This window comes from Neorhizobium huautlense (assembly GCF_030811685.1).
In the GTDB taxonomy this organism is placed as follows: domain Bacteria; phylum Pseudomonadota; class Alphaproteobacteria; order Rhizobiales; family Rhizobiaceae; genus Neorhizobium; species Neorhizobium huautlense_A.
Map to the genome: position 1 here is coordinate 1 of NZ_JAUSRF010000015.1, position 55896 is coordinate 55896.

Genomic DNA, 55896 nt, shown 5'->3' on the forward strand with positions numbered 1-55896 from the left:
TCGAGAGCCGTCTGTTCGGGAGCAGGTTTCTTCAACATGACCCAGTGAATCACAAAACCCCTGGACCAGCCAGGGGTTTGTCAGCAGTCTGAGCCCGCCGTTGATGAAACGGCGGGCTTTCTCTTTATGTCGAATGGAACGGCCGTTATTCGGCAGCGTTCTGGACGATTTCCACCATCTCGTAGGAGTAACCCTCCAGCATCGCATAGGCGCGCTCGATCGCCTCGATCTGCGCCTCGGACTTGATGATAGCATCGCCGATCGTATCGGTGCGGGCGCGGAACATGCGGCCGAGAATATCGGCTTCCGGGCGCTTGCCGATGCGGTCGAGATGGTTGCGGATACGGCCGCGATGCCGCTCCATTTCGAGAATGTGGAAACGAGCACTGACGATCTGGTCGGTCAGCTTGCGACGCATCGCCGCCACCGGGTCGAAACTGCCCGGCTCTCGCTCGTCGAGAATGAGTTCGTTCATCAGCGTTTCGAGAACGAGAACGCTTTCGAGATCCTTGGTGTCGGCCAGCGCCGGATCGTAACCGGTATCGTCATAAACCTTGCGGCGGATCGGATCGATCAGCAGTTCGTAGGAATTGGTCAGCTTGCTAAACGTTTCCACGTCACCGCCTGCATCCGGATGCGAGGTTTTTGCCTGCTTGCGATAGGCGCCCTTGATCGCTGCGCCATCGGCGTCACGGGTCACTCCAAGAATGTCGTAAGGGTCGATCATCAGTTCACATCTCTTGGTCGCGACGTAATCAAAGTCCTAATATAAACTTGTGGGTTGCCCCCTGGCGAAACCGCTCGCCTTTCCGTCAAGCAGGCAGGCTGGGCGATTCTGTGGCGCAAATCGCACAAAACAGGGCTGTGGTAGCCAAAGAACGTTAAAAAAAGCCCCGCACTCGGGCGGGGCTTCTGTCTGATCTTCAAAAATGGTCACAAATCGCCAGTTCAAAGGTAGAAATACTAAATAGAACCTGTGCGATTGCAACTTTTTCGCGCGTTCTATGTGCGAGTACACGAGTTCAAATGCGGCACTATACCATCAGTTTCAGGTATTCGAGCGGTTGCCGCCTGGCTTGTTGCTGCCTGACGACGTCGTTCCGTCCGCTTCCTGGCCGTAATAGGTGCCGCCAAGGTGGCCGCCTGAACTGGTGTTCTCCACCTGGCGCTTTGCCCGTTTATGGCTTGGTCCACGTCACTCTTGCTCATGATTGCCTCCATCTTTTTGGGGTGGTGACAATCAATCAACCCATGTCGACGGCGTATGTTCCGATTTTTTTTCAAACAGGCCGGTTGACCATGACAGGGGCAAGGCATATTTGGAAACAATCATTTCCGAATATGGTTCTGCCTCTCATGACCGTCCTGGACACAGCATCGGCAACGCCGCGCGCCCCCGGCCGTCCGCGTGAATTCGATATGGATACCGCGCTCGACAAGGCGATCATCGTCTTCACCGAGCGTGGTTATCATGGCACGTCGATCGGTGATCTGAGTGCAGCCATGGGCGTCACCGCCGGCAGCCTTTACAAGGCCTTTGCCGACAAGAAGGCGATCTTCCTTGCGGCTTTCGATCGCTACAAGCAGGTGCGCAACAGCTTGCGTGACGAAGCGATTGCGCCGGGCAGAAACGGTCGCGAGCGCATTCGCCTGCTGCTGCATTTTTATGCCGATGGCGCCCATGGTGAAAACGGCAGACGTGGTTGCCTCGTCGTTGGGGCCGCCGTCGAGCTTGCCCTGTTCGATGCCGAGGCCGATGCCCGTGTCGCCCGCTCGCAGGCCGGTTTCGAAATACTGTTTGAACGCCTGGTGCGAGAGGGGCAGGCGGATGGCTCGATCGGTGCGCATATCGATCCGCCGGTCACCGCACATCTTCTCTATGCCGTCATCCAGGGCATGCGCGTGATCGGCAAGAGCGGGCAGGATTTTGCCCGCGCCCTGTCGATCGCCGATGCCGCCCTGAAAATCCTCGACTGATCTCTTTATACCTCCAGCCTCCCGGGAGTTTTTCATGACCCTCCAAGCCACCGAGGAAAACGCCACGTTTTCCGAACCGGACGAACAACAGAAATCTGCGGGCATTTCCACGGCCATGACCTTTCTCATGGCCGCCGCCGCCGGTCTCATCTGTGCCAATATCTATTACGCCCAGCCGCTGGCCGGCCCGATCGCCGCCGCCATCGGCCTGCCGGCTGAAGCCACCGGCCTCATCGTCACGCTCACCCAGATCGGGTATGGCCTCGGTCTTCTCTTCGTGGTGCCGCTCGGTGATCTCGTCGAAAATCGCCGGCTGATCCTTTCCATGATGGCCATCGTCACGCTGGCGCTTCTCGCTGCTGCCGTGTCCTCCACGCCGTCGCCCTTCCTTGCCGCTTCGCTGATGATCGGCCTCGGTTCGGTGGCGGTGCAGATGATCGTGCCCTTCGCGGCCAGTCTCGCACCGGAGGCAAGCCGCGGCCGTGTCGTCGGCAATGTCGTCTCGGGCCTGATGCTCGGCATCATGCTGGCGCGGCCGGTCTCCAGCTTCATTGCCGAGTTCTCTTCCTGGCATACGGTGTTTTATGTCTCGGCTGCCGTCATGGTGACGCTTGGCCTCGTGCTGGCGGTAAAACTGCCGACCCGCCGGCCGGAAACCAGCCTCAACTACATCTCGCTCCTCGGTTCCATGGTGTCGCTGGTTCTCACGCAACCTGTCCTGCGTCGCCGCGCGGCCTACCAGTTTGGCCAGTTTGCCAGCTTCAGCCTGTTCTGGACGGTGACGCCGCTTCTGCTGGCCAGCCCCGCGTTCGGGCTCAGCCAGGCCGGTATCGCGCTGTTCGCATTGGCCGGTGTCGCCGGCGCCATTGCTTCGCCGATTGCCGGTCGTCTGGCGGATCGCGATCTCGGCCGGCCCGCCACGGCGCTCGGCATCGCCTCGCTGGTTGTCGGTTACCTCATCACGCACATCGCGCCTGATGGATCCATGCTGGCGCTCGGTCTGCTGACGCTTGCCGCCATCCTGATCGATTTCGGTGTCTCCACCACTCTGGTCATCAGCCAGCGGGCGATCTACGGTCTCAGCGCCAGCCTGCGCAGCCGTCTGAACGGCCTGTTTATGGCAGCCTTCTTCGTGGGCGGCGCGTTGGGTTCTGCCATCGGTGCCTGGGCCTATGCCACAGGCGGCTGGTCGCTGGCGTCATCGATCGGCATTGCCCTGCCGATTGCCGCCTTCCTCTATTTCCTGACGGAAAAGCGGGCAAAAGCCTGATGCCTTATGCAGTCGCCGCCACGGCTGGCGGCTGCGTGTTCCCCGGTTTGGGAAAGGCGAGCGCAATTGCCACCGCCGCCAGCCCCATCAGCGAAGAGCCGATGAACATCCATTCGTAACCAGCGAAATGATCGAAAGCCCAGCCGCCCGCTACCGGCCCAAGCGCCATGCCGGCCGAGGAAAACAGCGTGATGGCGCCGAGCACCGTGCCCATCACCCGCGGCGGAAAATAGTCATGGGCCAGTACCGCATAAAGCGGCATGACCCCGCCATAGGCGGCGCCGAAGATAATCGCCAGCGCATAAAAGCCGGGAAGGGCGCTGGCCTGCGTATAGGCGGAAATCACCAGCGCCTGCACCAGCAGCCCGCCGATCAGCACCGGTTTCGTCCCGTAGCGGTCGCCGAGCAGACCGAGCAGAACACGCCCGCCAAGCCCGGCTGCGCCTTCCACGCTGTAAATGCTGACGGCCGCCATCGGCGCGATGCCGCAGGCCATGGCGTAGCTCACCATATGAAAGATCGGCCCGGAATGGGCTGCACAGCAGGCAAAATAGGTAAAAGCCAGAACCAGGAATTTGGGAGAACTGACGATTTTTGCCAGCGGCAAGTCCTGTCCAGATGAGCCAGTCTGGGCTTCCGTCTGTCCGCCCGATGCGGGTTTTGGCGCCGGTCGCATCAGCAGTGCCAACGGTGGCAGCACGATCCAGCAGCCGATGCCGATTGCCAGCATGGCGGGTCGCCAGTCGCCGTAATAGGAAACGAGAAAACGCGCCAGCGGCGAGATCGTCATCGGCGCCACGCCGATCCCTGCGGATACGAGCGACACGGCAATGCTGCGATGTTTGTCGAACCACGCCATGGTGAGCGCGATCATCGGCGCGAAAAAGGCGCTGGTCGCCAGCCCCAGCATGCAGCCATAGACCAGTTGGAACGCCGGCAGACTTGTTGCCATCGATCCCAGAACCAGCGCCAGCCCCAGAAGCAGGCTGCCGGCCATGATCACGATGCGGGCGCCAAAACGGTCGCTGGCCATGCCCCACAAGAAGCCGCCCAGTCCCATGACGATGAAATTGATCGTCATCGCCAGAGACACTCCGGCATGTGACCAGCCGGTGGTCGTCACGATCGGCTGCAGAAACACGGCGAGCGAAAACATAGCGCCGGCCGCCACGCAGCCCATCGTGCCGCCTGCGGCCACGATGACCCATTGATAGGATGTTTTCATGCCAAACCTCCCAAAGCGCCATGATCGACGCTACTTGACGTTGTCGATGTCCACAAGGACGCCTGTGCCGGGCTGCGGCCGACAGGCCGTTCGGGTTTTTTTGAGGGTGTAGAAAAAAACGACCTTGATCGTGTTCGAGGTCGAATGCCGCATCATGCCGGGCTCATGCTTCACCTCGTTCCACAACCCCGTGAGGTTTTCCATGAGCAAGACAAAACTTCTTTTCACCCTTTCCTTCTGCTTATTCGCCACCACGCTCCATGCTGCCGAACCTGTCGGCGTCCAGAAAATCAGCGTCGTCACGCAGGATTATCCGAGGCCGCTTGCGGTAACCATCTGGTATCCGTCCGAAGGGGATGGGCAGCCCACCGTTTCCCAAACCGACAAGGTGTTTCAGGCCTCGGTCGCCAATACGGGTGCCACCATCCGTGAAGGCCGTTTCCCGCTGATCCTGATGTCGCATGGTTCCGGGTCGCGCGCCGAAGGCATGGGCTGGATCGGCGTCGAACTGGCCAAGGCCGGTTATATCGTCGCCGCTCCCAATCATCCCGGCACGACCAGCGGTGATTCCACGCCAGCCGCCACGCCAAAAATCTGGGAACGGGCGCAGGACATGTCCGTGCTCGTCACCGCATTTTCCAAAAACAAGAACTGGCAGTCGTCGATCGATGCCGACCGTATTGGTATCCTGGGGTTTTCACTTGGAGGTTCCACCGCAATGGAGCTTGCAGGTGCCCGTGGTGATCTTACCGCCTATAAGCGCTACTGCGATAAAAATCCGGGGATGATGGATTGCACCTGGTTCGCCGGTGGACGCGGTTATGCCGGTGGCGAAAGGGTCGATGTCGAGCCGCTGGATCTCGACAGCATCGACAGAGCCCGTTTCGAGCAGCAGAACCGAGATACCCGTATTTCATCCGTGGTTTCGGTCGATCCCGGCCTTGCCACGACATTCCGGAAGGATAGCCTTCAGGAGATCGACATGCCGGTCACGCTGATCAATCTCGGAAGTCCGGGCGCGGTGCCGCTGGCTGTCCTTTCTGATCAGTTGGCGAAGGACATACCGGGCGCGACCTACGCGCAGGTCGCAGGCGCCGATCATTTCAGTTTCCTGCCCGTCTGCAAGAAAGGTGCTGCGGATTTCCTGAAGTCGGTCGGCGAGATCGACCCGATCTGCGAGGAAACCGCCCGCCCGCGTGCAGAAATTCACGAGGAACTGAGCCAGCTTATCATCGCCTCTTTCGAGCGAGACTTGAAACCCGGTAATTGAAGAAACATGACGGGAGGCAAAAGCCTCCCGTCACCTCATGCGATGCGCTTGTAAAACAGCGTCGTGCCGCAATAACCGCCCTGCGGCCACAGGGCGTAATCGGGAATGACGCCGACGCGTTCCCAGCCGAAGCGCGGATAGATCGCTTCCGCCTCGCTGCCGGTCGCGGTGTCCAGCACCAGCAATGTGCGGCCACGCCGAGCCGCTTCTTCTTCCACCGCCGCCATCAGTTTTCGCGAAAGGCCAAGCCCGCGTGCCGAGCGATGCACCAGCAGTTTCATCAGATCACCGCGATGCGGCTGGTTCGGTTTCGAAGTCAGCCCCACCTGCACCGTGCCGACGATCCGCCCCTCATGTTCGGCAACAGCCAGAATGATGCCGCCGGCCTCCACCGCATCGGCAATCTCCTGCCAGTAGGCCACCGCGTCATCCGGGGTGAAAGGCAGCATGAAGCCAAGCGACGCGCCACTATTGATGCCGTCGGACAGAACTTCGCAGAGATCCGGAATGGCGCGCCTTGCAGCAGCGGCATCGAGAAGGCGGATCGGGGTCATCGAAAAATCCTTGAAGAAAAGAATGGAAGGCGAAATGGAGCCCCATCCATGATCGTGTGCAAGCAGGTAAGCAAGTGGTCAAATGGCGTAAGTCGTCGCTTCGAAATATGCACCTTTCATGCCGCTCCCCGGATAGCTTTCCGTCACGGCCTTACGCTAATCTTCCCGCAATCGCCAAGCGGCCCCGCGGCAACCGGACCATGATCGTGGCCGGGCAGCGGGCAAGCCTCGACCGAGATCGTCCAAGCATACCGTTGTAGCATTCGCCTGCCTTCGAGGATGATCATGACCGGAACGCCTGCCGTCGCTGCTTCCCCCGTATCGATCGCCAGCATTGTCATATCGATGACGATAGCCGCTATCGGCAGCGGCATCATGGCGACCTACGTGCCCTTCGTGCTGACCCGCGAAGGCGCCACATGGGCGGCAAGGCTGGCGGTTCCGGCCTTGGCCTTCGGTGGCCTGCTCGGCTGCGTGCTGGCCGGCCCGCTGATCCGTCGCGTCGGGCATGCGCGGCTGTTGGCCTGCTCCATGGCCATGGTCATCATCGGCGCGGTGCTGGTGGCGGCCGATCTGCCGCCCGTCTGGTGGGTGCTTGCCCGCGCCATTTATGGCGCCGCCTCCAACGTCAATTTCATCATCTGCCAAAGCTGGCTCAACCATGCCTCATCGAACGAATGGCGCGGCCGCGCCATGTCGTTTTTCTACATGTGTTTTATCCTCGGCCTCGGCTTCGGTGCGTGGCTGTTCGGGCAGGTGCCGGCGGAAGGTCATCTCGCGCCGCTGATCGTCGTTTTCGTCACGGCCCTTTCCATCATCCCGATCGGCCTCACCCGCCTGCCGAACCCGCCGCCGCCGGCCAGCGTCAGCGTCGATGTGAAAATGGCATGGCGCATTTCCCCGGTCGGCCTGATCGGCGTTCTCGCGTCCGGCGGTCTTTCCATGGTCGTGCAGGGTTTTACGCCGATCTATGCGACGCTGAATAACGTTTCCCAGGGGGAGGTGGCGCTGCTGATGCTGGTCATGCAGACCGGCCTTCTCTTCATTCAGTATCCGCTCGGCCTGATTTCCGATCGCATCGACCGCCGCGTCATCCTGCTGTTTACCTGCGGCCTCATTGTCATCGCCGGCGTGGCGGCGCTGATGGTGTCCTTCACCACCTTCATCCTGCTGATGATCGTCTTTCTCGTTTTCGGTGGTGCGGTCGAGACCGTTTATTCCGTCGCCAACGCCCATGCCAATGACCGCGCCGATCCCGGTGAATTCGTGCCGCTCTCCTCGACGCTGCTGGTCGCATGGTCCACATCGGCAACGATAGTGCCGCTCGGCATCACGTTTCTCGCGCCAGTCCTCGGTCAGCAGACGTTTATCTACGCCATCATCCTAGTGGCGTCCGCCTATGGCGGTTACGTCGTCTGGCGTCTCAAGGAACGTGAGGCGGTGCCGATGGACGAGCGCGAAAATTTCGGCATGAAAACCGCGCAGATGCCGAACGCATCCATCATCACCGATCCCGAAGGCGGCATCACCCCGGAAACCAAGCTGTCATAGGCATAAAACCGGGCCTCATACTCAACGAAAGGTTATCTTTCCCCCTTTGCGGCAGGGACTGTCGCTGATATATGCGCGAACCATGAGCACCAATTCTTCGCGCACGCCGCTTGACCATATCCGCAACTTTTCGATCGTGGCGCATATCGACCACGGCAAGTCGACGCTGGCAGACCGTCTGATCCAGACGACCGGCGGCCTTGCCGAACGCGATATGTCCGAGCAGGTCCTCGATTCGATGGATATCGAGCGCGAGCGCGGCATCACCATCAAGGCCCAGACCGTCCGCCTGCATTACAAGGCGAACAATGGCGAAACCTACGTGCTGAACCTCATCGACACGCCCGGCCACGTCGACTTCGCTTATGAAGTCTCGCGTTCGCTGTCTGCCTGCGAAGGTTCGCTTCTGGTCGTGGATGCCTCTCAGGGCGTGGAAGCCCAGACGCTCGCCAACGTCTATCAGGCGATCGACAACGACCACGAGATCGTCACGGTCCTCAACAAGATCGACCTTCCTGCGGCCGAACCGGACCGCATCAAGGAACAGATCGAGGAAGTCATCGGCATCGATGCGAGCCAGGCTGTCCTGATCTCGGCGAAAACCGGCCTCGGCATTCCGGATGTTCTCGAAGCCATCGTTCACCAGCTGCCGGCGCCCAAGAGCGAAGCCGGCGACAAGGGCCCGCTGAAGGCGCTGCTGGTCGATAGCTGGTACGATACCTATCTCGGCGTCATGGTTCTGGTGCGCATCCTGGATGGCGTGCTGACCAAGGGCCAGACCATCCGCATGATGGGCACGGACGCAAAATATCAGGTCGAACGCGTCGGCGTGCTGACCCCGAAAATGCTGGCTGTCGACAGCCTTGGTCCGGGCGAAATCGGTTTCTTCACCGGCTCGATCAAGGAAGTCGCCGATACCCGCGTCGGTGACACCATCACCGAAGACAAGAAGCCGACCGCGAAAGCGCTGCCGGGCTTCAAGCCGGCCCAGCCGGTGGTGTTCTGCGGTCTCTTCCCGGTCGATGCCGCGGATTTCGAAGACCTGCGCGCCGCCATGGGCAAGCTGCGCTTGAACGATGCCTCGTTCTCGTTCGAAATGGAATCGTCTGCCGCGCTCGGCTTCGGTTTCCGTTGCGGCTTCCTCGGTCTGCTGCATCTGGAAATCATCCAGGAGCGTCTGGAGCGCGAGTTCAACCTCGATCTCATCGCCACCGCCCCTTCGGTCGTTTACCAGCTGACCATGACCGACGGTTCGGAACGCGAGCTGCACAACCCGGCCGACATGCCGGATGTGGTGAAGATTTCCGAGATCCGCGAACCGTGGATCAAGGCCACCATCCTGACGCCGGACGATTATCTCGGCGGCATTCTAAAACTTTGCCAGGATCGCCGCGGCATCCAGACGGAACTGACCTATGTCGGAAAGCGCGCCATGCTCACCTATGAGCTGCCGCTCAACGAAGTCGTGTTCGATTTCTACGACCGCCTGAAGTCGATCTCCAAGGGTTACGCCTCGTTCGATTATCATCTCGACGCCTATCGCGAGGGCAACCTCGTGAAGATGTCGATCATGGTCAATGGCGAGCCCGTGGACGCGCTGTCCATGCTGGTGCACCGCTCGGCTGCTGAAAAGCGCGGCCGCGACATGTGCGAAAAGCTGAAGGACCTGATCCCGCGGCACATGTTCAAGATCCCGATCCAGGCAGCGATCGGCGGCAACGTCATTGCCCGCGAAACGATCTCGGCCATGCGCAAGGACGTGACGGCAAAATGTTATGGTGGTGACGCCACCCGTAAGCGCAAACTGCTGGACAAGCAGAAGGAAGGCAAAAAGCGCATGCGTCAGTTCGGCAAGGTGGACATTCCGCAGGAAGCGTTCATCGCCGCGCTGAAGATGAAAGACGATTGAGTTTCTAGAGGCGGGCTTTGGGGCCCGCCTTTTTCGTCACCGCACGCGTCTGCGCTCCGTCATCACCACCTGATAGTTCGACAGAACGATGATGGCGGCGCCGAGGAAGACGAACAGGTCGATCGCTTCCGAATAGGCGTAATAACCGACGATCGCCGCCAGCGGCACGCGCAAGAAGTCGACCGGCATGACGATCGAGGCCTCCAGCCGTTTCAGCGCCTGGGCCAGGCAATAATGAGCCGTCAGCCCGCCTATGCCGGACACGAACATCCACGGCACAGAGACCATCTGTACCGGTTGCCAGTCGGTGAGTGCGGCCACGAAACCAAGTGGCAGCTGGATCAGGATCATCCAGACGACGATGACGCCCGGCGAGCAATGGCGTGTCAGTTCCTTCACCACGATCAGCGCGATGGCGAAACCGGCCGCCGCAATCAGCACCAGTCCGGCGGCGGGGTGGATCATGGCAAGGCCCGGCCGCACGATGACAAGCACGCCGATAAAGCCGCCGATGGTGGCGATGATGCGCGGTGTCGTCAGCTTTTCCTTGAGAAAAATCCAGGCAAAGAAGGCCGCCCAGATCGGCATGGTGAATTCCAGCGCGAAGACGGAAGCCAGAGGCAGGAAGACGATGCCGACCGTCCAGAGATATTGCGCGGTGAAATGCACGACATTGCGCAGAAAATGCAGTTTCAGCATCTTCATCTGCCGCACTTCGGGAAACAGTTTTCGCGCCACCACCAGGATGATCAGCAACCCGACCAAGGCGCGAAAAAACATCACCTGCTGGATCGACATCGTCGCTGCCATTTCGCGCGAGCCGATCGACATGCCGATGAAGGATGCCATGCTGCCGGCCATCCACATGAGCCCGCGCCAAAACTCCGCCCGCCCTCCCGCAGTCGCGGTGAGACTGTTGTCTGCCATGAAATTTAAAACCTCCAACCCTGTGGCGACAGGTATGGGCCTTCGGGCGGGGTGAAGTCCATCGACATTATGTCGCTGAAGGAATGCGCGGATGTCAGGCCGGCGGTTTTCTCGTCGCGCTGGCTTACTTGACTTCGTCCGCGCTGCATTACACTTTGCTGATGCATGGCGACGACGCGCCATGCGCTAGCCGGGTTCATGGCCAGATTCATGATTGCTTCATGGGGAGGTTTCGCATGCACAGGTTCAAGATCGTGAAGGCTGCAAACGAGCAGTTCCGCGTCCAGTTCGTTTATAACGCCGAAGTCATGGTCTGGTCGGAAAACTACGCGTCCAAGGCCAGCGCCAAGAACTGCATCGAATCGATCAAGAAGAATGCGCCCGGCGCCGCGACCGTGGACCTGACCAAGGACGAGACCGGGTCGGGTTATCGTTTCGAGATCGCCGAGAGCAAGAATGGCGAACGTTTCGTGCGCTTCAAGGCTGCCAATGGCGAGGCCATGGTGCGCTCCGAACTTTATGCCTCCAAGGCAAGCGCCAAGAACTGCATCGAGTCGGTGAAAAAGAATGCCCCCGGGGCCGACACCGTCGACGAGACCGTTTCGGCCTGACCTGCCGGTCCCCTTGTTTTCGAGCACCGGTTTTTCGACCGCCAAGCGAGACTGCACCGCCCGCAACTGAGGGGCGGTGTTGTGTTCTGGTACTCGCTTTTCGGAATATAGAAATCTGACAATAAGTTATAAATACAATGATTTCAAATGTTTACGCTACTTTAGAGAGTGCGCGTTAGGCTTGCCGTAGTTTAAACGAATCAGTGTCCCGCCGATGCCGCAGCCCGTCGCCGATTATCTGAACCTTTCGACCGAGGTTCGCGCCCTCAATCAGCTCTTCGCCACGGTGAAGTATGATGTTGATGGCAAGATAACCGCTGCCAATCCGCATTTCCTGCGCATGATGGGTTATGATCTCAGCGAATTGCTGGGCGCGACCGATACGTTGTTCCTGTCCAAGTCCGCCGAACGTGGCCGCCAGAAAGACCTCTGGCAGAAATTGCGCGCCGGCGAGCAGCGGGAAATGATTTCGTTATGGATCGCCAAGCTGGGTGGCGAACTCTGGCTGCAATCGCGTTATGTGCCGATCCAGACGGAAGACGGCACAGTCACTGAAATTCTGCAGATCGTCACCGATGTCACGCGCGAAAAGGCGCGTGAGGCCGACGAGCGCGGCCAGATCGCCGCCATCAACGCCAATCAGGCGGTGGTGCATTTTTCGCTGGATGGCATGGTGCTGGATGCCAATGCCCAGTTTCTTCATGCCACCGGTTATGCGCTGCACGAAATCATCGGATGTCACCATTCGATCTTCGTGCATGACCCCGATACGGTGGAATATCGCGAATTCTGGCGCTCGCTCGCCCGTGGTGAACACAAGGCCGGCGAATACCGCCGCCGCCGCCGGGATGGCGAGGATGTCTGGCTGCAGGCGCTCTACAGCCCGATCTTCGATCCCGCCGGCCGGCTGATGAAGATCGTCAAATATGCAAGCGACGTGACCACGCAGAAGCTGCGCCAGGCCGATTACGAGTGGCAGATCAACGCCATTCATAAATCGAACAGCGTCATCACCTTCGACATGCATGGCACCATCCTCGATGCCAACGAACAGTTTCTCGAAGCGGTCGGTTATACGCTGGACGAAGTGCAGGGCAGGCATCACAAGATGTTCGTCGAGCGTTCGCATGCGCATGGCACGCAATACGCCACCTTCTGGAACGATCTGCGCAAGGGGCGGCATCGCTCCGGCCTGTTCAAGCGCTTCGCCAAGGATGGCGAGGAAATCTGGCTGCAGGCCACCTATAACCCGATCTTCGATGCCAATGGCAAACCGGTCAAGGTCGTCAAATACGCATCCGTCGTGACCGACGAGCGGCTGGTGCAGGCCGAGCATGAGGGCCAGATCGCTGCCATTCACAATGCCCAGTGCGTCGTCTCCTTCGAACTCGACGGCACAATCATCGAAGCCAATGAGAATTTTCTGTCGGCAACCGGTTACAAGTTCATCGATGTGCGGGGACAGCATCATCGCATGTTCGTTGAACAGGACGAGGCTGACAGCCAGGAATATCAGGCATTCTGGGCCGATCTCGCACAAGGCAATTTTCGCGCCGGTGAATACAAGCGTATCGGCAAGAATGGCCACGAAGTCTGGCTTCAGGCCACCTACAATCCGATCAAGGACCTGAGCGGCCGGCCGTTCAAGGTCGTCAAATATGCGACGGATGTGACCGAGGCAAAACTGCGCCAGGCGGATTATCAGGGGCAGATCGAGGCGATCCACAAATCGCAGGGTGTCGCGGTCTTCGATCTCGACGGCACGGTCATCGATCTCAACCCGAATTTCCTGCACATGCTCGGTTATGAACTCGATGAAATCAGAGGCCGGCATCACTCGGTCCTCATCGCCCGTGATGAAGCCGCCAGTGAGGATTATGTCGGCTTCTGGGATACGCTGCGCTCCGGCAGTTATCATTCCGGCATGTACAAGCGTGTCGGCAAGGATGGTCGCGAGATCTGGATCCAGGCCAGTTACAACCCGATCTTCGACCTCAACGGCAAACCGACCAAGGTCATCAAGTATGCGACGGATGTGAGTTCCAACGTGGAACTGGCGGCGGCCTTCGACGATGCCCGCCGTCAGGCACAGCACGATTCCGCCACCTCGCTGCCGAACCGCGTGAAACTGTCATCCTACATGGAAAACTGCCTGGCCGGTCCTGCCGGCAGCATGGTGGTTTTCTATCTCGATCTCGATCGCTTCAAGCCGATCAACGACACCTATGGCCATCATGTCGGTGACCGCGTGCTTGGCGAAGTTGCCGACCGCATGCGTCGCGCCTTGCGGGATGACCAGATCGTCGCACGTGTCGGTGGCGACGAGTTCGTCATCGCGGCCCCCGGCATGCCGACGGAGGCGATCGAACGTTTCTGCACGCATATCCATGATATCGTCACGGCGCCGATCCGCCATGAAGGTGTCGAACTGTCTGTCGGCGTCTCCATCGGTGTGGCGATGTCGCCGTCCGATGGCACGACGCCGGACGAATTGCTGCGGGCGGCCGATGCCGCTCTCTACCGGTCCAAGGAAAACGGTCGCGGCCAGTTCAGCTTCTTTTCGATCGACATGAACTGCAAGGTCGCCGTGCAGCGGCAGATGACGGAAGGCATGCGCAACAGCCTTGCCGCCGGTGAATTTTATCTCGAATACCAGCCGCGTTTCGATGCGCGCGGCCGTCATATCCGCAGCGCGGAAGCGCTGGTGCGCTGGGCGCACCCGGAACGCGGCCGCATCAGCCCGGCGGAGTTCATTCCGCTCGCCGAACAGAATGGCCTGATCGTGCCGCTCGGTGACTGGATCATGCGCACCGCCTGCGAAACCGCCACCCATTGGCACGGTATCGGCGTGTCCGTAAACGTCTCGCCCGTGCAGTTCCGCGATGCCGATTTCGTGCAGAAGGTGCGTGATTGCCTTGAGGAAACCGGGCTTGAACCATCCCTGCTGGAGCTTGAAGTCACCGAAGGCATTCTCCTGGAAGATGCCGATCGCGCCATCAGTCTGCTCAAGGAGCTCAAGAAAGTCGGCGTGACCCTTGCCATGGACGATTTCGGCACCGGTTATTCATCGCTCAGCTACCTGCGCAACTTCCCGTTCGATGTCATCAAGATCGACCGCAGTTTCGTGTCCGATCTCGACCGCAAGGAAAGCGCCCGCCCGATCGTGCAGGCCATTCTCGGCCTTGGCCGCGCGCTCGGCATTTCCGTCACCGCCGAAGGTGTCGAGACGAACGAACAGCTGGCAATCCTCACCGCAGATCATTGCAACGAGGTTCAGGGTTTTCTGCTTGCCCGTCCACTCAGGGCAGAGCAGGTGGCAGAATTGCTGCAGGAAATGCCGGAACTGGCGGTTCGCAACCGGCCACAAAGACTGGCCAGCTGAGCCGCCATCATCCAGCCAATTACTCCGACCGGACAAACGAAAAGAGGCGCCTTGCGGATATCGCAGGCGCCTCTTTTGTATTCAGTGGTATCGGTCGCCAGCCTTACCGGCTGGCGACGCCGCCCGAACCGCGCTGGCGGTTCAGCCAGTTGTGCCACTGCTGTTCGCTGCCGTTGAACACGTTGAGGTCGATCTTGCCGGTCACGCCATGCGACAGGCCGGAGCCGGAATATTGCCAGAACACCCATTTGCGGCCCGGATAGACTTTTGACGGATGCTGGGCGACGGCGCGCAGCCAGAACGGATAGTTTTCGAATTCACCGCGCAGGTTGTCCTTGTAGAAATCGGGCGCGGTGTAGATCACCGGACGCTGGCCGTAATGGCGCTCCAGCTTGTCCATGAACACCTGCATCTTCTCGATCACACGCGCTTTCGAAAGCCGCATCTTGCAGGCCGATTCGCCATTGTATTCGACATCGATCACCGGCGGCAGCGCATCCGGCTCGCGCGGCACGTTACGGATGAACCAGTCGGCCTGCTCGCTGGCGGCGCGGCACCAGTAGAAGAAGTGATAGGCACCCCGGCGAATGCCGGCGTCCTTGGCGCGTCGCCAGTTGGTCCTGAACATCGGGTCGAGATGATCGCCGCCATCGGTCGCCTTGATATAGGCGAAGTTGGCGCCCTGGGTTCTCAGTTTCGGCCAGTCGATCTCCCCCTGCCAGCGGGAGACATCAACGCCGTGAACGGCAAAATGGCGTGGCTGCACCTTGCCGAAATTGATCGGCTTGGCATCGCGGAACTGGCGGCTGTAGATGCGCGAGCGGGCGGCGGCACTCATCGTGCCGGACGAAAGCGCTGCGGTCTCCATCATGCCGGCCGGACGCTGCAAGGGCAGTGGTGTTGCCGGCATGCCGACGGTGCTTTCCGAGACGGGCAGGCGGCCCGTTCGGCTTGCCGCCATGGTTTCCATGGGTTCGATCGGCGCCGATGCGTGGTCGCTCGGCGTCGATCCGGCCCAGGCCAGGACTTCCTGGTGCTGTGGCTGCGGTGCCGCGGTCATGGAAGGACCGCCAACACTGGCGACCGGAACCGGCGGTGCCGGCTGAATGGAGCTGGTCATCTCGCGGGAAGGCCGCGTCGGCACCAGGGATTCCGGTGTCGTGCTCGATGAACAACTGCTCAACAGCAGCGTGGCCATGAAAAATGCAGGCTTGATCGCTTTATGCATCGGTATCCGTACGCATCACATGTCCGGCGCCTGACGCGGCAAACCGGAACCATTGGAGACAGTGCTAACGGAAGATTACCGGAAAAGACTGAATGCAATCTTTACGAACGAACGGTCCGGCTGCTCAAAATTTAGGTGTATTGCCAACGGAATTGACGGAGATCACCTCCAAAGTTGCGCGGATGCAGCATATGGTGGGCATGCGGGGAGGGATCGCCTGCCTCAGGGGATTCTCATCGCGCATGTCCGGCCCACGAAAGCAGGCCGGCCCTTTTCGTATTCAATGGTGGTTTGGGATCAGGCCCATTCGCCCTTGCGCATGACCGGCTTTATTGAACCGTCAGCACTGATGCCGTCGATATCCACCTTGTCGGAACCGATCATCCAGTCGATGTGGATGAGGCTGGAATTGCCGCCCTTGGCCGCAATCTGTTCCTGGCTGAGCGATGCACCATCGAGGAAACATTTCGAATAGCACTGGCCGAGCGCGATGTGGCAGGAGGCATTTTCGTCAAACAACGTGTTGTAGAACAGGATGCCGCTGGCCGAAATCGGCGAGGAATGCGGCACCAGGGCCACTTCACCGAGGCGTCGCGCACCTTCATCCGTATCCAGCACCTTGTTGAGCACTTCCTCGCCCTTGGTGGCCTTCGCCTCGACGATGCGGCCGCCCTCGAATTTCACCTGAATACCGTCGATCAGCGTGCCCTGATGCGACAGAGGCTTGGTGCTGGACACATATCCTTCCACCTTCAGCGCGTGCGGCGTGGTGAACACTTCCTCGGTCGGGATGTTCGGGTTGCAGGTGATGCCGTTCTTGGCGGTGGATTCGCCGCCATGCCATTCGTGGTCGTCTGCCAGACCGATCGTCACATCCGTGCCCGGGCCGGTGAACTTGAGGGCCGAAAAACGCTCGCCGTTCAGCCAGGTGGAGCGCTTGCGCAGGTTGGCATTGTGCTGTGTCCACGCCGCGACCGGATCGTCGAGATCGACACGCGAGGCGGCAAAGATCGCATCGGCCAGCTTCTTGATCGCTTCCTGCTCGCCAAGTTCCGGAAACACCTGTTTTGCCCAGGCCGGGTTGGGGTAGGAGATGATGTTCCAGTTGATGTCGAAATTGGAGATCTTTTCGAGCGCCGGCTTGTAGGCCATCGAATTGGCCTTGTTGGCACGCGCCACCTTGGAGGGATCCTGACCCGCCAGCATCATCGGGTTGTCGCCGGCAATCGCCAGACGCGCAGCATTGCCGGCAAAAGCCTTGGCCATGCCCCCGTAAAGCCAGCCGGACGCCTTGTCGAAACTGGCATCGGGCGCATGGCGGTAACGCGAAAGCGTGGTGTCCTCGTCGGAATAGAAGGTCGTCACCAGCCCGGCGCCGGCCATATAGGCGTGGCGGGTGATCATCCGCACCAGCGGGATGGCGGCAAGCGGTGCCGTCATCACCAGATCCTGGCCGGCTTCCAGCCTCAGGCCCACCTTCACCGCCACTTCGGCGAGTTTTTCCAGCTTCTTGGGGTCGACCGTGGCGATATCGGAATGGATGTTCATGGAGATGCTTGCCTGTTTTCAAAAAACGATGAAACAGACATAGACCTGCAGCCTGCGGATTTGAAGGTCAGTCAGCTATCAGGGGCGCGACAATTGCCTTCAAGGCTCGTTGCGCATCCTTCGGGTTCAATCGGACCTGCAATCCGCGCTGCCCGCCATTCATGTAGACCAGCGGCTCATCCATCGCGGCGATCTCGATGGCGGTCGGCACCTGCTTTTTCTGGCCGAAAGGGCTGATGCCACCGACATGATAGCCGGTCAAACGCTCGGCATCGGCGGGTTTCATCATATGCGCCGACTTGCCGCCGAAAGCGGAAGCCAGCTTTTTCATCGAGACTTCACGGTCGGACGGCACGACCACGCAGACCGGCTTGCCATCCAGTTCGGCCATCAAGGTCTTCAGCACACGGTGCGGTTCCTCGCCGATCGCCTCCGCCGCCTGCAGGCCCACACGCTCGGCATTGGGGTCATAGTCATAGGTCACGGTCTCGAAGCCGACACCGGCCTTGGAGAGCGTCTGTGTGGCGCGCGTCGTCTTCGACATCGTCGTTCGTCCTTACTTGCCGAAAGCTTCGGCATAGATTTCCGGCTTGAAGCCGACCAGCAGCGCACCGTCCTTTTCCAGAACCGGCCGCTTGATCATCGACGGCTGTTCCAGCATCAGGCCAATCGCCTTGTCGCGGTTCATGTCGGCCTTGGCCTCGTCAGGCAGTTTCTTGAAGGTCGTGCCGGCGCGGTTCAGCACCGTTTCCCATCCTGCCTTGTCCGTCCAGGTCTGAAGATGAGCCAGATCAATGCCGGATGCCTTAAAATCGTGGAAAGTGTAGTCGATGCCGTGGTCTTCCAGCCAGGTGCGCGCCTTTTTCATCGTGTCGCAGTTCTTGATGCCGAAAATCGTAACGCTCATCCGGTCTCTCCCTTGTCGAAATTCGACCATTGAAATGCCTCCAAAACCGGCAGGGGACAAGTGGAAATACAGGCAGGCAGCGTTGTTTTGCATGGCTCCCATCTAACCTTGTGCATTGAATGCAAAGCAGCTCGGGAGCATATTCTAATCAACAAAAGGAGATGCACATGTCCACGAACCTCAAGAACATGCGCGGTGGTTTTATTGGCCGTGCAATCGCTGTTTTCGGTGCTGCCACCGCCGCTTCTGCCGCCGTTGAAGGCGGTCGCAAGCCGCAGGCCCGCGACCTCAAGACCCTCGGCATCGATCCGAAGGCTTTCGACCGCGTACAGTTCTAAGCAGTGCTTTGATGATCTGACTGCCCCGAACAGATCAGGGGCAGTCTGGGGCGATATTTTGCCTGACAGGCTTCCCTCAGTGTGTCAGGAACTTGTAGCCCACATATGCCACGAGCAGAACAGCGGCGCCGCCTGCGGTAATCAGCCCCAGACGATGCTCGATGAAATGGCGGATACCTTCGCCATACCGCCGCAGCAGCCATGCCAACAGATAAAAACGTGCGCCGCGGGCGACAATGGCCGAGCCTATGAACAACCATATGTTCACATGCGCCGCGCCCGCCAGTATGGTCACGACCTTGATCGGCGGCAGATGCGCCAGGCCTGACGTCATCAGGAACAGGATGACCATCTCGAAGGAAATGCCGGAGCGCAATTCCTCGAACGTGTCGAGCTTGCCGTAAAATTCCAGAACCGGTGCCGCGATCGCATCGAAAGCGTAGTAGCCGACCCACCAGCCGGCGATCCCGCCCAGAACCGATGCGATGGTCGCGATCAGCGCGTAGCGCCAGGCGCGTTGCGGCCGAGCCAACGCCATTGGCAGGAACAATACGTCAGCCGGGATCAGAAAGATCGAGCTTTCAACAAAGGCGATGACGGCAAGCCATGTGGAAGCGGCCTTGCGCGCGCTGAGCGCCATGGTCCAGTCGTAGAGTCTGCGCAGCATGCAATTTTCCCCGATCTGTCGTGCGGCGAGGTCTATCGACGCGAGCCAAACTTGTAAACTTGCTGCAGTGCAAAAATGGCCATTCTCTGACCGCATGCTTTGATAGTAAGACAGCGAATGCCTGAGGGGTGGCAGGCATTCGCGTAAGGCTCTGCGGAAAATGTTTAGCCGCCCAGTGCCTCATTGGTGAAATAGCTTGCCATTTCCGGCTTGCTCTCGAGCACCTTGCCATCGCCGTCCTTGAGGATTTTTGCGCCGAACAGATAGGTGCCGATCGCCTCCATCTTGGCCGGCTCCATCTGCCCGATCACACCGCTTGTGGTGCGCAGATAATGCCCGTCGATCAAAGCCTGTAGCGAGGCGCGGATCAGTGCGCGATTGGTCAGCGCATCCTTGTTGGCGGCGATCAGCAGGTCGGTTGCCTCGTCCGGATTGTCGGCAGCGAAGGCATAACCCTTCCGGGTTGCCTGCAGGAAAGCCTTGGCCACATCCGGTTTCGCATCCAGGAATTTTCGGCTGGAGCCCAGCAGTGCCGTATGTTCATCCGGCACACCGTAATCGGCATAACGGAAAGCCTTCTGCTTCAAGCCCTCCAGTTCGGCCTGAACACCTTCCCAGGTATAGACTTCCAGCGTGAAATCGACGGAGCCATTGGCAAGTGCCTGATAGGCCGAAGTGCCGAGCGTCACCGTTTCGAACTCGCCCTTGCCACCATCATGACGGATCATGGCGCTGAGCAGCGCATTTTCCCAGGCGCTGCCAAAGCCGCCATAGGTCTTGCCGTCGAGATCTTTTGGGCTCCTGATGTCATCGCGATCGGCATTGAAGACCACGCGGCCGGTTTCATGCTGCACGATGGCGTAAGTGCCGATCAGGTCGGCGCCGGCCGAATGCTGGGTGAACAGGCCGATCGAGCCGATCACGCCAAAATCGGCGACATGGTTGGCCACCAGCGTGCCGGCGGATGTGTCGGTATAGGGCAGAATTTCGACATCCAGACCGGCTTGCCTGTAGAAACCTTTGTCGCGGGCAACGAAGAGGCCGATATGGTTGGTGTTCGGCGTCCAATCGAGCGCCACCTTTACACTCTGGTTTTCTGCCCGAGCCGGGAGGCCAAGAAGCGGCGAAAGGGCGAGGCCGGCAACGGCGCCGAGTGCCGTGCGGCGGGTGAGCATGGTCATGGCGTTTTTATCCTCCTGAAACGCGTGAATTCTTATGTTGCGGCAGCCTCTTGCGAGGAAGTGCCGTCAAAATGGCCGGTGTCGGGCTTGAGAAGCGTCTCGAGAATATCCGCCTCGATTGCCGCCGCCCGTGCCTGTGTGGCGGCATCGCGCCCGCGCGGACGAGGCAGATCGATTTCGATCTCGCGGATAACACGCGCCGGGCGAGGGGAGAGGACATAGATGCGGTCGGACAGATGCACGGCCTCGCGCACGTCATGGGTCACCAGCATCGCCGTCCAGCGATGTTTTTCCCACATCGCTTCCAGCCATCGCTGCATGCCTGCCCGCGTCAATGCATCGAGTGCGCCAAACGGTTCGTCGAGCAGAAGCATCGGCTTGTCCTGCACGACGGTCCGCAACAGCGCCGCCCGCTGGCGCATGCCGCCGGAAAGTTCTGCCGGGTAGCTTTGTTCGAAACCGGCAAGGCCGAACTCTGCAAACAATGGTGAAACACGCTCGCGGGCCTGCTTGCGGCCGATGCCCTGTACTTCCAAGCCCAGCGTCGTGTTGTCCAAAATCTTTCGCCAGGGCATCAGCGCATCCCGCTGCGGCATGAAGGCAAATGAGCGTCCGGCCTTGGCGAGCAGCTTGCCATCGAATTCCGTTGTGCCGATATCCGTGGTGATGGCACCGGTCAGCAGCCGAAACAGCGTGGATTTGCCGGAACCGGAGGGCCCGAGGATGGAGACAAATTCTCCGGGCCGCACGGTCATGGAAATGTTTTCGAGCACCGACAGGTCACCGTAGCGGTAACCCACCTGATCAAGCTTCAGCCTTGGCGTACTCATCGGCTCGCACCTCCGCTGGAGGTCCGGCGCGTCCAAGGCATGGCCAATCTTTCCGCCAGAACCGCTGCGCCAAAAAGGCAAAGCGTCAATGCTGCGCTCACCAGCACGGCGGCGAGCACGAGGTCGGGGCGAAAATTGTTCTTGGCGTTCAGCATGTAGATGCCGAGCCCTTTGGCGGCGCCCGCATATTCCGCAAAGATCGCGCCGACCACCGCATAGGTGATGGAAATTCTAAGCCCCGCAAAAAAGAAGGGCAGGGATGATGGCAGGCGGGCCAGCCAGAACAGTTTCCAGCGCGGTGCGCCCATTGAAGCCAGCAATTGTTCAAGCTCCGGCTCGGTCGCCTCATAACCTTTGGAGAGCGCCACCAGCATGGGAAAGAAAGTGACCAGCGCCACCAGCAGGATTTTTGGCAGCAACCCGAAGCCGAACCACAAGACGATCAGAGGCGCGATGGCGACCAGCGGCAGGGTCTGGCTGATGATGAAGACCGGAAACAGCGCCCGTTTCAGGCGTGGCACGAAATCGACGATGACCGACAGAAGAAAGGCGGCAAAAAGCGACAGCGCAAAGCCGCTCAATGTGGCGCGCAGCGTGGGGATGGCATTGTCGAACAGTGCCTGCCGGTATTGATAAGCCTGCGCCAGAACTCGCGAAGGTGCCGGCAGCGTCGTCGGCGAGACGCCGGAGAACTGCGCATATCCCTCCCAGATCAGCACGAGACTGCCGACCGCCAGAATGGCCGGCAGGGCATGACGGATATGGGAGATCATCTGGACGGCAAGCCGCCCGCTTGGTGACTGCGAAAACGACATGATGAGGCCTCGGCCAATCGGAAGACGCGTGAAAAACGTCAGCGCTTGGAAGGGCTGTTGGCGGAAACCGTCAGGTCGATGGTCACATGGCCGGCCGGTGGTCCGAAACGCACCAGAGCTTCGTGCACGGTAGAGAAAACTGCGCCGGTATCGCCGCGCAGTTTCGTGCAGAAGTTTTTCGATTTCTCGAACGTGCCGGAGTTCTTCACGAAATCGATGCAGCCATAAATCTCGTCCATATGGCCGTCGATGCCGAGCGTGTAGAGCGAGAACTGTGCTGCCGATTCCTGGCCGATGACAGGAGCGGCGGCCACAGCCGCATGCGCCTTTGCCTTGCGCTCATCGAGCGGAGCCCAAGGGCCCAGAAATTCCGGCACCTGACACATCGGATCGTCCGGTTCACCCGGGCAACCACGCGAAATCGTTGCGTGCAGGACGCAATGTTTGCCGCTTTTCGCGGCAGCCGCGAACAGGTCGCGCATGGCGGCGAAAACGATGTCGGGCGTGCCGACGAGCAGGGTGGAAATGTCGTCCGTCTCGATCCTGAGCTTTTCACTATAGGGATCGAGCGCGGAAAGCGCGTTCATGATCACGCCGACGAAATCGTCGGTCATGGGATACAAAGAAATCTGCGCGCCGGAAAACATCGCTCTACCTCGCTCCGCTGGCATTATCCAGATCAGCTTGAGGGTCCATGGTCATGCGACCAAATCTCAGCCCCGGCCTTACGGAGCACCCCTGTGATGTCGCGTTCTTAGCGTGACGCCGGGTGGCTGGCAAGACGAGTTTTGCGAGCAAAGAAAAAGGAGGACTCTCGCCCTCCTTCTGATGTCGTCGGAACGGATGCTCCGCTTATTCCCACTCGATCGTGCCCGGCGGCTTCGAGGTCACGTCATAAACGACGCGGTTGATGCCGCGGACTTCGTTGATGATGCGGGTTGCGGCGCGGCCGAGGAAGTTCATGTCGTAAGGATAAAAGTCCGCTGTCATTCCGTCGACCGAGGTGACGGCGCGCAGCGCGCAGACAAACTCGTAGGTACGGTAATCACCCATGACGCCGACGGTCTGTACCGGCAGAAGCACGGCAAAAGCCTGCCAGATCGTGTCATAGAGACCGGCCTTGCGGATTTCGTCGAGATAGATCGCATCGGCCTTGCGCAGGATGTCGAGCTTTTCCTTCGTCACGCCGCCGGGGCAGCGGATGGCAAGGCCCGGACCCGGGAAGGGGTGGCGGCCGATGAACGAGTCCGGCATCCCGAGCTCACGGCCGAGCGCGCGAACCTCGTCCTTGAACAGTTCGCGCAGCGGCTCAACGAGCTGCATGTTCATGCGCTCGGGCAGGCCGCCGACATTGTGGTGGCTCTTGATCGTGACCGAAGGGCCGCCGGAGAAGGAAACGCTTTCGATGACATCCGGGTAAAGCGTGCCCTGTGCGAGGAAACGCGGTGCGCCCTTGCCGTCGGCAGCGATTTTTGCCGCTTCCGCTTCGAACACTTCGATGAACAGGCGACCGATCGTCTTGCGCTTCACTTCCGGGTCGCTTTCGCCGGCAAGCTGGGTCAGGAACAGGTCGGATGCATCAACAGCCACGAGTGGGATGTTGTAATGGTCGCGGAACATGCCGACCACCTGTTCGGTCTCGCCCTGACGCATCAGGCCGTGATCGACATAGATGCAGGTCAGCTGGTCGCCGATCGCTTCGTGGATGAGGATCGCCGCCACCGACGAGTCGACGCCGCCCGACAGGCCGCAGATGACGCGCTCATTGCCGACCTGATCCTTGATCTTGCGGATCATCTCGGCGCGGTAGGCCGCCATGGTCCAGTCGGATTTCAGGCCGACGATCTTGTGCACAAAGTTGGACAGCAGCTTTGCGCCATCCGGCGTGTGCACCACTTCCGGGTGGAACATCGTCGTGTAGTAATGGCGGCTTTCGTCGGCGGCGATGGCGAAAGGTGCGTTTTCCGAGGTTGCGATAACCTCGAAACCTTCCGGCAGTTTTGTCACGCGGTCGCCGTGGCTCATCCAGACCGGATAACGGCCACCCTTTTCCCAGAAACCGTCGAACAGCGGGCTGGCCTTTTTCACTTCCACATCGGCGCGGCCGAATTCGGCGGCATGGCCACCTTCAACGACGCCGCCAAGCTGGGTGCAGAGCGTCTGCTGGCCGTAGCAGATGCCGAGGATCGGCACGCCGCTGTCGAAGACGGCCTGCGGTGCGCGCGGGCTGCCTTCGGTGGTCACCGAAGCCGGGCCGCCGGAGAAGATCACGCCTTTTGGCGCGAGCTTGTCAAAGGCTTCTGCGGCACTCTGGAAGGGATGGATTTCGCAGTAGACGCCTGCTTCGCGCACGCGGCGCGCAATCAGCTGCGTTACCTGGCTGCCGAAATCGATGATGAGGATGCTGTCGGGATGAGCTATCTGGGTCATGGCGAGCCTTTAGAGAAACTTGGCATTTCTGGCAACCGGACAAACGGGAAAAACCGCCAGCGCATAGCGGATTCTCGCTGGCTTCATAGCGGAATGCTGCCGCTTTCGATGGCTGTCGTCAGTTTGTCGACGGCATCGGCCAGCTTTTCGTCGATCACATGAAGGTATTCGGTCCAGTCGCCGACATGTTTCAACTCTTCCTTGCCATCGGAAATGCCGCGCAGACCGATCAGCGGCACGCCAAAAAGCTGGCAGCAGCGCATGACAGCAAAAGTTTCCATATCCACCATGTCGGCGGCAATCAGGCCGTAAGCCGAGCCGGAAACGATATTGCCGCCGGTGGAAAGCGAGGCCTGCGCAATGCCCGGGATTTTGAGTGGCAGCGGCAGAATGGCCGGGTGATCGAGAAACGGCGTTGCGCCTTTTTCGAAACCGAGCGGCGAAGCATCCATGTCACGATAGGCGACTGAGGAGGCTTGGTAGACACCGGTCTGCTCGAGACTGCGCGAGCCGGCGGAACCGAGCGACACGACGAGATCCGGCAGGCCGCCGGCGGTCTCCAGAAGCGTCAACTCGCGCGACAGAACGGCGGCCGCTTCCACGGGGCCGACACCGGTCATCAGCGGCGCGATGCGGGCTTTGAGATGCGGCCCATATTCGGCATCTACCGCCATCACGAAGAGGACGGATTTTCCGGCAATCTGTTTGGTGGGCGCAATCGAGAGCGGCGCATTCATTCGACAAGATCCTGACGGCCGCGGATCACCATCATGCTGCCGCTCATCGAGGCGATCAGCTTGGCCGGCCCGTCGCCCAGCGCATAGGCGCGTCCGTCGGCGACGATGATGGTCGAGCCCGGCTTGGTGATCTCGCCGCGAAACAGAAAGCGTTCGCCACGGCCCGGCGACATCAGGTTGATCTTGAATTCGATAGTGAGAATGGAGGCTTCCGGCTCGATCAGCGTGTAAGCCGCATACCCGCAGGCGGAATCGAGGCCTGCGGCAATCACGCCGGCATGCAGAAAACCGTGCTGCTGGGTGAGCTTTGGATCGAACGGCATCTCGATCTCGACACTCCCCCGCTCGACCCGTGTCAGTTCGGCACCGAGCATGGCCATGGCCTGCTGGCTGGCAAAGCTTTTTTCGATGCGTGTCTGAAAATCGCCGGGGTCGATCACCGTCATGTCCGCTCCTGTTTGTCGCCACGAACTTGCACGAGGTCGGCTTTGATCGCAAGCGGCGGCTTGTCTCACGGCAAGTAGATCAGGGATTTAACAGAACGATGGCAAGGTTGAGATAGGTGGCGAAAGAGACCCAGATCGCATAGGGCACGAACAGCAGGGCAGCCTTGCGGTTGGGGTTCCAGCTCATGGCGATGAACAGAAGAATGAAAAACAGCATCGGCACGATGATGGCGAGACCGAGGGGCGGGTTCTGCATTCCAAAGAAGGCCGGCGACCAGCAGATGTTGAGAATGCCCTGCAGACCGAACACGATCAGCCGGTTGCGATTGTTTTCATCGAACCATGTTTCGGCCAGCGCCGTGCCGATCATCACGTAAAGCGCTGCCCAGACCGGCCCAAAGATCCAGTTCGGCGGATTGAGCGGCGGTTTTTCGAGCGCCTGATACCAGTCACCCGGCATATTGGCGATGCCGCTCAGAACGCCGATGGCGACACATGCTGCAACAAATAAAATATAGGTTGTCAGTTTTCGCATGAAGCTGACATAGGGCCGTCAAAAGCGAGAGTAAAGCTTATTTTAGCGAAATGATATGTTGATCCCAGGCAACGTCATTCCGAGTGTCGTTGAAGTGGCCGTCATAGCTGGAAACGGCGATGCCTGATGGGGCAGGCGCAACGCCCGCTGCCTCGCGGACAATCTCTTCGCGCAGGACCGCGCCGGTCTTGGCATCCAGTGTCACGGCCGCACCGCCGACAGGCGAGGTCAGGCCCACCAGTCCCTCGCGACGGTTCACGGCGATGGCGCCGACATAATTGCCGAGGCGAACGGTCGTTTCCTCCGGCAGGTCGAGAAGGGCGATATCCTCGCCCTTGGAAATCCAGCCGGCCAGCGGCGGCAATTCGTTGCGCGCCCCTTCCCATTGGCAGGCAAACCAGATGCGGCCATTGTCGGCGATGTCGAGATGGCGGGTGGACAGTTTTGAAAGCGATGGTGGCAGCGTGTGTTTCTGGATCAGCGCGCCGGTGCGGGCGTCCAAAAGAACCAGCGAGGGCTCCATATGGTCGAGATTGAGTTTGGTGCGGCCGAAATCCGGATGGGTTTCGATACCGCCATTGGCGATCACCAGCATGGCGCCATCGTCGGACACGGTCATGTCGTGCGTGCCGAGACCATACGCATCGAACTCCCCGATACGCTGGAAACGGTCGGTGGCGTCATAGATGCCGATCATGCCGCGATTGCCGTCAAAGTCGTTTTCGCTGGCGTAGAGACGAGAACCATCCGGGGAAAAATGGCCGTGGCCGTAAAAGTGCCGGCCTTCCGGGGCGGTGATGATGATCGGTTCGGCCTGTCGTGAGGCATCAAAAATCATCGCGAACGTGCCGGGGCGGCGGGCGAAAGCGACGGTACGACCGATGGCAGCGCTGTGGGCCAGACCATGGGCGCGGGCGGGCAGGGCGACACGATCGATGATCTCGCCGCGCTCGGAAACGGTGGCAATGCCGAAGGAGCCGTCGCGTGCGCGAAAACCGGAGGCATAGATGGCGTCAGTGCGCTCCAGCGCCCGCAGCGAACCGGGTGTCAGCGCGGCTGTAAAGGCTACGCCCGCAGCCTTCAGAAAATTGCGCCGATCGATGGTTTCGCCGCGCCAGACCATGGTTCAGTCGCCGTCAGCGAAGGAAAAACCGGAGCTGAGGCCGATCGCGCCGCCATAACCGTCGTTCAGTTTGGCGATGACGTCCTTCCCCTCGGCGAGCAGCACATCGAGTTTTTGGCGCTCGCGCTCATCGGCCACGGCCTTTTCGAGGTCATTCGTTACGCTGCCGGCCGTTGTCGCCATCGCCGTCAGTTGCTTGTCGATCGCGGCCACGACCGGCTTGTCCTTTTCCGGCAGAAGATCGACCATTTTGGATGTCGCGAGCAGTGTCTTCAGACCCTCGATATTGGCAATGATGGACGGCCATGTGTTTTGAGAGCGCCAGAATAGCGCCTGTTTGGGAAACTTTGCCTTGTCCGGTCCCTTGTAAAAGGTTTCGATGCGCTGGTCGCGCACGGCTTCCGCCCCGTGCACGAGAATGCCGAGCAGTGCCGTCATCGCTTCGCCGCCGGTGCGGAAGGCCGGGTTGTCGGGGCCGGGCTCTTCCCAGGCTTTCTGGATGCCGTCGGGCGCGTCCCAGATGCCGGAAACTTCTTCGGCCACATTGGCGATATTGCCGGCGACTGCGGCGGCATACCGGCAACGAAAACTGTCTTTCTCCGCGGTCGCCAATGTCTGTGCATCGGTGCCGAACAACAGATATTCCAGTGCGCCAAGACCTTGGGTCGCCACGCTCTTGGTGCCCAGTGTTTTCGGGTCTGTCGCGGTCTCGTCAGATTTTGAAAGCACGGCCTGCACCTGTTTTAGACCCGTGCTTTTGCGGTCGGGATAAAACAGGATGCGTTCAAAGCGGTTCTGCTCGATGATCGGCCCGGTGCGGACGATCTCGATATGCGCCCAGCTTTTGGCCGTGTTGCGAAACGAATCTTGCGCCGCCTTGTAATTGGCGTCCGAAGGTTCGGCACACAGCGCCCCAACCACCTTGGTCGTGGATGCGGCAGATGCGGCAAAGGCATCGTAACCCGGCTTGATGAACCCATCGACCGCCGCCGTCATCACTGCCTTCACCTTGGCCTCGGGCAGGGTCACCGCCGGGGCGGGTTCCTGCGCCAAAACGGCGGCCGGCATCAGGAGGGCAAGGCTGGCAATGAGGGTTTTGCGCATTAAAGCGACTCCAGGAAGGTGATGAGGGCTTGGCGATCGTGTTTCGGCAAGCCGGCAAAGGCGTCGCGCGCGATCTGCGCCTCGCCGCCGTGCCAGAGAACCGCTTCGGTCAGGTTTCTCGCGCGACCATCGTGCAGGAAGAACGTGTGGTTGTTGACGGTTTTCGTCAAGCCGATGCCCCAGAGCGGTTGGGTGCGCCATTCGCGGCCATCGGCATCGCCCACCTGCTGGCCATCGGCGAGGCCTTCGCCCATGTCGTGCAGTAGAAAATCGGAATAGGGCCAGATCAGCTGGAACGCCTGCGCCTTGTTGCCGGCATCGCGCCGTGTGACGAATTTCGGCGTGTGGCAGCCGGTGCAGCCGGATGTGTAGAACATTTCCTTGCCGCGCAGAACGGTCGGGTTGTCGATGTCGCGGCGGGCCGGCACGGCCAGATTTTCGGAATAGAAGGTGACGAGATCCATCACCGGGTCCGGTGCTTCGGTCGGTCCCAGGCGTTCCTGCACGCCGGTCGGCAGTGTCAGGCATTTGGTCTGAGCCTGCGTGCAATCGCCGAAATCGCGCGGTGCATCCGGCGTCGAAATGCCGAGATCGCCGGCAAAGGCGGAGGAAGTCTGGTCGCGGATCGAGGCATTTTGTGCCTTGAAGCCGAAACGGCCGAGTTTCAGCTCACTGGTTCGGTGATCGCGCACGAAAGCCGGCTTGCCGGATATGCCGTCCTCGTTTTTGTCGTCCGGGTCGGCATTGGCGAGGATATCCGCCTCATGGATGGCCTGCACCAGTCCGAGCCCGATCATCGGTGGCGAAACGCGCGGCGACAGTGTCGTGTCGGGATGCATCGGTCCGTAACCCAGATCGGAGACGGAATAGGTCGGCTTCCGCAGCGAGATTTTTTCGCCACCCGCCAACTCCACCGGGATTTCTTCGTAATTGACCACCATCCGGCCTTCGATGGCCAGATCCTGAACGGCAAGGTCCTGCAACTGTTCGCCATAGACCGGATCGGGAAAGTTCAGCACCTTGCGCTCGGCGACCGCTGTCTTTTCGGCCTCGGTTTTCGCCGGTCGCGCCAGCCTCAAGAACATCGAGGTGGCATCCGGCGCGCCTTCCGGCGGATGGCCGCGACCATCCTTGAGGTGACAGCTCTGACAGCCGCGTGCGTTGAACAGCGGGCCAAGCCCATCGGATGCCTGTGTCGAAGAGGGGGCTGCCACCCACAGCTTGGTGAACAACGCATTGCCCAGCTTGAACGTTTCCTCCTCCTGAAAGGTCAGGTTGGTGGAGAAATGCGAAAAGATATTGCCGTTGACGGTGGCCTTGGTGGTGGCAGCCCCGCCCTGCATGGTCTCGAACTGTTCGGGTTTTGAAAAGTCGTCGGTCGGCCGGGTAACGGTTGCCACCCGTTTGCGATCTTTTGGCGTGAGATCGGTTCGTTCCTGCGGCATGGCAGGGATGTCTGCGGCAGGCGCGTCCTGCGCGGAAACGTTCGAAGTCGCGAGGGGCGACAAAAAGAGGGGCGCACCGAAAAGGATCGGCAGCACCAGCAGCAATGCCCTCGACGTCTTCATGGAACGAAACTCACATAATGGGGTGGATCGCGGCAGAACGCGCATGGCGGCGAACAATTCGCCTCATGCGGGCACGATCCGACATTTTTGCGGCATCCGCGACATGCGTTTTGTCGCGGATGCCAAAGTTTTTGGCCTCTTATTTGAAGACGGCGTCCGGGTTGTCGAGGCTGTCGGAACCTTCGAGCGAGACCGAGCCGAGGTCGAGTGCGGTGATGACGCGTTCGATCGTCTTGGTCTGGTCGATCAGGCCGTCGATCGCCTTCTGCACGACGGCGTTGCCTTCCTTGTTGCCGTCACCGATCATCTGGTCATAAGCCTCGCCGCCCTTGGCACGGTCTGCCATGGCGTTCATGGCGACAAGCGTCGCGTCCAGCTTGCCGGTCATCTCGGTGTCGAGCTTGGCATCCTTGGCTTTCACCAGATCCGAGAGCGACGGACCTGTCAGTTTGGTGCCATCAACGCGGGTGTAATTGCCGGTATAGGCGGCAGCGATGCCGACAGCGTCGTTCAGATGCGAGGCGTGGGTGTTGTCGGAGAAGCAATCATGCTCTTCTTCCGGATCATGCAGCAGCAGGCCGAGTTTCATGCGTTCGCCGGCGAGTTCACCATAGGAGAGTGAACCCATGCCGGTCAGGATGGCGGTGAGGCCGGCCTTCGGATTGGCCTCGACATTTTTGGTGGCTTCGCCGCCCGGTGCCCAGGCATCGACCATTTCCTGCAGATCCTTGATCAGCAGTGTCGATGCTGCCTTCAAATATTCGCCGCGGCGGTCGCAATTGCCATTGGTGCAATTGGCCTTGTCATAGTCGGTGTAAGGGCGCTCACCGGCGCCGGCTTCCGTGCCATGCAGATCCTGGCCCCAGAGCAGAAACTCGATGGCGTGGTAACCGGTCGCTACATTGGCCTCGACCTCGCCGGCTTCCTGCAGGCTTTCCAAGAGTTCCGGGGTGATCTTCTTGGCGTCGATCGTTTCGCCGTTCACCGTCAGCGTCGGATGGCCGATGATGTTTGCGGTGTAATAGGCGTTGGAATCGCTTTCCGTGCCATAGGAGGCGTCGACATAATCGATCAGGCCTTCATCCAGCGGCCAGGCATTCACCTTGCCTTCCCAGTCATCGACCAGCGGATTGCCGAAACGATAGACTTCGCTCTGCTGGTAAGGCACGCGTGCCGCGATCCAGGCTTCGCGCGCCGCCTTCAGCGTATCGGCGCTCGGCTTGGCGATCAGCGCGTCGATGGCGGCATCCAGCGCCTTGGCTGTCGTCAGCGAATCTTCGTATTTGGCATGCGCCACATCGGCGTAATGCTTGATCACGGCCGCAGGTTCTGTTGCGGCAAAGGCAGCGGAAGCGGAAAGCAGCGCGAAAGCGGCGCCGAGCAAGGTTTTGCGGATCATCGTCCCTCCTGATGCAGCCATTGCTCTCAAGGCTGCGAGAAACGTGTCATCGCGCTTTTTTTAACTTGTGTCAAACAATCTAGTTTGGAGTATTTCCAAACAACAGCATGTGCTTGAACGGCCTGTATTATCGGCCGTTCAAGCTATATTTCAGAGGCAGAAATCAGCCTTTGCGGCGCATGCGGCAGAAGAAGAAGCCGTCCGTATCCGTCGACGCGGGCGTCAGCGTCAGTGTGGCATTGTCACGCGAATGCGGACGCGGAGCCTTTTCGCCGAACAGCGCATCCCAGGCCGGCGCTGCGGGCTCGATCGAAAACTCGGGATTGTTTTGCGCAAACCGCTTGGCTTGAAGATCGTTTTCTTCCGGCAGAACCGAACAGGTAACATAGATCAGCGTGCCGCCCGGCTTCACGTAAGCGGCAGCCTCGGCCAGCGCTTCCTGCTGTTGTCCCGTGCGTTCCTCGATATTCTTCTGTGTCAGCCGCCATTTGGTGTCGGGGCGGCGGCGCCATGTGCCGGTGCCGGTGCAGGGCGCATCGACAAGCACGGTATCGAGCTTTTGCCTGAGGTTCTCCATGCGGCGCACATCGTCATGCACCTGCGCATTACGCACGCCGGCGCGCTTCAGGCGCTCGATGATCGGCGCCAGACGCTTGCGGTCGGTGTCATAGGCGTGGATCTGCCCCTTGTTATGCATGGCAGCCGACATGGCGAGTGTCTTGCCACCGCCGCCGGCGCAATAATCCAGCACCTGCGCACCCTCGGCCGGCATGACCAGATCGGCAACGATCTGCGAGCCTTCGTCCTGAACCTCGAACCAGCCTTTCTGGAACGAAAGCTCGGCGGTGACGTTGGGTAGACGTGACGGGCCTTCACCGGCGGCGATGCGCACGCCGTTTCGAGCGATCGGAGATGCGGTCGCGCCTGAGCGGTCGAGTGCCTTCACCACCTTGTCGCGCGACGCCTTCAATGTGTTGGCGCGCAGATCAAGGGTCGGGCGCCCAGCCAGCGCCTTGGCCTCGCTAAGCCACTCCTCGCCGAAACCGGCTTCGAAGGATGGCTGAACCCAGTCGGGAATATCACCCTGCACATGCAGCGGCGCGTCGGCAAGGTCGCGAGAGAGAAGTGGCGCGAAGGAAGGCAGTGCCGGTGCGAACTTGTCGTCTTCCAGCTCTGTCGCCAGCGTCTCGGGTGTAAAACCCCACTGGCGGATCAGAACTGCGAAGGCAAGTGCGGTCGGGCTGTCGTCTTCCATCAGCCAGGCATGCGACAGGCGCATGCGCAGCGCGTCATAAACGATATTGCCGATCGCGGCGCGGTCGCCTGATCCGGCAAACCGATGGGCAAGGCCCCAGTCCTTGAGGGCATCGGCGACAGGGCGCCTGCGCGCCTCGATGTCGGCCAGTACTTCAATTGCCCCGGCTACTCGTCCGCCCAGTCGCATCTCAAACTCCGTATCGGTTGAACCCGTATGCGCGGGGTCCTATCGGGGTTTGAGCGACAGGGCAAGAGGAGGTCACAAGACTGACTGATGGATCAGCCTTCCTTGGCACCCTTGGCCGCGACTTTCTGGTTGCCGCCATCAACGATCTGGTAGCAGACCTGGGCGGTGCCGGAATTGACCATGCCGATGTTCTTGGCGGCGGCCTTGGAAACGTCGATGATGCGGCCACGGATGAACGGGCCACGGTCGTTGATGCGAACAACAACGCTTTTGCCGTTGCGCTTGTTGGTCACCAGAACCTTGGTGCCGAACGGCAGCGAGCGATGGGCGGCGGTCATCAGGCTGGCGTTCATGCGTTCACCGGATGCGGTTTTGGAGGTGAGCGCATACCAGGAGGCATGTCCGCAACCGGGCGCAGCATTTGCCTGCGCGGCACCGAGACAGCTGATAGCAGCCACGGCAGCTGCGATGGAAAGTGAGCGTCGGACGAAGTTCAAATCGGAGTATCCCCAGTGGTCGAAGAGCCGCTCTTGCGGTGGGGAACGCTAAGGCAGGGCCAAAAAAGGCGAAAAAGTGGGCTTTTTGATCACGGAATATTTCATCCGTTAACGTGCGTGATGAATCTGCAGGTTGCCAAATCGTTAACGGACACGCAAGAATCGCAGTAAAATCAGTAAAAACCGCAAAACTATTCCGCTTGTCGTGGCGCTGTCACAGTGATCACAAAAATCGCGAAAAAAATTTTGCGCGGCAGTGATTTTGACTGCCCTATTTGCGGAATTTTTGTGAGGCGCTGCCCATCTTCTTAAGAATTTATGACCTCACACGTGGCCTTGGTAGGAAATTTCATCCGTTCTTGCGGCTTTTACGGAGCGTCTTCCCGGCGACAGGTCAGCCTTTCCAGCGGCCAGAAAACCAAAGCTCCGACAGCGATGTACGGTAATCGCGATGCTGAAATTGAAATCCAAGGTTGCATATGGCGGCATTGGAGATGCGTTTGTTGTCGCCATAGAACGAGCGCGCCATCGGCCGCATTTCCGCAGTTTCGAATGCCTGTTCCGGCGGCGGCTCCACGCCCATCAGGCGGGCTGCTTCCGTCACGACATCCTGCGGCGGCGCGGGTTCGTTGTCAGTGATGTTGAAGATGCCGCCGGTCTTCGATGAGGCGAGAAACCGTGTCGCGCCGGCAATGTCTTCGACGCGGATGCGATTAAAAACCTGGTCTTTCTTGATGATGCGATGCGCCGTGCCTCGGGCGAGATTGACGAAGGCATTGCGGCCGGGACCGTAGATGCCGGCCAGCCGAAGAATGGCGACCGGAATATCGGCTGCCTGTCCCGCCTCCTGCCATGCCCGTTCGGCAGCGACACGCTCCAGCGCGCGTGCCGATTTCGGGTGGCAGGGCGTCGTCTCATCCACCCAGGCGCCGTCATGATTGCCGTAAACGCCGACGGTCGACAGATAACCGACCCAGGTGAGCGCCGGAAACCATTTTTCCAGATCGCGTCCGGTCAGGCGCAAAACGCTGTCGCCTTCGGCGCCGGGCGGGATGGACTGGACAAGATGCGTGGTCGTGCGCATGGCGCGGCGCAGCTCGGGAGAGAATACCTCTCCATTATATATATAAGGAGTGATGCCGCGGCCGCCGAGTTCGGCAAGTTTGTCGGCGCTGCGTGTCGTGCCGGCCGCCGCCTTGCCATGGGCGAGAATGTTTGCGCCGATCGCCTGCCCGGAATAACCCGCACCAAAGACCAGCACCTGCATCACGCCACTCCTGCCATTGCCCATTCTGTTTCGACATCCGCATCCTCATCGATAATGCGACTGGACGCAAACCGTTCGAATTCATCTTTTGTCATCAATCGCGACAATGCCCAGACTGCCATGCCGCGCACGGTGGGGGAGGCGTCACGGGACAAGGTGGTGCAGATCTCGATAAAACCGCGATCACCCGAGTTGCCGGCGGCGATCAGTGTGTTGCGCACAAACCGGTCACGGCCGATGCGTTTCACCGGTGAGCCGCTGAAGAAACTGCGGAACTGCGTATCGTCCAGCATCAGCAGGAAGGCGAGTGACGGCTCCTTCAAGTCCTCACGCGCTTGCAACTTCATCTCGCTGGCACTTGCGGCAAACTTGTTCCACGGACAGGCGGCCAGACAATCGTCGCAGCCATAGATGCGATTGCCGATCAGCGGCCGGAATTCGTGGGCAATCGACCCCTTGTGCTCGATCGTCAGGTAGGAAATGCAGCGCCGTGCATCGATCTGGTAGGGCGCCGGAAACGCATTGGTTGGACAGGCATCGAGACAGGCACGGCATTTGCCGCAATGATCGCCCTCGGTCTCGTCGAAATCCAGTTCGGCCGTCGTAAAAAGACTGCCGAGAAACAGCCAGGAACCATGCGTGCGGCTGACGAGATTGGTGTGTTTGCCCTGCCAGCCGAGACCGGCGGCTGCCGCCAGCGGTTTTTCCATCACCGGCGCGGTATCGACGAACACTTTGACATCGACGCTGGCGCGGGCGGCAAAACGCGTGGCGATTTCCTTCAAACGGCCCTTGATAACGTCGTGGTAATCGCGGTTGCGGGCGTAGACGGAGATGTTGCCCTTGTCGGGTTTTTCGAGAAGTCCGCGCGGGTCCTCGTCCGGTCCGTAATTCATGCCGAACATGACGATCGAGCGGACCTCGCTCCACAGCACTTTCGGGTCGCCGCGACGTTCGCGGGTTTCCTCCATCCACGCCATCGTGCCATGCCGGCCGGCGTCAACGAACTCGACAAGGCGGGAAGGAGCCTGCGGAATGCTGTCGGGAGAGGTGATGCGACAGAGGTCAAAACCTTGGGCTTGCGCTTCGGCCTTGATCAGCGCCGTCAGTTTGCCGGCGCGCAGGCGCTCCTTTTCCGAGCGAGCAGTCTGCTGCGACGGGGCATCTGCCCGCGCAACATCGGGCTCATTCTCAGAAGTCGAGATCCGCATAATGGGACACCGGGGTTAGGCCGCGGACACGTTCCGCCAGAAGCGGCCGGAAGGAAGGCCGCGATTTCAGCCTCTGATACCATTCCTTGGCAATCGGTGTCTCCTGCCAATCGATCTCGCCGAGATAGTCGAGCACGGAGATCGAGGCGGCGGCGGCGAGATCCGCATAGGACAGGCGTTCGCCGGCAAGCCACGGGCGCGAGCCGGCAAGCCAGGACAGATATTTCATATGCTGGCGGATGTTGGCGCGCGAGGTGCGTAGGACCTTCGAATCCGGCGCGCCACCGCCCTGCGCCGCCGTCATCTGCAGCTTGTAGGCGCGTTCGCGGGTCAGCGGCAGCGTCACGTCCCGTTCCATCTTGAGGAGGAACCATTCGGTCAGCCGACGGATTTCGGCGCGCTGAAACGGGTCTTCGGCCAGAAGCCGGCGCTCGCGCTTCAATACGCCATGGGTTTCGTCGAGAAATTCGAGCAGCACGTTCGGCCCGCTCAACACCCGCATATTGTCGTCCACATAAACGGGAAGCGTGCCAGCCGGGTTAAGGGCCAGAAACTCCCGGCGTTTTTCCCAGGTCTGCTCTTCCACGAGGTCCGTCTGAAAACCGTATTCGGCCAGGATAAGCCGCACGAACCGGGAGGCAGACGACATGGGGTGATGATAGAGCGTGGGCATCGGGACTCGATTGTTGGTACTGCAATTATCAGCGGAAGCCGGAGATGACCTCCAAGTCCCGAATGTGGCTGACATAAGGCGAAGTGGCCTAATTACCAGAGCAAACGGTCAGAGTGACAATTCTCGCCATTTTAAGTTAATTTTTCTAACAAATGATCAAGAACGCAGTCGTGCCGTTAACCGTGCCGATGCCTCGGCTTCTGCCCAAAGAAAAAGGGTGAGCGGCATGCCACTCACCCTCAAATCTTCTGAAACTGTCTTCTCGGCTCAGCGCGCGATCGAACCCGTGCTGCAGGGATCTACGCCGTAGGCCGGGGCGCAGGAGCCCTTTCCGGCGGCAACCGTACCGGGCGCCATGAACGAGCCTGCGAGAATGATCAGTGCCGCACACGCAAAAAACAGTGCGATGGACTTGCCCATGGAATTTGGCCTTTCGGAAGAAGGTACGTCTGTCACGGTGGGAATGTCTTTCCTGAAATCCTGAAGCCCGGCATTTATTCGGCGGATTTCAAAGATACAATAGGGGATTCTACTGAATCTGCGGTTAACGCGATGCTATTTCCCGGTGCGATGTTTGTGTCACACTGTGCCGCATTATAAATGTGAAAAAGCGCGAGCATTGCCTGCTCGCGCTCATTATTTAGCCGTATTTTTAAAAATGCTCAGGCGGCTTTTCCGGTGTTGGTGAACTGGCCCTGCGGGCGGTAATGCACCACGTAATGCGGCAGCACATTGCTCAGGAGCGTGGGCTGGATGCCGAGGCCGGAAAGCGTGCGGTCTTCGGTCTTGGCAGCGTCGGAAACAACGGTGTCCGTCTTCAAAAGCGTGACCTGGTCCGACGTCAGCGGTGGGGTGATCAGCGGAACCGACTGCGCGATCTTGCCGATCAGCGAGGCAATGCCGAAAGGCAGCGAAACAAAACTGCGCTTGCGACAGGTGACGCGCAGAATGGTCTCGAGACAGTTGCGGAAGGTCATGACTTCCGGGCCGCCGAGTTCGTAGATTTTGCCGGTCGCCACCTTGCCATCGACCGAACGGGCCACGGCTTCCGCGACATCACCCACGAAAACCGGCTGGAATTTCGTCTTGCCGCCGCCGATCAGCGGCAGGAAGGGCAGGTTGCGGGCCATGGCGGCGAACTTGTTGAAGAAATCGTCTTCCTTGCCGAATACGATCGACGGGCGAAGGATGACGGCATCCGGCAGGGCTTCCAGAATGGCGACTTCGCCACGACCTTTCGAGCTTGCATAGGTAGAGGCGGATTTCGGGTCGGCACCGATCGCCGAAATATGGGTGAGTTTCGCACCGGCCGCAGCTGCCGCTTCCGCAATGGTCTTCGCGCCAGAATCCTGCACGGCGTCAAATTTGTTCTTGCCGCTTTCGAACAGGATGCCGACGCAGTTGACCACATGCGAGGCGCCGGCCACGGCGCGTTCGACGGATTCCCTGTTGCGCAGGTTGGCCTGCATCAGGGCGATCTGGCCAGGATAACCGTCAGGGCGCAGAAAGCCGGCGAGGTCGGGGCGGCGAACCGCCACGCGAATGCGGTAACCGCGCTTGGCGAGCGCGCGCACGACGTATCGTCCCACAAAACCCGAGCCTCCGAAAACGGTGACAAGAGGCGGAAGATTGGACACGGTCATGGCATGCTCCGGGAATGGGCCTGTGGCGGGTTGTCGCATTCTCTTAGCCGAAACGCGACGGCAGGTGAAGTGGTTGCGTGGCGCGGGCGAACACAATGTCCGGCGTTCGCGATGATGCGGGTCCGATAGCCGTGCGCCTTGATCTTGCACAAGAACGCGGTCGAATTTCGAAAGGAAGAATCCGGCCGTTCAAACGCCTTCCACAACGAGCATGTCGGCATCTGCCACTTCCTGGCGGATTTTCGCAGCGGCCTGGTATTCCGCTGAATTGTAGCAGTCGAGTGCCGCCTGAACGGAAGGAAACTCGATCACCACATTGCGGCTGCGAGCCTCGCCTTCCAGGTGGCTGACCGGCCCGCCGCGCGCGAGAAAGACCGCGCCAAAACGCTCGAAGGCCGGTTTGGCCGTTGCTACGTAATCCTTGTAGCGCTCGGCATCGCGCACATCGACGCGGGCGATCCAGTATCCTTTTGGCATTCTCGTCCTCCTCCCCCGATATTGCGCTTAGAGCGCTTCGCTCATTTCCTGCAAAATGGCCTCTGCCGCCAGTTTTGGTTCCGCCGCCTTGACGATCGGGCGAGCGACCACGAGGTGGGTCGAGCCTGCCTTCAGCGCATCATAAGGTGTGACGACACGTTTCTGGTCGCCGGCATCGGCGCCTTTGGGGCGAATGCCCGGCGTGACGATTGCCATGTCCGATCCGACAATCTCGCGCACGATAGCGGATTCCTCTGCCGAACAGACAATGCCGCCCATGCCGGCCTCGCGTGCCTGTGCCGCGCGGATCCGCACCAGTTCTTGGGGGCTGTGAGCGTAGCCTGCTTCCGTGAGATCGGCCGCATCCATCGAGGTCAGTACGGTCACGCCGAGCAGGCAGAGGCCGGAGCCCTTGGCGGCTTCCACGGCGGCGCGCATCGCCTTGGGGTATGCATGCAGCGTCAACATGGTCATGCCCATGCCGGCAATGGCCTCGACGCCTTTCGCCACCGTGTTGTCGATGTCGAGCAGCTTCATGTCGAGAAAGACTTTCTTGCCTTCTTTCGCAAGATCGCGGGCCAGTTCCAGGCCGCCGATAAAGGCCAGCTGGTGGCCGATCTTGTAGAAGGAAACGCTGTCGCCGAGCGTTGAAACCATCGCCTCAGCCTCGGCAATGGTGGGAATGTCCAGGCCTACGATCAGTCGGTCACGTGCGCTCATGGTCTAAACTCCCTGCCAGATATCGATAGGGGTCCAGTCGCATGAGATGGCCCGGTTCGCAAGATCAAAGCAGAAGAGATTGCCGCCGCCGCCCGGCTGGTCGCTATCGCGGGAAATCGGTTTGCCCGCCAGATGGCATTTCAGAAGCGTGCCGACACCGCCATGGCCGACGAAGGCGATCGGCATCTCGGGGTCATGGTCGGAAAGAATGCGCTCAACGGCCGATACGATGCGCGCTTGGGCATCTACGGCCCGTTCCCAACCGTGGAAACTGTCCTGCGGATTGGCAAAGAACCAATCTGCCGCCTTTTCGAATTCCGGCGGGGTCAGAAAGCCTGTCGCCGAACGGTCGTTCTCGTGGGTGTCGGGGGCGATCGTGACAGGGATGTCAGCGGCGGCGGCCAATATCTCAGCCGTCTCGATCGCCTTGGTCTCGTCGCTGCAAACGATCCGCCCCAGTTGCTTTGCCCAAATGGAGCTGGCGGCCTGTTCGGCCCGTGCCCGCCCGATATCCGAAAGGCCCCATTGCGGCACCGGGACGGCCGGATCGATCCGCACCTGCGGGTGGGTGATATAAAGCGCAAAATCCATACGCGTCAGCCGCGTGTGTAAACCCAGAGCTGGGCCGGCGGGATATTGCGAACGACAAAATCGAAATGTTTGATCTTGTAGCTGCTCGGCTTGGCGATGACAGGCGAAATCGGCCCGTAAGTGATCTGGATGACGGGCCTGCCTGCCGGCATGCGGTTGAGAAGATCCTCGATCAGCGCGATGCGGCGCTCCATCGGAAAGCTCAGGAGCGGAATAGCGGAGATGACGCTGTCGAAGATCACGCCATTCTTGTCGCCGAGCGTCTTGTTGAGATCGAAGGCGTCGCCGTTGATGAAGTGAACGCCTTCATAAGTCTTGATCAGGCTCTGGTAGAAGTCGGTCGAGAATTCGATGGAGACCAGATTTTCGGGTGCCACGCCGCGCTCAAGGATCGCCTTGGTGATGACGCCGGTGCCCGGGCCGAGTTCGAGAACCGGCAGGCCGGACGAAGGGTTGATGACGCTCGCCATGCGCTTGGCGGTGACGGAGGAGGTCGGGCAGATTGCGCCGACGCTTTTCGGGCCATCCATCCAGCCTTTGAAGAAACGGATTTCCTCGTCAAACTTGCGGCCGAGCCGTTCCTTCAAGCGCAATTCCATCCGTCAGTCTCCTCACTGTTTATCAGCGTTTTATGTGGGCCTAAATGTCGCCAAAACAAGGCAGAATGTCGCTCCTGGAAAACGCGACAAAAAAAGGCGGTCATCGCTGACCGCCTTGTTCATTCCTAGACGCGCATTGGCATCAGGACATAAAGGGCGTCATCGCCCGCCGTATCGCGCACCAGTGTGGGAGAACCGGCATCGGCCAGCATGAAGATGGCATCGTCGCCGGAAAGCTGGGCGGTGATGTCCAAGAGGTATTTCGCGTTGAAACCGATTTCCATCGCGTCGTTTTCATAACCGACAGCGACTTCTTCCGTGGCGCTGCCCGAATCCGGGTTGTTGACGGTGAGCGTCAACTGGCCTTCGGAGATCGCCAGTTTTACGGCGCGGCCACGTTCCGACGAGATGGTCGAGACGCGGTCGACGGCGCGGGTAAAGCTTTGGCAATCGACACGCATTTCCTTGTCGTTGCCGGTCGGGATGACGCGCTGGTAATCCGGGAACGTGCCGTCGATCAGCTTCGAGGTCATCAGGATCTCGCCGATCGTCAGGCGGATCTTTGCATCCGACAGTTCGACCGTGACGATGAGTTCCGGATTGTCGACCAGCTTCTGCAACTCGCCGACGGTCTTGCGCGGGATGATGATGCCCGGCATGCCTTCCGAACCCGACGGTGCTTCCACGTCGGCGCGGGCCAGACGATGACCGTCGGTCGCAACGGCACGCAGTTTCAGCGCGCCGCCGGCTTCGATCGTGTGGAAGAAGATGCCGTTGAGGTAATAACGGGTTTCTTCGGTCGAAATGGCGAACTGCGTGCGCTCGATCAGCATCTTCAGATCGGTCGCCTTCAGTTTGAAGGTATGGCTGAACGTGCCGGCGGTGAGATCCGGGAAATCGGATTCCGGCAGGCACTGCAGCGAGAATTTCGAACGGCCGGACTGCACTGTCATCGAACCGCCATCCGGCGTCGTTGCCAGCATCACTTCGGAACCATCCGGCAGCTTGCGGACGATTTCGTAAAGCAGGTGCGCTGGCACGGTCGTGGCACCGGCCTGCTCGACCATGGCCGGAACGCTCTCGGTGATTTCGAGATCGAGGTCGGTTGCCTTGAGTTCGAGGTTGGCGCCGGATGCGCGCATCAGCACGTTCGACAGGATCGGGATCGTGTTCCGGCGCTCGACCACGCGGTGAACGTGGTTCAGCGACTTCAGAAGGTTGGACCGCTCAAGAGTAATACGCATGGACGCTATCGCTTTCGACCGTGCCGGACCGGAGACCGGGCCGTATGTTATTGTCGTCCGCCCATGAGGCGGATGGATGTGGACGGGCAAAATGGCAGAGTTTTGTTCGCAAGCGCAAGAGGGGGACTGCCTGCGGCTGTACCATTTCAGCGTCGTACTCGATGATGCGCACAGAAAACCGGTGGTCGCAGCGGCTTGCCGAACCACAACACCTCGCCCATAAAGGCGAAAAGGCAGCATGAAAGCGAGAATGTCAGTGACGGAAGAGACGAAGACGGCAATGCGCGGTTACCGGGTCGCAAATACATTTGTGCCGGCCCGGCCGCTGGAGCCTGCGCTCTATCTTGTCGCAACGCCGATCGGCAATCTCGGTGATATCACCCTGCGCGCGCTGGAAACGCTGTCCGGTGCCGATGTGCTTGCCTGCGAGGATACCCGCGTCACCCGCGTCCTGCTCGACCGTTTCGGCATCGTCAACAAGCCGTATGCCTATCACGAACACAATGCCGATGAGGTCGGGCCAAAGCTTCTGGCGGCGCTGGAAGGCGGAAAATCGGTGGCGCTGGTGTCTGATGCCGGCACGCCGCTGGTTTCCGATCCCGGTTATCGTCTCGGCCAGTTGGCGATATCAGCCGGTTTCCGTGTCGTGCCCATTCCCGGCGCTTCCGCGCCGCTTGCCGCGCTGGTCGGTTCCGGCCAGCCGTCCGACGCATTCCTGTTTGCCGGCTTTTTGCCGGTAAAGGAGAAAGGTCGCCGTGACCGCCTGGCGGAACTCTCCAAGATTCCGTCGACGCTGATCTTTTTCGAAAGCCCGCACCGTATCGCGGCAACGCTCGCCTCGGCGGCGGATGTGCTGGGCCGGGAACGTGAAGCCTGCGTCTGCCGCGAACTCACAAAAACCTATGAGGAATTCCGGCGCGGCACGCTGGGTGAATTGGCCGACCATTATAATGGCGATGACATCACGGTGAAGGGCGAGATCGTCCTCGTCGTCGGCCCGCCGGATTATGATGATGTGCCGGGTGCCGTCGAAGTCGATGTGCTGTTGCGCGAACTGGCATCCACCATGCAGACGTCGAAGGCGGCAGCCGAAGCGGCGCGCCTCACCGGCCTGTCGAAAAAGGATCTGTATCAGCGCCTCATTGCTCTAAAGGGAGAAGATGACCCCGGCCAGCCAGAAAGCTGATCGGCGGCAAAAACGCCGTCGCGCCGAACGCCGGGGCCACTGGTCCGAATATCTGGCGGCGGCCTATCTGTTGCTGAAGGGCTATCGCATCCTTGCCCTGCGCTACAAAACCAAAGTCGGCGAGATCGATCTCATTGTCCGCAAGCGCGATCTTGTCGCCTTTGTCGAGGTCAAGGCGCGGCGGGAAGAGCGCCTTGCGATTGATGCTGTCGGTTTCGAAACGCAAAACCGTATCCGCTCCGCTTCCGATCAATGGCTCTCACGCAGGCGTGATGCGCATCTTTTGACACTTCGCTACGATGTCGTCGCGGCGCTTCCGGGCCGTTTTCCCAAGCATTTTCAGGATGCTTTCTGACGCAATTGCAATGCTGTGCAAATGGCTTAAGGCCTTGTAATCGTTCTGTCATAAATCTGTAGCTTTGCCGTCACACAAGGCCACTATCCCTCCCTCGACATTAACTGGTGGAGAGGGGTCTTATCCCATGATGAAGAAGCTTGTTCTGGCTGCTGCGGCAGTCGCTTTGTCTGCAACCACGTCGCTTGCCGCGACCGAAGTCACCTGGTGGCACGCCATGGGTGGCGAGCTCGGCAAGAAGCTCGAGGAAGTTGCCCAGAAGTTCAACGAAAGCCAGTCCGAATACAAGGTCGTTCCGACCTACAAAGGCACCTACCCGGAAACCCTCAATGCAGCGATTGCTGCATTCCGCGCCAAGCAGCAGCCGGCCATCGTTCAGGTTTTCGAAGTCGGCACCGGCACGATGATGGCCGCCAAGGGCGCCGTTTACCCGGTCTACAAGCTGATGGCTGATCAGGGCGAAGCTTTCGACACCAAGTCGTTCCTTGCACCGGTCACCGGCTACTATTCCGACACCGAAGGCAACATCCTGTCGCTGCCTTTCAACTCCTCGACCCCGATCATGTATTACAACAAGGACGTCTTCAAGAAGGCTGGCCTTGATCCGGAAGTCGCTCCGAAGACCTGGAAGGAAGTTGAGGAGTTCTCCAAGAAGATCGTCACGTCCGGCGCTGCCAAGTGCGGTTTCACCTCCGCCTGGATCACCTGGGTTCAGACCGAAAACCTCTCGGCCATCCACGACAAGCCGTTCGGCTCGCTCGAAAACGGTTTTGGCGGCTTCGACACCAAGTTCGAATTTAACGGCGACCTGCAGGTCAAGCATTGGGCCAACCTGAAGAAGTGGCAGGACGAAGGCCTCTTCAAGTATGGCGGTCCGGTTGGCGGCGATCAGGCAGCCACCATGTTCTACGCGCAGGAATGCGCCATCACCATGAACTCATCGGCCGGTCGCGCCGGCGTCATCAACAACGCCAAGAACTTTACCCCGGGCTTCGCTCCGCTGCCTTATTACGACGATGAAACCAAGGAGCCGAAAAACTCCATCATCGGCGGCGCAACCCTCTGGGTCCTGAATGGCAAGGACGACGCGACCTACAAGGGCGTTGCAAAGTTCTTCTCCTATCTGTCGAAGCCGGAAGTGCAGGCTGACTGGCACCAGTTCACCGGTTACCTGCCGATCACCAACGCTGCCTATGAGCTTGGTCAGAGCCAGGGTTATTATGAAAAGAACCCGGGTTCGGACGTCTCGATCAAGCAGATCCTGCGTGGCACGCCGTCTGCCAACTCCAAGGGCGTTCGCTTCGGCAACTTTGCCCAGGTCCGCACTGTCGTGGACGAGGAGTTCCAGTCGCTCTTGTCTGGCCAGAAGGATGCTAAGCAGGCTCTCGACGCTGCCGTCGAGCGTGGCAACACGATCCTGCGCGAATTCCAGGCCGCTAACTGATCATTGGCTTTGAAATGAGGGAAAGGATCGGCTGCTGCCGGTCCTTTCCTTGTTTGCAGGGCATCGCAACCTGGCGATGCAGCAACGGCGGACGGACATGATGGATACCAAACGAACGACATTCAACAACAAGCTGCTGCCTTACCTTCTTCTGGCGCCACAGCTGATCATCACCCTGGTGTTCTTCATCTGGCCGGCCGCGCAGGCGGTAAAATCCTCCGTCGAGCGCGAGGACCCGTTCGGTTTCTCGACGGTCTTTGTCGGCCTGACCCATTACAAGCGGCTTTTCGCCGATCCGAGCTATCTCGACAGTCTCTTGCGCACCGGTGTTTTCGCCGTCGCCGTCACGCTTCTGTCCATGGGGCTCGGCCTTGCCTTTGCCGCCGCCGTCGATCGCCTGACGCGCACCTCGCGCATCTACACGACGCTGCTCGTGTGGCCTTATGCTGTCGCCCCGGTCATTGCCGGCGTGCTCTGGTTCTTCCTGTTCAACACCTCAACGGGCATTCTTCCGTTCTTCCTGTCGCAGTTCGGCATCAACTGGAACCATGACCTCAACGGCACGCATGCGATGATCCTCATCATCATCGCTGCCGCATGGAAGCAGGTTTCCTACAATTTCCTGTTCTTCCTTGCCGGTCTGCAATCGGTGCCGCATGCGCTGATGGAAGCGGGAGCGATCGATGGCGCCGGACCCGTGAAGCGCTTCTTCACCATCGCCCTGCCGCTGCTTTCGCCGACGACATTCTTCCTGTTCATCATCAACGTGAACTACGCCATGTTCGACACGTTTCCGATCGTCGATGCGACCACCAATGGTGGCCCGGCCCAGTCAACAAACATCATGGTCTACAAGGTCTATCAGGATGGCTTTCTTGGCCTGAATCTCGGATCGTCTTCCGCCCAATCGGTGCTGCTGATGCTGATCGTCATGGTTCTGACCTTCGTGCAGTTTCGCTATGTCGAACGCCGCGTTCAATATTGAGGATCGACCATGGTTGAAAACCGCCCTTTCCTGACCTTTCTCACCCATGCCTTCCTGATCTTCGGTTTCGTGGTCGTGGCATTTCCTGTCTACGTGGCCTTCGTGGCCTCCACGCATGACCTGCCGACGCTTCTGACGGGCGCCGTGCCGATGCTGCCGGGATCGCATTTCATCGAGAATTATTCGGCTATCCTGACCAATGTCTCGGCCGCCCATGGCCTGCCGAACTATTCGCACATGGCGCTCAATTCGTTGATCATGGCCATCGTCATCACGGTCGGAAAGATCGTCATTTCGATCATGTCGGCCTTCGCGATCGTCTATTTCCGCTTCCCCTTCCGGGTGCTGGCTTTCTGGATCATCTTCGTGACGCTGATGCTACCGGTCGAGGTGCGCATCATGCCGACCTACAAGATCGTCGCCGATCTCGGCATGCTGAATTCCTGGGCCGGTCTCACCATCCCGCTGATCGCATCCGCCACGGCCACCTTCCTGTTCCGCCAGTTCTTCATGACCGTGCCGGATGAAATCCTGGAAGCGGCTCGTGTGGATGGCGCAGGCGCAATGAAATTTTTCTGGGATATCCTGCTGCCGCTGTCGCGCACCAATATCGGCGCGCTCTGCGTCATTCTCTTCATCTATGGCTGGGTGCAGTATCTCTGGCCGATGCTGGTGACCACCGACACCGGTTATTACACGCTGATGATGGGCATGAAGCGCATGGTCACCGCGCAGGACGGCGTGATCGCCTGGAATTACGTGATGGCGGGCTCGGTTCTGGCCATGCTGCCCCCCATCCTGATCGTCATTTTCATGCAGCGGTTGTTCATCCGCGGTCTGACAGAAACGGAGAAGTAAAATGGCATCCATCGACGTCGAAAAAGTCGGAAAGATCTATACCGGCGGCGTTCGGGCTGTCACCGACATCAACCTCGAGATCAAGGACGGTGAGTTCATCGTTCTGGTTGGCCCGTCCGGATGCGGAAAATCCACGCTTCTGCGCATGCTCGCAGGTCTGGAGACAATCTCCGAAGGTCAGGTGAAAATCGGTTCGCGCGTGGTCAACCGGGTCGAACCGGCCGATCGCGATATCGCCATGGTGTTCCAGAACTATGCGCTCTACCCGCATATGACGGTGCGTCAAAACCTCGAATACGGGCTGAAGAACCGCAAGACGCCGAAGGCGGAGATCGACGCGCGCGTCACCGAAGCAGCACGCATGCTGGAAATCACCCAGTATCTGGATCGCAAGCCGCGTGCGCTTTCCGGCGGCCAGCGCCAGCGTGTCGCCATGGGGCGCGCCATCGTGCGCAAGCCTTCGGTCTTCCTGTTCGACGAACCGCTTTCCAACCTCGATGCCAAGCTGCGCGTCTCGATGCGCGGCGAGATCAAGCGTCTGCAGCGCCGTCTCGGCACCACCTCGATCTATGTCACGCACGACCAGCTGGAAGCGATGACGCTGGCCGATCGTCTGGTCGTGCTCAATGGTGGCCAGATCGAACAGGTCGGTTCGCCGCTCGATGTCTATCACACGCCGGCTTCCACCTTTGTCGCCAGCTTCATCGGCTCCCCGGCCATGAACCTCGTCAAGGCCGAGTGCCAGGGCGACAGGCTCGCCATCGGCCCGGCCATGATCTCGCTGAATGGTTATGCGCCGGCATCCGGTACCGTCACCGTCGGCATTCGCGCCGAAGACCTGCGCGTTGTTTCGGGTGAGGAGGGCATGCCCTTCGTGGTCGAATATGTCGAGGAGCTGGGCTCGCAGCGCTTGGTCCATGGTCTGGTCGGCGATCAGGCTTTGACGATCGCGCTGTCGGGCGAATCCGAGATTTCGGGCACGATGCGCATCGCGGTTGATCCAGCCAGGCTGCATTTCTTCTCCGCCGACGATGGCAAGCGTATCGTCAGTGCGAATGAAGCGGCAAGGGCCGCGGCCGCATCCAGTCCGGCTCCGGTCGCCTGACTGTCACGGAATGAGGGCGGTTCGAGCAATTTTAGGTATTGCTGAAATCGTCCTCTTACCCATTTGAACTATCGTCTTTCCCGGTTGGTTATCCGGGGGACGGGACATGGCTTTGCATTACATCGCAATCGCTGCCGCAGCGGTCGGCATTCGCTCCAGTCGCGTTTCGCCACATGGAGAAACGCTTCCTGCCTTTGTCGGCGCAAGTTCCGCAACGGCGGACATGAAGCCAGCACCGGTCGAGCCAAGCTGGATTATCGCCGGCAATCCGCAGGCGCGTGTTTGTGCGCATTCCCAATCCGCCGACAAATTCGCCTCGACCGCCGTCTGGGATTGCACGGCCGGCACATTCCGCTGGTTTTTCGGCTGGGATGAAACCGTCGTCATTCTCGAAGGCGAAGTGCATGTGACCGCCGAAGACGGCAGCGAACGCACGCTGAAGGCGGGTGATGTCGGGTATTTTCGTGGCGGTACATGGGCCACCTGGCACATCGACAATTACGTGAAGAAGATCGCCTTCGTCCGCAAGCCGATGCCCATGCTGTTCTCCTATGCCTATCGGGCATGGGCCAAATTCGGGCCGAAGCGCAAGGACGGCCTCGCCGCCTGAAAAGGCGTAACGATAAGGCTGCCGAAGCAGTTGCCATCCCGCGCCTGCCGTCCTACATCAGGCGGGCATTTTCAAAGGGTGGCTTATGGCAAAGATCAAGACAGTCGCGTTCCAGATGGATCATGTTTCCGGCATCAACATTGCCGGTGATTCAACCTTTGCCATGGCGCTGGAAGCCCAGACGCGCGGCTATCAGGTGTTTCACTACACGCCCGACCGGCTGACCATGCGCGACGGCCGCATCTTTGCCGCCGTGGAGCCGATGCAGCTGCGCGACGTCAAGGGCGATCATTATACGCTCGGGGAAAAAGAACGTGTCGACCTGTCGACAATCGATGTCGTCCACCTGCGCCAGGATCCGCCCTTCGACATGGGCTACATCACCTCCACGCATCTGCTTGAGCGCATTCATCCGAAGACGCTTGTTGTCAACGATCCGGCATGGGTGCGCAACTCGCCGGAAAAGATCTTTGTCACCGAGTTTGCGGACCTGATGCCGCCGACGCTGATTTCGCGCGATCCGGAAGAGATTGCCGCATTCCGGCAGGAACTGGGCGATATCATCCTCAAGCCGCTTTACGGTAATGGCGGCGCCGGTGTGTTCCACTCGGCTCGTGATGACCGCAATTTCACCTCGCTGCTGGAAATGTTTTCCCAGATGTATCGCGGCGAGCCCTATATCGCTCAAGGTTACCTGAAAGAGGTGCGCAAGGGCGACAAGCGCATCCTGCTGGTCGACGGCGAACCCGTTGGCGCCATCAACCGCGTGCCGGCCGAAACCGACAGCCGCTCCAACATGCATGTCGGCGGCCGCGCCGAACCGACCGAACTGACGGCACGTGAGCGCGAAATATGCGCCCGCATCGGCCCGGCGCTGCGCGAGCGCGGTTTCCTCTTCGTCGGCATCGATGTGATCGGCGATTACATGACCGAGATCAACGTCACCTCGCCGACCGGTATCCGTGAGGTGAAGAAATTCGGCGGCGCCGATGTCGCAAGCCTTCTGTGGGATGCGATCGAGGCCAAGCGCGGCGCCTGATCCATCACGGAACCTGATGAACGGCCTGCTTCGCAAGAGGCGGGCCGTTCACGTTCGTTCCTGTCCTTTTTAGCCTTTGTTCCGCGGTTGCAACCTGCTTCAATCGAAATAAACGCTATGAGGGAAATCGTTCTCTAATCGTTCTTGTTTTGCGTGAGCTTCTGTGCTTGATTGCAATCCGGGGTCGTGCTCGGCGTGTGTCGGCCTCGCACCGGCGTATTGGGGGCAATGGTCATGGTGGCGCGTGTCGGTACGGTTGCATTTCAGGGCATAGAGGGAGTTCCGGTCGATGTGCAGGTCATGATCGGGCCGGGCAAGATCAACATGCATATCGTCGGCCTGCCGGACAAGGCGGTGGCCGAAAGTCGCGAACGTGTGCAGGCGGCCCTGCATGCCTCTGGCCTCGCCTTGCCGGCCAAAAAGATCACCATCAATCTGGCGCCGGCCGATTTGCCAAAGGAAGGGTCTCATTTCGACCTGCCGATTGCGCTCGGGCTGATGGCGGTGCTCGGCGCCATCCCGGCCGATGCGCTGTCCGGTTATGTCGTTCTCGGTGAACTCAATCTCGATGGCACGCTGGCACCCGTCGCGGGTGCCTTGCCGGCGGCCATCGGTGCCAATGGCTTGGGAAAGGGCCTGATCTGCCCGGCGGACAGCGGTGCCGAAGCCGCTTGGGCGGGCAACGAGATCGATATTCTCGCACCCCGTAGCCTGATCGCGCTCGCCAATCATTTTCGTGGCACGCAGGTCCTGTCACGCCCGCAGCCGGCCATTCGTGCACCCGCAACGGATCTGCCGGACCTTGCCGATATCAAGGGTCAGGAAAGCGCCAAGCGGGCGCTGGAAGTGGCGGCTGCCGGGGGGCATAACCTCTTGATGATCGGCCCGCCCGGTTCCGGCAAATCCATGCTTGCCGCGCGCCTTCCCTCCATCCTGCCACCATTGACGGCACCGGAGCTTCTGGAAGTGTCGATGATCCATTCGATTGCAGGCCAGTTGTCCGGCGGAAAGCTGTCGGATCGCCGACCCTATCGGGCGCCGCATCATTCCGCCACCATGGCAGCCCTTATCGGTGGCGGACTGCGGGCCAAGCCTGGAGAGGCGTCGCTCGCTCATCACGGCGTGCTGTTTCTCGACGAGTTCCCCGAATTCTCTCCGCAGGTTCTGGATGCGCTGCGCCAGCCGCTGGAAACGGCCGAATGCGTGATCGCTCGCGCCAATCACCGTGTCACCTATCCCGCCGGCATTCAGCTGGTTGCCGCCATGAACCCGTGTCGCTGCGGCATGGCGGGCGAACCCGGCCATACCTGCGCGCGCGGACCGCGTTGTGCCGCCGATTATCAGGCGCGCATTTCCGGCCCGCTGATGGACCGTATCGATATCCGCATCGATGTACCGGCTGTCTCGGCTGTCGATCTCATCCGCCCCGTGGCAGCCGAAAGCAGCGCCGATGTCGCCCGTCGTGTCGCTCGCGCCCGTGCCCGCCAGCAGGCTCGTTTCGAGGAGGCGGGGCAGGGCGGCATCACCACCAATGCCCGCTGCTCGACATCGATGATCGAAACCTTTGCCGCGCCGGATCAGGCGGGCCTGCAATTGCTGCGGGACGCTGCGGAAAAACTGAAATTTTCAGCCCGCGGGTATCATCGTGTATTGAAGGTTGCCCGAACGCTCGCCGATCTCGATGACAAGGAAACGGTCGGCCGCATCCATCTGGCCGAGGCCATTTCCTACCGGATGGCGGGAGAAAGGATGGCGTCGGCAGTGGCTTAAAAATCTCAGAAAATCGCCGGGCTATTAGAGCAGCCCGGCTAGAGAAAAGGTAGCGTCAGCCGCCAAGCCCTTCGAAAAGTGCCGTCGAAAGATACCGCTCGGCAAAGGACGGAATGATCACCACGATATTTTTGCCGGCATTTTCCGGGCGGCTGCCGATCTCGATCGCGGCTTTCAGCGCAGCGCCGGAAGAGATGCCGACCGGAACGCCTTCCAGCCGAGCCACATGGCGGGCGGTTTCCAGCGCGTCGGCGCTGGTGATGGTGACGATCTCGTCATAGATTTCGGTGTCGAGGATTTTTGGCGCAAAGCCTGCGCCAATGCCCTGGATCTTGTGCGGGCCGGGTTCGCCACCGGAAAGCACCGGCGATTCCTTCGGCTCGACGGCGATGACCTTGACGTCGGGCTTGCGCGCCTTCAGCACCTGACCTACGCCGGTAATCGTGCCGCCGGTGCCGATGCCCGCCACAAAAATATCGACCTTGCCATCGGTGTCGTTCCAGATCTCTTCCGCCGTGGTCTTGCGGTGGATTTCCGGGTTGGCCGGGTTTTCGAACTGTTGCGGAATGATGGCATCCGGCGTCGATGCGGCCAGTTCCTCGGCCTTGGCAATGGCGCCCTTCATGCCCTTGGCGCCTTCGGTCAGCACCAGTTCGGCGCCGAGAAGCGCCAGCATCTTGCGGCGCTCGATCGACATCGTCTCCGGCATGGTGAGGATCAGCCGATAGCCCTTGGCGGCGGCGGCAAAGGCGAGCGCAATGCCGGTATTGCCGGAGGTGGGCTCGATCAGCGTCGTTTTGCCCGGTGCGATACGGCCGTCCGCTTCCGCCGCTTCCAGCATGGCAACGCCGATACGATCCTTGACCGAGGCGATCGGATTGAAAAATTCCAGCTTGGCCAGAATATTGGCCTTCACACCCTTTTCACGCGCCAGTTTGTCGAGACGCACCAGCGGCGTATCGCCGATCGTATCGGTGATGGAGGAATAGATGCGGCCGCGGCCGGGCTTCTTGTCGGACATTGTCTTTCTCCGTTCAGGCGTGTGACGAGGAAAATAGGTGTTCTTGCCGACCTATGCGAGAACAGTCCGACGAAACCTTTCGTTGCGGAGAGAAAAAATCTCCGTTTTTCCGTAGTTTCGGGTTAAATCGTTCGTCATGTCTAGGCGTGTTGATAAACAGCAACTTGACCCGCTGGCGCCCACCTCGTGACCGTTCGGCCGGCCGCGGATATCCGTTTCCGACAATCAGAAATGCGCCAGTTCCGGCAGGCGGATCGGCCCATCCGGGCGGAGAGTGTCAGGGCCGCGCATCATCAGGACCAGCGGGGCCTCGTCCGCCATAGTCGTCACGCCGCATCCGAGACGGTCGGGCACGAAATCGACCACCACACGGCTCGGCGTCCGGCCCATCGCGGACAGGATATCGCCGAGTGCCGGCATGTCATGTGTCACGACGTCGAGCAGTTCGAACATGCTTTCGCGGTTGAAGCGCCAGGCGATGATCGTATCCAGCTTTTCAAGGTAATCGAGCCGGACGTCGTCTGACAGCCAGGCATTGAGGAGAAACATCTCGCTCTGCCGCGCCACGGCAAACTGGTTGGAGGCGGGCGCTCTCGTCGCCAGCATCTTTCGTGTCAGGGCAAGGTCGTCGGGCTGGTGGAGATCAAGTCGACGGACAGAGGGGGCTGCGCCACCAATTGCCGGCATTTCTGCCAGAAACCGGGCTTGCGGCAGAACCACAAAACCGTGCTTTTCGTAAAGCTTCGGTTTTTCCGTATAGAGCAACGCAGCCTCGAAAGCCTGCGCATCACACCAGGCCAAGGCCTTTTCCGTCACATCGCGAAACAGGCCGCGTCCGCGAAATTCCGGCCGCACCGCGCCGGATTGCAGGCCCGCGGCGCGCACGGGCCGACCATTGATCATCATCGGCAGGGTGAAGGCGGAAAGATTGGCAATCAGCCGGTCGTCATCATCGAACCAGCCGAAGGCCATGCTGCTGGCATCATGCCCGCCCAGATGGTCGAGCGGGGTAATGTCGATGCCGAAAATATCGTGGAGAAGCGCGGCCAGTGCTGCCCGGCGGGCAGCATCATCGAGGTCGTATTGCCGGAATGTCAGGCTATCAGCCTGAAGGCCAGCCGCGCGGCCGGTCATTATACGCCGGTCGAACCGAAGCCGCCGGCGCCGCGGGCGGTCTCGGTCGTTTCGGAAATCTCGGTCACGCGCACCTGCGTCACCGGCGCGATGATCACCTGCGCAATGCGCATGCCGCGGGTGATGACAAAATCCTCGTCGCCGAGATTGGCCAGAATGACCTTCACTTCACCGCGGTAATCGCTGTCGATCGTGCCGGGCGAGTTGAGGCAGGTAATGCCGTTCTTGAGGGCAAGGCCGGAGCGCGGACGGATCTGCGCTTCAAAGCCGTTCGGGATCTCGAACACGAAACCGGTCGGCACCAGCGTCCGCTTGCCCGGTGCAAGCGTGATGGCATCGTCTTCGGCAACGGCTGCGCGCAGGTCCATGCCGGCGGCGCCGGATGTTTCGTAGGAAGGAAGTTCCAGTCCGTTGCCATGCGGCAGGCGGAGGAGTTTCAGTTCGGGCGAGGAGGGAGCGTGAATATTCATCCTCCTATTAGGCGGACGGCAACTGCCGGGGTCAAACACGAATTGAAAGTTATCCACTAAGTCGCTAGAAGGCGGCAACTCAAAGGATTTGACAAAAATGGCCGAAACATTGGCAGAGGCGGTTTCCCGCCGCCGCACTTTTGCGATCATCGCCCACCCGGATGCCGGCAAGACCACGCTCACCGAAAAGCTGCTGCTGTTCGGCGGCGCCATTCAGCTCGCCGGTGAGGTCAAGGCCAAGAAGGATCGTATCCAGACGCGTTCCGACTGGATGAAGATCGAACGCGAGCGCGGCATTTCGGTCGTTACCTCGGTGATGACCTTCGAATATGCCGACAAGGTCTTCAACATTCTCGATACGCCCGGCCACGAAGACTTTGCCGATGACACCTATCGCACGCTGACGGCTGTCGATGCGGCGATCATGGTCATCGACGCCGCCAAGGGTATCGAGCCGCGGACGCTAAAGCTGTTCGAAGTCTGCCGCATGCGCGACATTCCGATCATCACCTTCATCAACAAGATGGACCGCGAAAGCCGCGACATCTTCGAGATCCTCGATGAGGTGGAAGAAAAGCTGGCGCTGGATACCGCCCCGGTCACCTGGCCCATCGGCCGCTCGAAAAGTTTCTGCGGATCCTATCAGCTGGCTGAAAACAAGGTGCGCGGTCCAGACAGCGAAGAGGCCGTGACCGTCAACGGCCCGCAGGCCGTCGCGGATCGTCTGCCGGAAAACGAACGCGCTGCCTTCGTGGATGAAGTCGAACTGGCACGTGAGGCTTGCCGTCCTTTCGACAGGCAGGCTTTCCTCGAAGGCCATATGACGCCGGTCTTTTTCGGCTCGGCGCTGCGCAATTTCGGTGTGCGCGATCTCATCAACGCATTGGCCGATTTTGCTCCGCCGCCGCGCGATCAGGTGGCGGATATCCGCACGGTGCACGCGGCCGAAGAAAAGATGACCGCCTTCGTCTTCAAGATCCAGGCCAACATGGATCCGAACCACCGCGACCGTATCGCCTTTGCACGCATCTGCTCCGGCAAGCTGGAGCGCGGTATGAAGGCGCGTCTGGCCCGCACCGGCAAGCAACTCGGCCTCACCGCGCCGCAGTTCTTCTTCGCCTCGCAGCGTCATATCGCAGACACCGCTTTTGCCGGTGACGTTGTCGGCATCCCGAACCACGGCACGCTGCGTATCGGCGATACGCTGACCGAGGGTGAAAACCTGGTTTTCCAGGGCGTTCCGAACTTCTCGCCGGAAATTCTGCGTCGCGTGCGTCTCGAAGATGCGATGAAGGCGAAGAAGCTCAAGGAAGCCCTGCAGCAGATGGCCGAGGAAGGCGTCGTGCAGCTGTTTTCGCCGGAAGACGGTTCGCCGGCCATCGTCGGCGTTGTCGGCGCGCTGCAGCTGGATGTCTTGAAAGAACGTCTGTCGGCCGAATATTCGCTGCCGGTCTCGTTCGAAATGTCGCGTTTCTCCGTCTGCCGCTGGGTGTCGTGCGACGACAAAGCGGAGCTCGAAAAATTCGTCACCGTCAAGCGCGGCGATATCGCCCGCGATCTCGATGGCGATCCGGTGTTTCTGGCGCAGGATAGTTTCTCGCTGCGGTATGAATCCGAGCGTTACCCGGCCATCAAGATGGCTGCCATCAAGGAATATCACGTCGCCAAGGCGGCGTGACTTTCAAGCCTCGTCGAGCTTCAGCTCGGCACGCCCGCTGGTAAGGTCGGAGATCAGCCGTGAAACGGTTTCGGTCTCCGCCTCCGGTATCCGCAGAACAAGATCGGCGCCTGTCGCGGTAAACTGTTCTTCCGCAATCCCGAGATCCGTGATTGCCAGAAGTTTTGCTTTCACGCGGGCCAGATCGGAAAACTCGATCCCCACAACGCCCTGAACGGTGGGTTTCACCTCCACCAGCGATGCCGCACGCAAACAGGCCGCCGCCGTGCCGCCATAAGCGCGCACCAGCCCGCCACTGCCCAAAAGAATGCCGCCGAACCAGCGGGTGACGATCACCAGAACC

Annotated in this window: 57 protein-coding genes (1 of these 57 only partly in view); 19 read left to right on the forward strand and 38 right to left on the reverse strand. The window is 60.1% G+C overall.

The genetic code is table 11. The features are described from left to right. Positions 1 to 145: 145 nt before the first annotated feature. A complete protein-coding gene (locus J2T09_RS20045; protein ID WP_306837782.1) occupies positions 146 to 727 on the reverse strand; it encodes a J domain-containing protein in 582 nt (193 codons plus the stop codon). Between the two features lie 638 nt (positions 728 to 1365). Here J2T09_RS20045 and J2T09_RS20050 point away from each other — a divergent pair. Both J2T09_RS20050 and J2T09_RS20055 read left to right on the forward strand, forming a co-directional pair. Continuing rightward, entirely contained in the window at positions 1366 to 1977 is a 612-nt protein-coding gene (locus J2T09_RS20050) for a TetR/AcrR family transcriptional regulator (protein ID WP_373458538.1), read from the forward strand. A 34-nt stretch (positions 1978 to 2011) separates the two neighbouring features. Continuing rightward, entirely contained in the window at positions 2012 to 3247 is a 1236-nt protein-coding gene (locus tag J2T09_RS20055; protein ID WP_306837784.1) for an MFS transporter, read from the forward strand. A gap of 4 nt (positions 3248 to 3251) precedes the next feature. Here the strand turns inward: J2T09_RS20055 and J2T09_RS20060 are convergent, their stop codons facing one another. Together J2T09_RS20060 and J2T09_RS20065 are read right to left on the reverse strand one after the other, a co-directional pair. Beyond that, positions 3252 to 4472: an MFS transporter gene (locus J2T09_RS20060; protein ID WP_306837785.1), complete on the reverse strand. Its 1221-nt coding sequence runs from the start codon at positions 4470 to 4472 to the stop codon at positions 3252 to 3254. A gap of 30 nt (positions 4473 to 4502) precedes the next feature. Further along, positions 4503 to 4682 (reverse strand): hypothetical protein, encoded by a 180-nt coding sequence (locus tag J2T09_RS20065; protein ID WP_306837786.1) that lies wholly within the window; start codon positions 4680 to 4682, stop codon positions 4503 to 4505. Here J2T09_RS20065 and J2T09_RS20070 point away from each other — a divergent pair. Then, entirely contained in the window at positions 4675 to 5742 is a 1068-nt protein-coding gene (locus tag J2T09_RS20070; RefSeq protein WP_306837787.1) for an alpha/beta hydrolase family protein, read from the forward strand. The two genes, J2T09_RS20065 and J2T09_RS20070, sit on opposite strands and share 8 nt — an antisense overlap. 35 nt (positions 5743 to 5777) lie before the next feature. Here J2T09_RS20070 and J2T09_RS20075 read toward each other — a convergent pair whose 3' ends face one another. After that, positions 5778 to 6296 carry a GNAT family N-acetyltransferase gene (locus J2T09_RS20075; RefSeq protein WP_306837788.1) on the reverse strand — a complete coding sequence of 173 codons (519 nt, stop codon included), beginning with the start codon at positions 6294 to 6296 and terminating at the stop codon, positions 5778 to 5780. Positions 6297 to 6581: 285 nt separating this feature from the next. On the opposite strand from J2T09_RS20075, the gene J2T09_RS20080 reads away from it, so the two are divergent. Beyond that, positions 6582 to 7847 (forward strand): MFS transporter, encoded by a 1266-nt coding sequence (locus J2T09_RS20080; RefSeq protein ID WP_306837789.1) that lies wholly within the window; start codon positions 6582 to 6584, stop codon positions 7845 to 7847. A gap of 82 nt (positions 7848 to 7929) precedes the next feature. Continuing rightward, positions 7930 to 9756, forward strand: coding sequence for a translation elongation factor 4 (gene lepA / locus J2T09_RS20085; protein ID WP_306837790.1), 1827 nt, complete (start codon positions 7930 to 7932; stop codon positions 9754 to 9756). Between the two features lie 36 nt (positions 9757 to 9792). Here the strand turns inward: lepA and J2T09_RS20090 are convergent, their stop codons facing one another. Further along, positions 9793 to 10683 (reverse strand): DMT family transporter, encoded by an 891-nt coding sequence (locus J2T09_RS20090; RefSeq protein ID WP_306837791.1) that lies wholly within the window; start codon positions 10681 to 10683, stop codon positions 9793 to 9795. A 236-nt stretch (positions 10684 to 10919) separates the two neighbouring features. On the opposite strand from J2T09_RS20090, the gene J2T09_RS27715 reads away from it, so the two are divergent. Next, positions 10920 to 11294 carry a YegP family protein gene (locus J2T09_RS27715; protein WP_444939725.1) on the forward strand — a complete coding sequence of 125 codons (375 nt, stop codon included), beginning with the start codon at positions 10920 to 10922 and terminating at the stop codon, positions 11292 to 11294. 214 nt (positions 11295 to 11508) lie between these two features. After that, entirely contained in the window at positions 11509 to 14676 is a 3168-nt protein-coding gene (locus J2T09_RS20105; RefSeq protein WP_306837792.1) for a PAS domain S-box protein, read from the forward strand. Between the two features lie 103 nt (positions 14677 to 14779). On the opposite strand, the gene J2T09_RS20110 is transcribed toward J2T09_RS20105, so the two are convergent. Further along, the gene (locus J2T09_RS20110; protein WP_306837930.1) at positions 14780 to 15859 is read right to left on the reverse strand and encodes a GH25 family lysozyme; all 1080 of its coding nucleotides are present in this window, start codon (positions 15857 to 15859) and stop codon (positions 14780 to 14782) included. On the opposite strand from J2T09_RS20110, the gene J2T09_RS20115 reads away from it, so the two are divergent. Then, on the forward strand, positions 15783 to 15938 hold the full coding sequence (locus tag J2T09_RS20115) for a hypothetical protein (protein ID WP_306837948.1): 156 nt from the start codon (positions 15783 to 15785) through the stop codon (positions 15936 to 15938). The genes J2T09_RS20110 and J2T09_RS20115 overlap by 77 nt on opposite strands. A gap of 263 nt (positions 15939 to 16201) precedes the next feature. Here J2T09_RS20115 and J2T09_RS20120 read toward each other — a convergent pair whose 3' ends face one another. The 3 genes from J2T09_RS20120 to J2T09_RS20130 form a co-directional block, all read right to left on the reverse strand. Further along, positions 16202 to 17452: an aminopeptidase gene (locus J2T09_RS20120; protein WP_306837793.1), complete on the reverse strand. Its 1251-nt coding sequence runs from the start codon at positions 17450 to 17452 to the stop codon at positions 16202 to 16204. A 67-nt stretch (positions 17453 to 17519) separates the two neighbouring features. Continuing rightward, complete coding sequence (gene ybaK / locus J2T09_RS20125) at positions 17520 to 17996, reverse strand: Cys-tRNA(Pro) deacylase (RefSeq protein ID WP_306837794.1); 477 nt, start codon at positions 17994 to 17996, stop codon at positions 17520 to 17522. A 12-nt stretch (positions 17997 to 18008) separates the two neighbouring features. After that, positions 18009 to 18359, reverse strand: a complete 351-nt coding sequence (locus tag J2T09_RS20130) for an ArsC family reductase (protein ID WP_306837795.1) — start codon at positions 18357 to 18359, stop codon at positions 18009 to 18011. A gap of 167 nt (positions 18360 to 18526) precedes the next feature. Here J2T09_RS20130 and J2T09_RS20135 point away from each other — a divergent pair, with 167 nt between their 5' ends. Beyond that, positions 18527 to 18697 (forward strand): hypothetical protein, encoded by a 171-nt coding sequence (locus tag J2T09_RS20135; protein WP_306837796.1) that lies wholly within the window; start codon positions 18527 to 18529, stop codon positions 18695 to 18697. A 76-nt stretch (positions 18698 to 18773) separates the two neighbouring features. Here J2T09_RS20135 and J2T09_RS20140 read toward each other — a convergent pair whose 3' ends face one another. The 25 genes from J2T09_RS20140 to dnaN all read right to left on the reverse strand — a co-directional run bounded on the left by J2T09_RS20140 (position 18774) and on the right by dnaN (position 41898). Next, positions 18774 to 19364 (reverse strand): YqaA family protein, encoded by a 591-nt coding sequence (locus J2T09_RS20140; protein WP_306837797.1) that lies wholly within the window; start codon positions 19362 to 19364, stop codon positions 18774 to 18776. Positions 19365 to 19528: 164 nt separating this feature from the next. Then, entirely contained in the window at positions 19529 to 20545 is a 1017-nt protein-coding gene (locus J2T09_RS20145) for an ABC transporter substrate-binding protein (RefSeq protein WP_306837798.1), read from the reverse strand. A gap of 32 nt (positions 20546 to 20577) precedes the next feature. Then, on the reverse strand, positions 20578 to 21375 hold the full coding sequence (locus J2T09_RS20150; RefSeq protein WP_306837799.1) for an ABC transporter ATP-binding protein: 798 nt from the start codon (positions 21373 to 21375) through the stop codon (positions 20578 to 20580). After that, positions 21372 to 22190: an ABC transporter permease gene (locus tag J2T09_RS20155; RefSeq protein ID WP_306837800.1), complete on the reverse strand. Its 819-nt coding sequence runs from the start codon at positions 22188 to 22190 to the stop codon at positions 21372 to 21374. The genes J2T09_RS20150 and J2T09_RS20155 overlap by 4 nt, the downstream gene beginning before the upstream one ends. A 38-nt stretch (positions 22191 to 22228) precedes the next feature. Continuing rightward, positions 22229 to 22837, reverse strand: coding sequence for a YkoF family thiamine/hydroxymethylpyrimidine-binding protein (locus tag J2T09_RS20160; protein ID WP_306837801.1), 609 nt, complete (start codon positions 22835 to 22837; stop codon positions 22229 to 22231). Between the two features lie 205 nt (positions 22838 to 23042). Further along, positions 23043 to 24620 (reverse strand): glutamine-hydrolyzing GMP synthase, encoded by a 1578-nt coding sequence (gene guaA / locus J2T09_RS20165; protein WP_306837802.1) that lies wholly within the window; start codon positions 24618 to 24620, stop codon positions 23043 to 23045. 83 nt (positions 24621 to 24703) lie between these two features. Beyond that, entirely contained in the window at positions 24704 to 25357 is a 654-nt protein-coding gene (locus J2T09_RS20170) for a 5'-methylthioadenosine/S-adenosylhomocysteine nucleosidase (RefSeq protein ID WP_306837803.1), read from the reverse strand. Next, entirely contained in the window at positions 25354 to 25803 is a 450-nt protein-coding gene (locus tag J2T09_RS20175) for a PaaI family thioesterase (protein ID WP_306837804.1), read from the reverse strand. Before J2T09_RS20175 ends, J2T09_RS20170 begins: the two co-directional genes overlap by 4 nt. A gap of 79 nt (positions 25804 to 25882) precedes the next feature. Next, positions 25883 to 26338: a TspO/MBR family protein gene (locus J2T09_RS20180; protein WP_306837805.1), complete on the reverse strand. Its 456-nt coding sequence runs from the start codon at positions 26336 to 26338 to the stop codon at positions 25883 to 25885. 37 nt (positions 26339 to 26375) lie between these two features. Then, positions 26376 to 27461 (reverse strand): DUF1513 domain-containing protein, encoded by a 1086-nt coding sequence (locus J2T09_RS20185; RefSeq protein WP_306837806.1) that lies wholly within the window; start codon positions 27459 to 27461, stop codon positions 26376 to 26378. Positions 27462 to 27464: 3 nt separating this feature from the next. Beyond that, positions 27465 to 28565 carry an imelysin family protein gene (locus J2T09_RS20190; RefSeq protein ID WP_306837807.1) on the reverse strand — a complete coding sequence of 367 codons (1101 nt, stop codon included), beginning with the start codon at positions 28563 to 28565 and terminating at the stop codon, positions 27465 to 27467. Further along, entirely contained in the window at positions 28565 to 30133 is a 1569-nt protein-coding gene (locus tag J2T09_RS20195; RefSeq protein WP_373458534.1) for a di-heme oxidoreductase family protein, read from the reverse strand. Before J2T09_RS20195 ends, J2T09_RS20190 begins: the two co-directional genes overlap by 1 nt. 139 nt (positions 30134 to 30272) lie before the next feature. After that, positions 30273 to 31532, reverse strand: a complete 1260-nt coding sequence (locus J2T09_RS20200) for an imelysin family protein (protein ID WP_306837808.1) — start codon at positions 31530 to 31532, stop codon at positions 30273 to 30275. 163 nt (positions 31533 to 31695) lie between these two features. Continuing rightward, on the reverse strand, positions 31696 to 32976 hold the full coding sequence (locus J2T09_RS20205; RefSeq protein ID WP_306837809.1) for an RsmB/NOP family class I SAM-dependent RNA methyltransferase: 1281 nt from the start codon (positions 32974 to 32976) through the stop codon (positions 31696 to 31698). Positions 32977 to 33068: 92 nt separating this feature from the next. Next, the gene (locus J2T09_RS20210) at positions 33069 to 33473 is read right to left on the reverse strand and encodes a septal ring lytic transglycosylase RlpA family protein (protein WP_306837810.1); all 405 of its coding nucleotides are present in this window, start codon (positions 33471 to 33473) and stop codon (positions 33069 to 33071) included. Positions 33474 to 33867: 394 nt separating this feature from the next. Then, on the reverse strand, positions 33868 to 34740 hold the full coding sequence (locus tag J2T09_RS20215; RefSeq protein ID WP_306837811.1) for an SDR family oxidoreductase: 873 nt from the start codon (positions 34738 to 34740) through the stop codon (positions 33868 to 33870). Continuing rightward, positions 34740 to 35951 carry a tRNA epoxyqueuosine(34) reductase QueG gene (queG, locus tag J2T09_RS20220; protein ID WP_306837812.1) on the reverse strand — a complete coding sequence of 404 codons (1212 nt, stop codon included), beginning with the start codon at positions 35949 to 35951 and terminating at the stop codon, positions 34740 to 34742. Before queG ends, J2T09_RS20215 begins: the two co-directional genes overlap by 1 nt. Beyond that, positions 35932 to 36624, reverse strand: coding sequence for a glutathione S-transferase family protein (locus J2T09_RS20225; RefSeq protein ID WP_132276342.1), 693 nt, complete (start codon positions 36622 to 36624; stop codon positions 35932 to 35934). Before J2T09_RS20225 ends, queG begins: the two co-directional genes overlap by 20 nt. A 267-nt stretch (positions 36625 to 36891) precedes the next feature. Then, positions 36892 to 37044 carry a hypothetical protein gene (locus J2T09_RS20230; RefSeq protein ID WP_306837813.1) on the reverse strand — a complete coding sequence of 51 codons (153 nt, stop codon included), beginning with the start codon at positions 37042 to 37044 and terminating at the stop codon, positions 36892 to 36894. A 242-nt stretch (positions 37045 to 37286) separates the two neighbouring features. Beyond that, the gene (locus tag J2T09_RS20235) at positions 37287 to 38267 is read right to left on the reverse strand and encodes a complex I NDUFA9 subunit family protein (protein ID WP_306837814.1); all 981 of its coding nucleotides are present in this window, start codon (positions 38265 to 38267) and stop codon (positions 37287 to 37289) included. A 189-nt stretch (positions 38268 to 38456) separates the two neighbouring features. Further along, complete coding sequence (locus J2T09_RS20240) at positions 38457 to 38744, reverse strand: DUF1330 domain-containing protein (protein WP_306837815.1); 288 nt, start codon at positions 38742 to 38744, stop codon at positions 38457 to 38459. Positions 38745 to 38771: 27 nt separating this feature from the next. After that, complete coding sequence (pyrF, locus tag J2T09_RS20245; protein WP_306837816.1) at positions 38772 to 39464, reverse strand: orotidine-5'-phosphate decarboxylase; 693 nt, start codon at positions 39462 to 39464, stop codon at positions 38772 to 38774. Between the two features lie 3 nt (positions 39465 to 39467). Then, positions 39468 to 40055 (reverse strand): histidine phosphatase family protein, encoded by a 588-nt coding sequence (locus J2T09_RS20250; RefSeq protein WP_306837817.1) that lies wholly within the window; start codon positions 40053 to 40055, stop codon positions 39468 to 39470. Between the two features lie 5 nt (positions 40056 to 40060). Further along, positions 40061 to 40654 (reverse strand): phospholipid N-methyltransferase PmtA, encoded by a 594-nt coding sequence (gene pmtA, locus J2T09_RS20255; RefSeq protein WP_306837818.1) that lies wholly within the window; start codon positions 40652 to 40654, stop codon positions 40061 to 40063. 125 nt (positions 40655 to 40779) lie between these two features. Further along, positions 40780 to 41898, reverse strand: coding sequence for a DNA polymerase III subunit beta (gene dnaN, locus J2T09_RS20260; protein WP_306837819.1), 1119 nt, complete (start codon positions 41896 to 41898; stop codon positions 40780 to 40782). A 250-nt stretch (positions 41899 to 42148) separates the two neighbouring features. Here dnaN and rsmI point away from each other — a divergent pair, with 250 nt between their 5' ends. The 9 genes from rsmI to J2T09_RS20305 all read left to right on the forward strand — a co-directional run bounded on the left by rsmI (position 42149) and on the right by J2T09_RS20305 (position 51250). Continuing rightward, positions 42149 to 43084 (forward strand): 16S rRNA (cytidine(1402)-2'-O)-methyltransferase, encoded by a 936-nt coding sequence (rsmI, locus tag J2T09_RS20265; protein ID WP_306837820.1) that lies wholly within the window; start codon positions 42149 to 42151, stop codon positions 43082 to 43084. Next, positions 43059 to 43439: a YraN family protein gene (locus J2T09_RS20270; RefSeq protein ID WP_306837821.1), complete on the forward strand. Its 381-nt coding sequence runs from the start codon at positions 43059 to 43061 to the stop codon at positions 43437 to 43439. The genes rsmI and J2T09_RS20270 overlap by 26 nt, the downstream gene beginning before the upstream one ends. 130 nt (positions 43440 to 43569) lie before the next feature. Next, positions 43570 to 44883 carry a sn-glycerol-3-phosphate ABC transporter substrate-binding protein UgpB gene (ugpB, locus tag J2T09_RS20275; RefSeq protein WP_306837934.1) on the forward strand — a complete coding sequence of 438 codons (1314 nt, stop codon included), beginning with the start codon at positions 43570 to 43572 and terminating at the stop codon, positions 44881 to 44883. A gap of 100 nt (positions 44884 to 44983) precedes the next feature. Next, positions 44984 to 45868: a sn-glycerol-3-phosphate ABC transporter permease UgpA gene (gene ugpA / locus J2T09_RS20280; RefSeq protein ID WP_306837936.1), complete on the forward strand. Its 885-nt coding sequence runs from the start codon at positions 44984 to 44986 to the stop codon at positions 45866 to 45868. 9 nt (positions 45869 to 45877) lie between these two features. Beyond that, entirely contained in the window at positions 45878 to 46726 is an 849-nt protein-coding gene (gene ugpE / locus J2T09_RS20285) for a sn-glycerol-3-phosphate ABC transporter permease UgpE (protein ID WP_306837822.1), read from the forward strand. A 1-nt stretch (position 46727) separates the two neighbouring features. Continuing rightward, positions 46728 to 47831 (forward strand): sn-glycerol-3-phosphate import ATP-binding protein UgpC, encoded by a 1104-nt coding sequence (locus J2T09_RS20290; protein ID WP_306837823.1) that lies wholly within the window; start codon positions 46728 to 46730, stop codon positions 47829 to 47831. Between the two features lie 106 nt (positions 47832 to 47937). After that, positions 47938 to 48441 carry a cupin domain-containing protein gene (locus tag J2T09_RS20295; RefSeq protein WP_306837824.1) on the forward strand — a complete coding sequence of 168 codons (504 nt, stop codon included), beginning with the start codon at positions 47938 to 47940 and terminating at the stop codon, positions 48439 to 48441. 85 nt (positions 48442 to 48526) lie between these two features. Continuing rightward, positions 48527 to 49480: a glutathione synthase gene (gene gshB / locus J2T09_RS20300; protein WP_306837825.1), complete on the forward strand. Its 954-nt coding sequence runs from the start codon at positions 48527 to 48529 to the stop codon at positions 49478 to 49480. 234 nt (positions 49481 to 49714) lie between these two features. Next, on the forward strand, positions 49715 to 51250 hold the full coding sequence (locus tag J2T09_RS20305) for a YifB family Mg chelatase-like AAA ATPase (RefSeq protein ID WP_306837826.1): 1536 nt from the start codon (positions 49715 to 49717) through the stop codon (positions 51248 to 51250). A 55-nt stretch (positions 51251 to 51305) separates the two neighbouring features. On the opposite strand, the gene cysK is transcribed toward J2T09_RS20305, so the two are convergent. The 3 genes from cysK to dut all read right to left on the reverse strand — a co-directional run bounded on the left by cysK (position 51306) and on the right by dut (position 53875). Beyond that, positions 51306 to 52271, reverse strand: a complete 966-nt coding sequence (gene cysK, locus J2T09_RS20310) for a cysteine synthase A (RefSeq protein ID WP_306837827.1) — start codon at positions 52269 to 52271, stop codon at positions 51306 to 51308. A 225-nt stretch (positions 52272 to 52496) separates the two neighbouring features. Then, positions 52497 to 53405 (reverse strand): GNAT family N-acetyltransferase, encoded by a 909-nt coding sequence (locus J2T09_RS20315; protein WP_306837828.1) that lies wholly within the window; start codon positions 53403 to 53405, stop codon positions 52497 to 52499. Then, positions 53405 to 53875, reverse strand: coding sequence for a dUTP diphosphatase (gene dut / locus J2T09_RS20320; protein ID WP_306837829.1), 471 nt, complete (start codon positions 53873 to 53875; stop codon positions 53405 to 53407). Before dut ends, J2T09_RS20315 begins: the two co-directional genes overlap by 1 nt. A 97-nt stretch (positions 53876 to 53972) precedes the next feature. On the opposite strand from dut, the gene J2T09_RS20325 reads away from it, so the two are divergent. Continuing rightward, positions 53973 to 55553, forward strand: coding sequence for a peptide chain release factor 3 (locus tag J2T09_RS20325; protein WP_306837830.1), 1581 nt, complete (start codon positions 53973 to 53975; stop codon positions 55551 to 55553). A 3-nt stretch (positions 55554 to 55556) separates the two neighbouring features. Here the strand turns inward: J2T09_RS20325 and J2T09_RS20330 are convergent, their stop codons facing one another. Beyond that, positions 55557 to 55896: the 3' portion of an IMPACT family protein gene (locus J2T09_RS20330; protein ID WP_306837831.1), read on the reverse strand. 251 nt of this gene lie beyond the right edge of the window; 340 of the gene's 591 nt are visible here — the last part of the coding sequence; its start codon lies beyond the right edge, outside the window — the gene reads right to left on this strand; its stop codon occupies positions 55557 to 55559.

Excerpts from the sequence above, each read along its gene's own strand:
- dut (WP_306837829.1), bottom strand. The coding sequence starts at position 53,875 with ATGAATATTCACGCTCCCTCCTCGCCCGAACTGAAACTCCTCCGCCTG.
- J2T09_RS20240 (WP_306837815.1), bottom strand. The coding sequence starts at position 38,744 with ATGCCAAAAGGATACTGGATCGCCCGCGTCGATGTGCGCGATGCCGAG.
- ugpA (WP_306837936.1), top strand. The coding sequence starts at position 44,984 with ATGGATACCAAACGAACGACATTCAACAACAAGCTGCTGCCTTACCTT.
- J2T09_RS20190 (WP_306837807.1), bottom strand. The coding sequence starts at position 28,565 with ATGCGCAAAACCCTCATTGCCAGCCTTGCCCTCCTGATGCCGGCCGCC.
- J2T09_RS20130 (WP_306837795.1), bottom strand. The coding sequence starts at position 18,359 with ATGAGCGTTACGATTTTCGGCATCAAGAACTGCGACACGATGAAAAAG.
- J2T09_RS20070 (WP_306837787.1), top strand. The coding sequence starts at position 4,675 with ATGAGCAAGACAAAACTTCTTTTCACCCTTTCCTTCTGCTTATTCGCC.
- J2T09_RS20325 (WP_306837830.1), top strand. The coding sequence starts at position 53,973 with ATGGCCGAAACATTGGCAGAGGCGGTTTCCCGCCGCCGCACTTTTGCG.
- J2T09_RS27715 (WP_444939725.1), top strand. The coding sequence starts at position 10,920 with ATGCACAGGTTCAAGATCGTGAAGGCTGCAAACGAGCAGTTCCGCGTC.
- J2T09_RS20290 (WP_306837823.1), top strand. The coding sequence starts at position 46,728 with ATGGCATCCATCGACGTCGAAAAAGTCGGAAAGATCTATACCGGCGGC.
- J2T09_RS20270 (WP_306837821.1), top strand. The coding sequence starts at position 43,059 with ATGACCCCGGCCAGCCAGAAAGCTGATCGGCGGCAAAAACGCCGTCGC.
- J2T09_RS20315 (WP_306837828.1), bottom strand. The coding sequence starts at position 53,405 with ATGACCGGCCGCGCGGCTGGCCTTCAGGCTGATAGCCTGACATTCCGG.
- rsmI (WP_306837820.1), top strand. The coding sequence starts at position 42,149 with ATGTCAGTGACGGAAGAGACGAAGACGGCAATGCGCGGTTACCGGGTC.
- dnaN (WP_306837819.1), bottom strand. The coding sequence starts at position 41,898 with ATGCGTATTACTCTTGAGCGGTCCAACCTTCTGAAGTCGCTGAACCAC.
- pyrF (WP_306837816.1), bottom strand. The coding sequence starts at position 39,464 with ATGAGCGCACGTGACCGACTGATCGTAGGCCTGGACATTCCCACCATT.
- J2T09_RS20120 (WP_306837793.1), bottom strand. The coding sequence starts at position 17,452 with ATGAACATCCATTCCGATATCGCCACGGTCGACCCCAAGAAGCTGGAA.
- queG (WP_306837812.1), bottom strand. The coding sequence starts at position 35,951 with ATGCGGATCTCGACTTCTGAGAATGAGCCCGATGTTGCGCGGGCAGAT.
- J2T09_RS20200 (WP_306837808.1), bottom strand. The coding sequence starts at position 31,532 with ATGATCCGCAAAACCTTGCTCGGCGCCGCTTTCGCGCTGCTTTCCGCT.
- J2T09_RS20135 (WP_306837796.1), top strand. The coding sequence starts at position 18,527 with ATGTCCACGAACCTCAAGAACATGCGCGGTGGTTTTATTGGCCGTGCA.
- J2T09_RS20175 (WP_306837804.1), bottom strand. The coding sequence starts at position 25,803 with ATGACGGTGATCGACCCCGGCGATTTTCAGACACGCATCGAAAAAAGC.
- J2T09_RS20115 (WP_306837948.1), top strand. The coding sequence starts at position 15,783 with ATGGAGCTGGTCATCTCGCGGGAAGGCCGCGTCGGCACCAGGGATTCC.
- J2T09_RS20170 (WP_306837803.1), bottom strand. The coding sequence starts at position 25,357 with ATGAATGCGCCGCTCTCGATTGCGCCCACCAAACAGATTGCCGGAAAA.
- J2T09_RS20185 (WP_306837806.1), bottom strand. The coding sequence starts at position 27,461 with ATGGTCTGGCGCGGCGAAACCATCGATCGGCGCAATTTTCTGAAGGCT.
- J2T09_RS20080 (WP_306837789.1), top strand. The coding sequence starts at position 6,582 with ATGACCGGAACGCCTGCCGTCGCTGCTTCCCCCGTATCGATCGCCAGC.
- J2T09_RS20105 (WP_306837792.1), top strand. The coding sequence starts at position 11,509 with ATGCCGCAGCCCGTCGCCGATTATCTGAACCTTTCGACCGAGGTTCGC.
- J2T09_RS20225 (WP_132276342.1), bottom strand. The coding sequence starts at position 36,624 with ATGCCCACGCTCTATCATCACCCCATGTCGTCTGCCTCCCGGTTCGTG.
- J2T09_RS20180 (WP_306837805.1), bottom strand. The coding sequence starts at position 26,338 with ATGCGAAAACTGACAACCTATATTTTATTTGTTGCAGCATGTGTCGCC.
- J2T09_RS20160 (WP_306837801.1), bottom strand. The coding sequence starts at position 22,837 with ATGTTTTCCGGCGCGCAGATTTCTTTGTATCCCATGACCGACGATTTC.
- J2T09_RS20090 (WP_306837791.1), bottom strand. The coding sequence starts at position 10,683 with ATGGCAGACAACAGTCTCACCGCGACTGCGGGAGGGCGGGCGGAGTTT.
- pmtA (WP_306837818.1), bottom strand. The coding sequence starts at position 40,654 with ATGGAATTGCGCTTGAAGGAACGGCTCGGCCGCAAGTTTGACGAGGAA.
- ybaK (WP_306837794.1), bottom strand. The coding sequence starts at position 17,996 with ATGTCGAAGACGACGCGCGCCACACAGACGCTCTCCAAGGCCGGTGTC.
- J2T09_RS20250 (WP_306837817.1), bottom strand. The coding sequence starts at position 40,055 with ATGGATTTTGCGCTTTATATCACCCACCCGCAGGTGCGGATCGATCCG.
- J2T09_RS20155 (WP_306837800.1), bottom strand. The coding sequence starts at position 22,190 with ATGTCGTTTTCGCAGTCACCAAGCGGGCGGCTTGCCGTCCAGATGATC.
- lepA (WP_306837790.1), top strand. The coding sequence starts at position 7,930 with ATGAGCACCAATTCTTCGCGCACGCCGCTTGACCATATCCGCAACTTT.
- J2T09_RS20150 (WP_306837799.1), bottom strand. The coding sequence starts at position 21,375 with ATGAGTACGCCAAGGCTGAAGCTTGATCAGGTGGGTTACCGCTACGGT.
- J2T09_RS20235 (WP_306837814.1), bottom strand. The coding sequence starts at position 38,267 with ATGACCGTGTCCAATCTTCCGCCTCTTGTCACCGTTTTCGGAGGCTCG.
- guaA (WP_306837802.1), bottom strand. The coding sequence starts at position 24,620 with ATGACCCAGATAGCTCATCCCGACAGCATCCTCATCATCGATTTCGGC.
- J2T09_RS20055 (WP_306837784.1), top strand. The coding sequence starts at position 2,012 with ATGACCCTCCAAGCCACCGAGGAAAACGCCACGTTTTCCGAACCGGAC.
- gshB (WP_306837825.1), top strand. The coding sequence starts at position 48,527 with ATGGCAAAGATCAAGACAGTCGCGTTCCAGATGGATCATGTTTCCGGC.
- cysK (WP_306837827.1), bottom strand. The coding sequence starts at position 52,271 with ATGTCCGACAAGAAGCCCGGCCGCGGCCGCATCTATTCCTCCATCACC.
- ugpE (WP_306837822.1), top strand. The coding sequence starts at position 45,878 with ATGGTTGAAAACCGCCCTTTCCTGACCTTTCTCACCCATGCCTTCCTG.
- J2T09_RS20230 (WP_306837813.1), bottom strand. The coding sequence starts at position 37,044 with ATGGGCAAGTCCATCGCACTGTTTTTTGCGTGTGCGGCACTGATCATT.
- J2T09_RS20215 (WP_306837811.1), bottom strand. The coding sequence starts at position 34,740 with ATGCAGGTGCTGGTCTTTGGTGCGGGTTATTCCGGGCAGGCGATCGGC.
- ugpB (WP_306837934.1), top strand. The coding sequence starts at position 43,570 with ATGAAGAAGCTTGTTCTGGCTGCTGCGGCAGTCGCTTTGTCTGCAACC.
- J2T09_RS20060 (WP_306837785.1), bottom strand. The coding sequence starts at position 4,472 with ATGAAAACATCCTATCAATGGGTCATCGTGGCCGCAGGCGGCACGATG.
- J2T09_RS20145 (WP_306837798.1), bottom strand. The coding sequence starts at position 20,545 with ATGACCATGCTCACCCGCCGCACGGCACTCGGCGCCGTTGCCGGCCTC.
- J2T09_RS20075 (WP_306837788.1), bottom strand. The coding sequence starts at position 6,296 with ATGACCCCGATCCGCCTTCTCGATGCCGCTGCTGCAAGGCGCGCCATT.
- J2T09_RS20205 (WP_306837809.1), bottom strand. The coding sequence starts at position 32,976 with ATGCGACTGGGCGGACGAGTAGCCGGGGCAATTGAAGTACTGGCCGAC.
- J2T09_RS20045 (WP_306837782.1), bottom strand. The coding sequence starts at position 727 with ATGATCGACCCTTACGACATTCTTGGAGTGACCCGTGACGCCGATGGC.
- J2T09_RS20295 (WP_306837824.1), top strand. The coding sequence starts at position 47,938 with ATGGCTTTGCATTACATCGCAATCGCTGCCGCAGCGGTCGGCATTCGC.
- J2T09_RS20195 (WP_373458534.1), bottom strand. The coding sequence starts at position 30,133 with ATGAAGACGTCGAGGGCATTGCTGCTGGTGCTGCCGATCCTTTTCGGT.
- J2T09_RS20305 (WP_306837826.1), top strand. The coding sequence starts at position 49,715 with ATGGTGGCGCGTGTCGGTACGGTTGCATTTCAGGGCATAGAGGGAGTT.
- J2T09_RS20140 (WP_306837797.1), bottom strand. The coding sequence starts at position 19,364 with ATGCTGCGCAGACTCTACGACTGGACCATGGCGCTCAGCGCGCGCAAG.